The 57,671-nt window shown below is 50.2% G+C and carries 55 protein-coding genes and 2 pseudogenes (2 of these 57 running past the window's edge); 25 read left to right on the forward strand and 32 right to left on the reverse strand.

All coding sequences use genetic code 11. The features are described from left to right. Both malS and avtA read left to right on the forward strand, forming a co-directional pair. Positions 1-1,571: the 3' portion of an alpha-amylase gene (gene malS, locus OGX95_RS14630; protein WP_286629960.1), read on the forward strand. Its footprint begins 460 nt before the window's first position; the window shows 1,571 of its 2,031 coding nt (coding positions 461-2,031); the start codon falls outside the window, past its left edge; it ends in the stop codon at positions 1,569-1,571. Positions 1,572-1,747: 176 nt separating this feature from the next. Next, the gene (gene avtA, locus OGX95_RS14635; protein WP_286629961.1) at positions 1,748-2,998 is read left to right on the forward strand and encodes a valine--pyruvate transaminase; all 1,251 of its coding nucleotides are present in this window, start codon (positions 1,748-1,750) and stop codon (positions 2,996-2,998) included. Positions 2,999-3,032: 34 nt separating this feature from the next. Here avtA and OGX95_RS14640 read toward each other — a convergent pair whose 3' ends face one another. The 3 genes and pseudogenes from OGX95_RS14640 to OGX95_RS14650 form a co-directional block, all read right to left on the reverse strand. Beyond that, positions 3,033-3,506, reverse strand: a complete 474-nt coding sequence (locus OGX95_RS14640; RefSeq protein WP_286629962.1) for a 4Fe-4S dicluster domain-containing protein — start codon at positions 3,504-3,506, stop codon at positions 3,033-3,035. Positions 3,507-3,624: 118 nt separating this feature from the next. Then, a pseudogene (gene yiaJ / locus OGX95_RS14645) lies at positions 3,625-4,197 on the reverse strand (IclR family transcriptional regulator YiaJ); the annotation flags it as partial. A 177-nt stretch (positions 4,198-4,374) separates the two neighbouring features. Then, entirely contained in the window at positions 4,375-5,115 is a 741-nt protein-coding gene (locus tag OGX95_RS14650; protein WP_286629963.1) for a MipA/OmpV family protein, read from the reverse strand. Positions 5,116-5,236: 121 nt separating this feature from the next. On the opposite strand from OGX95_RS14650, the gene OGX95_RS14655 reads away from it, so the two are divergent. Continuing rightward, a complete protein-coding gene (locus OGX95_RS14655) occupies positions 5,237-6,190 on the forward strand; it encodes a LysR family transcriptional regulator (RefSeq protein ID WP_286629964.1) in 954 nt (317 codons plus the stop codon). 28 nt (positions 6,191-6,218) lie between these two features. Here OGX95_RS14655 and OGX95_RS14660 read toward each other — a convergent pair whose 3' ends face one another. The 9 genes and pseudogenes from OGX95_RS14660 to OGX95_RS14700 all read right to left on the reverse strand — a co-directional run bounded on the left by OGX95_RS14660 (position 6,219) and on the right by OGX95_RS14700 (position 15,605). Next, a complete protein-coding gene (locus tag OGX95_RS14660) occupies positions 6,219-7,355 on the reverse strand; it encodes an HlyD family secretion protein (protein WP_286629965.1) in 1,137 nt (378 codons plus the stop codon). A 5-nt stretch (positions 7,356-7,360) separates the two neighbouring features. After that, positions 7,361-7,690: a DUF3302 domain-containing protein gene (locus OGX95_RS14665; protein WP_286629966.1), complete on the reverse strand. Its 330-nt coding sequence runs from the start codon at positions 7,688-7,690 to the stop codon at positions 7,361-7,363. A 194-nt stretch (positions 7,691-7,884) separates the two neighbouring features. Then, positions 7,885-9,423, reverse strand: coding sequence for an aldehyde dehydrogenase AldB (gene aldB / locus OGX95_RS14670; RefSeq protein ID WP_286629967.1), 1,539 nt, complete (start codon positions 9,421-9,423; stop codon positions 7,885-7,887). A 92-nt stretch (positions 9,424-9,515) separates the two neighbouring features. Beyond that, positions 9,516-9,692: pseudogene (locus OGX95_RS14675) on the reverse strand (L-threonine dehydrogenase); the annotation flags it as partial. Positions 9,693-10,065: 373 nt separating this feature from the next. Then, the gene (selB, locus tag OGX95_RS14680; RefSeq protein ID WP_286629968.1) at positions 10,066-11,910 is read right to left on the reverse strand and encodes a selenocysteine-specific translation elongation factor; all 1,845 of its coding nucleotides are present in this window, start codon (positions 11,908-11,910) and stop codon (positions 10,066-10,068) included. Further along, a complete protein-coding gene (selA, locus tag OGX95_RS14685) occupies positions 11,907-13,298 on the reverse strand; it encodes an L-seryl-tRNA(Sec) selenium transferase (RefSeq protein WP_286629969.1) in 1,392 nt (463 codons plus the stop codon). Before selA ends, selB begins: the two co-directional genes overlap by 4 nt. A gap of 98 nt (positions 13,299-13,396) precedes the next feature. Further along, on the reverse strand, positions 13,397-14,005 hold the full coding sequence (locus OGX95_RS14690; RefSeq protein WP_271454727.1) for a glutathione S-transferase: 609 nt from the start codon (positions 14,003-14,005) through the stop codon (positions 13,397-13,399). Positions 14,006-14,103: 98 nt separating this feature from the next. Continuing rightward, positions 14,104-15,240: an HlyD family secretion protein gene (locus OGX95_RS14695; RefSeq protein WP_286629970.1), complete on the reverse strand. Its 1,137-nt coding sequence runs from the start codon at positions 15,238-15,240 to the stop codon at positions 14,104-14,106. Positions 15,241-15,242: 2 nt separating this feature from the next. Next, positions 15,243-15,605 (reverse strand): DUF3302 domain-containing protein, encoded by a 363-nt coding sequence (locus tag OGX95_RS14700; protein WP_286629971.1) that lies wholly within the window; start codon positions 15,603-15,605, stop codon positions 15,243-15,245. A gap of 533 nt (positions 15,606-16,138) precedes the next feature. Between OGX95_RS14700 and mtlA the strand changes: the two genes are divergently transcribed. From mtlA to mtlR, 3 genes are all read left to right on the forward strand, one after another. Beyond that, positions 16,139-18,052 carry a PTS mannitol transporter subunit IICBA gene (mtlA, locus tag OGX95_RS14705; protein WP_286629972.1) on the forward strand — a complete coding sequence of 638 codons (1,914 nt, stop codon included), beginning with the start codon at positions 16,139-16,141 and terminating at the stop codon, positions 18,050-18,052. Positions 18,053-18,190: 138 nt separating this feature from the next. Continuing rightward, positions 18,191-19,339 (forward strand): mannitol-1-phosphate 5-dehydrogenase, encoded by a 1,149-nt coding sequence (gene mtlD / locus OGX95_RS14710; RefSeq protein WP_286629973.1) that lies wholly within the window; start codon positions 18,191-18,193, stop codon positions 19,337-19,339. Then, entirely contained in the window at positions 19,336-19,926 is a 591-nt protein-coding gene (gene mtlR / locus OGX95_RS14715; protein WP_286629974.1) for a mannitol operon repressor MtlR, read from the forward strand. Before mtlD ends, mtlR begins: the two co-directional genes overlap by 4 nt. Positions 19,927-19,937: 11 nt before the next feature. Here mtlR and OGX95_RS14720 read toward each other — a convergent pair whose 3' ends face one another. After that, positions 19,938-20,144: a hypothetical protein gene (locus OGX95_RS14720; protein WP_271440360.1), complete on the reverse strand. Its 207-nt coding sequence runs from the start codon at positions 20,142-20,144 to the stop codon at positions 19,938-19,940. A gap of 292 nt (positions 20,145-20,436) precedes the next feature. On the opposite strand from OGX95_RS14720, the gene OGX95_RS14725 reads away from it, so the two are divergent. The 6 genes from OGX95_RS14725 to trmL all read left to right on the forward strand — a co-directional run bounded on the left by OGX95_RS14725 (position 20,437) and on the right by trmL (position 26,735). Then, the gene (locus tag OGX95_RS14725) at positions 20,437-20,799 is read left to right on the forward strand and encodes a YibL family ribosome-associated protein (protein WP_271440359.1); all 363 of its coding nucleotides are present in this window, start codon (positions 20,437-20,439) and stop codon (positions 20,797-20,799) included. A 262-nt stretch (positions 20,800-21,061) separates the two neighbouring features. Then, the gene (gene lldP, locus OGX95_RS14730) at positions 21,062-22,717 is read left to right on the forward strand and encodes an L-lactate permease (RefSeq protein WP_137382086.1); all 1,656 of its coding nucleotides are present in this window, start codon (positions 21,062-21,064) and stop codon (positions 22,715-22,717) included. Beyond that, the gene (lldR, locus tag OGX95_RS14735; RefSeq protein ID WP_286629975.1) at positions 22,714-23,490 is read left to right on the forward strand and encodes a transcriptional regulator LldR; all 777 of its coding nucleotides are present in this window, start codon (positions 22,714-22,716) and stop codon (positions 23,488-23,490) included. Before lldP ends, lldR begins: the two co-directional genes overlap by 4 nt. After that, positions 23,487-24,677 carry an FMN-dependent L-lactate dehydrogenase LldD gene (gene lldD / locus OGX95_RS14740; protein WP_286629976.1) on the forward strand — a complete coding sequence of 397 codons (1,191 nt, stop codon included), beginning with the start codon at positions 23,487-23,489 and terminating at the stop codon, positions 24,675-24,677. Before lldR ends, lldD begins: the two co-directional genes overlap by 4 nt. 197 nt (positions 24,678-24,874) lie before the next feature. Further along, positions 24,875-26,215 carry an MFS transporter gene (locus OGX95_RS14745; RefSeq protein ID WP_286629977.1) on the forward strand — a complete coding sequence of 447 codons (1,341 nt, stop codon included), beginning with the start codon at positions 24,875-24,877 and terminating at the stop codon, positions 26,213-26,215. 46 nt (positions 26,216-26,261) lie between these two features. Next, positions 26,262-26,735 (forward strand): tRNA (uridine(34)/cytosine(34)/5-carboxymethylaminomethyluridine(34)-2'-O)-methyltransferase TrmL, encoded by a 474-nt coding sequence (gene trmL / locus OGX95_RS14750; RefSeq protein WP_286629978.1) that lies wholly within the window; start codon positions 26,262-26,264, stop codon positions 26,733-26,735. A gap of 181 nt (positions 26,736-26,916) precedes the next feature. Here the strand turns inward: trmL and cysE are convergent, their stop codons facing one another. The 5 genes from cysE to OGX95_RS14775 form a co-directional block, all read right to left on the reverse strand. Beyond that, positions 26,917-27,738 carry a serine O-acetyltransferase gene (gene cysE, locus OGX95_RS14755; RefSeq protein ID WP_003024160.1) on the reverse strand — a complete coding sequence of 274 codons (822 nt, stop codon included), beginning with the start codon at positions 27,736-27,738 and terminating at the stop codon, positions 26,917-26,919. A 78-nt stretch (positions 27,739-27,816) separates the two neighbouring features. Beyond that, positions 27,817-28,836, reverse strand: a complete 1,020-nt coding sequence (gpsA, locus tag OGX95_RS14760) for an NAD(P)H-dependent glycerol-3-phosphate dehydrogenase (protein WP_286629979.1) — start codon at positions 28,834-28,836, stop codon at positions 27,817-27,819. Next, positions 28,836-29,303, reverse strand: coding sequence for a protein-export chaperone SecB (gene secB, locus OGX95_RS14765; RefSeq protein ID WP_003024155.1), 468 nt, complete (start codon positions 29,301-29,303; stop codon positions 28,836-28,838). The genes gpsA and secB overlap by 1 nt, the downstream gene beginning before the upstream one ends. 46 nt (positions 29,304-29,349) lie before the next feature. Continuing rightward, positions 29,350-29,601 (reverse strand): glutaredoxin 3, encoded by a 252-nt coding sequence (grxC, locus tag OGX95_RS14770; protein ID WP_286629980.1) that lies wholly within the window; start codon positions 29,599-29,601, stop codon positions 29,350-29,352. Positions 29,602-29,748: 147 nt separating this feature from the next. Further along, positions 29,749-30,180, reverse strand: coding sequence for a rhodanese-like domain-containing protein (locus OGX95_RS14775; protein ID WP_286629981.1), 432 nt, complete (start codon positions 30,178-30,180; stop codon positions 29,749-29,751). Positions 30,181-30,427: 247 nt separating this feature from the next. Between OGX95_RS14775 and gpmM the strand changes: the two genes are divergently transcribed. From gpmM to OGX95_RS14790, 3 genes are read left to right on the forward strand one after another with little or no spacing between them, the layout of a single operon-like run. Continuing rightward, positions 30,428-31,972, forward strand: coding sequence for a 2,3-bisphosphoglycerate-independent phosphoglycerate mutase (gene gpmM / locus OGX95_RS14780; protein WP_286629982.1), 1,545 nt, complete (start codon positions 30,428-30,430; stop codon positions 31,970-31,972). Between the two features lie 33 nt (positions 31,973-32,005). Further along, complete coding sequence (envC, locus tag OGX95_RS14785; protein ID WP_286630082.1) at positions 32,006-33,265, forward strand: murein hydrolase activator EnvC; 1,260 nt, start codon at positions 32,006-32,008, stop codon at positions 33,263-33,265. A gap of 3 nt (positions 33,266-33,268) precedes the next feature. After that, positions 33,269-34,240: a divergent polysaccharide deacetylase family protein gene (locus OGX95_RS14790; RefSeq protein ID WP_286629983.1), complete on the forward strand. Its 972-nt coding sequence runs from the start codon at positions 33,269-33,271 to the stop codon at positions 34,238-34,240. Here OGX95_RS14790 and OGX95_RS14795 read toward each other — a convergent pair. Further along, positions 34,227-35,261: a glycosyltransferase gene (locus OGX95_RS14795; RefSeq protein ID WP_286629984.1), complete on the reverse strand. Its 1,035-nt coding sequence runs from the start codon at positions 35,259-35,261 to the stop codon at positions 34,227-34,229. The genes OGX95_RS14790 and OGX95_RS14795 overlap by 14 nt on opposite strands. A gap of 246 nt (positions 35,262-35,507) precedes the next feature. On the opposite strand from OGX95_RS14795, the gene rfaY reads away from it, so the two are divergent. Then, a complete protein-coding gene (rfaY, locus tag OGX95_RS14800) occupies positions 35,508-36,194 on the forward strand; it encodes a lipopolysaccharide core heptose(II) kinase RfaY (protein ID WP_286629985.1) in 687 nt (228 codons plus the stop codon). Between the two features lie 67 nt (positions 36,195-36,261). Here the strand turns inward: rfaY and tdh are convergent, their stop codons facing one another. From tdh to OGX95_RS14815, 3 genes are all read right to left on the reverse strand, one after another. Beyond that, positions 36,262-37,287 (reverse strand): L-threonine 3-dehydrogenase, encoded by a 1,026-nt coding sequence (gene tdh / locus OGX95_RS14805; RefSeq protein WP_286629986.1) that lies wholly within the window; start codon positions 37,285-37,287, stop codon positions 36,262-36,264. A gap of 9 nt (positions 37,288-37,296) precedes the next feature. After that, a complete protein-coding gene (gene kbl, locus OGX95_RS14810) occupies positions 37,297-38,493 on the reverse strand; it encodes a glycine C-acetyltransferase (RefSeq protein ID WP_061066827.1) in 1,197 nt (398 codons plus the stop codon). 153 nt (positions 38,494-38,646) lie between these two features. After that, on the reverse strand, positions 38,647-39,798 hold the full coding sequence (locus OGX95_RS14815) for a glycosyltransferase (RefSeq protein WP_286629987.1): 1,152 nt from the start codon (positions 39,796-39,798) through the stop codon (positions 38,647-38,649). Between the two features lie 303 nt (positions 39,799-40,101). Here OGX95_RS14815 and rfaD point away from each other — a divergent pair, with 303 nt between their 5' ends. From rfaD to rfaC, 3 genes are all read left to right on the forward strand, one after another. After that, positions 40,102-41,043: an ADP-glyceromanno-heptose 6-epimerase gene (gene rfaD / locus OGX95_RS14820; protein ID WP_286629988.1), complete on the forward strand. Its 942-nt coding sequence runs from the start codon at positions 40,102-40,104 to the stop codon at positions 41,041-41,043. 260 nt (positions 41,044-41,303) lie between these two features. Next, on the forward strand, positions 41,304-42,350 hold the full coding sequence (rfaF, locus tag OGX95_RS14825; protein ID WP_286629989.1) for an ADP-heptose--LPS heptosyltransferase RfaF: 1,047 nt from the start codon (positions 41,304-41,306) through the stop codon (positions 42,348-42,350). A gap of 3 nt (positions 42,351-42,353) precedes the next feature. Next, positions 42,354-43,313 carry a lipopolysaccharide heptosyltransferase RfaC gene (gene rfaC, locus OGX95_RS14830; RefSeq protein ID WP_286629990.1) on the forward strand — a complete coding sequence of 320 codons (960 nt, stop codon included), beginning with the start codon at positions 42,354-42,356 and terminating at the stop codon, positions 43,311-43,313. Positions 43,314-43,441: 128 nt separating this feature from the next. Here rfaC and OGX95_RS14835 read toward each other — a convergent pair whose 3' ends face one another. From OGX95_RS14835 to OGX95_RS14855, 5 genes are all read right to left on the reverse strand, one after another. Then, positions 43,442-44,212 (reverse strand): glycosyltransferase family 25 protein, encoded by a 771-nt coding sequence (locus OGX95_RS14835; protein ID WP_286629991.1) that lies wholly within the window; start codon positions 44,210-44,212, stop codon positions 43,442-43,444. Positions 44,213-44,339: 127 nt separating this feature from the next. Next, the gene (rfaP, locus tag OGX95_RS14840) at positions 44,340-45,137 is read right to left on the reverse strand and encodes a lipopolysaccharide core heptose(I) kinase RfaP (RefSeq protein WP_286629992.1); all 798 of its coding nucleotides are present in this window, start codon (positions 45,135-45,137) and stop codon (positions 44,340-44,342) included. Beyond that, on the reverse strand, positions 45,130-46,254 hold the full coding sequence (locus OGX95_RS14845) for a glycosyltransferase family 4 protein (protein ID WP_286629993.1): 1,125 nt from the start codon (positions 46,252-46,254) through the stop codon (positions 45,130-45,132). The genes rfaP and OGX95_RS14845 overlap by 8 nt, the downstream gene beginning before the upstream one ends. Before the next feature lie 20 nt (positions 46,255-46,274). Beyond that, positions 46,275-47,279: a lipopolysaccharide core heptosyltransferase RfaQ gene (rfaQ, locus tag OGX95_RS14850; RefSeq protein ID WP_502872780.1), complete on the reverse strand. Its 1,005-nt coding sequence runs from the start codon at positions 47,277-47,279 to the stop codon at positions 46,275-46,277. Positions 47,280-47,568: 289 nt separating this feature from the next. Further along, positions 47,569-48,810: an O-antigen ligase family protein gene (locus tag OGX95_RS14855; RefSeq protein ID WP_286629995.1), complete on the reverse strand. Its 1,242-nt coding sequence runs from the start codon at positions 48,808-48,810 to the stop codon at positions 47,569-47,571. Positions 48,811-49,121: 311 nt separating this feature from the next. On the opposite strand from OGX95_RS14855, the gene OGX95_RS14860 reads away from it, so the two are divergent. The 3 genes from OGX95_RS14860 (at position 49,122) to coaD (ending at position 52,123) form a co-directional block, all read left to right on the forward strand. Further along, positions 49,122-50,111, forward strand: coding sequence for a glycosyltransferase (locus tag OGX95_RS14860; RefSeq protein WP_286629996.1), 990 nt, complete (start codon positions 49,122-49,124; stop codon positions 50,109-50,111). 246 nt (positions 50,112-50,357) lie between these two features. Then, on the forward strand, positions 50,358-51,635 hold the full coding sequence (waaA, locus tag OGX95_RS14865) for a lipid IV(A) 3-deoxy-D-manno-octulosonic acid transferase (protein WP_286629997.1): 1,278 nt from the start codon (positions 50,358-50,360) through the stop codon (positions 51,633-51,635). 8 nt (positions 51,636-51,643) lie between these two features. Beyond that, positions 51,644-52,123 carry a pantetheine-phosphate adenylyltransferase gene (gene coaD, locus OGX95_RS14870; protein ID WP_271442023.1) on the forward strand — a complete coding sequence of 160 codons (480 nt, stop codon included), beginning with the start codon at positions 51,644-51,646 and terminating at the stop codon, positions 52,121-52,123. Positions 52,124-52,172: 49 nt separating this feature from the next. Here the strand turns inward: coaD and mutM are convergent, their stop codons facing one another. The 4 genes from mutM to radC form a co-directional block, all read right to left on the reverse strand. Then, positions 52,173-52,982 (reverse strand): bifunctional DNA-formamidopyrimidine glycosylase/DNA-(apurinic or apyrimidinic site) lyase, encoded by an 810-nt coding sequence (mutM, locus tag OGX95_RS14875; RefSeq protein WP_286629998.1) that lies wholly within the window; start codon positions 52,980-52,982, stop codon positions 52,173-52,175. Positions 52,983-53,079: 97 nt separating this feature from the next. Next, the gene (gene rpmG, locus OGX95_RS14880) at positions 53,080-53,247 is read right to left on the reverse strand and encodes a 50S ribosomal protein L33 (protein WP_003024094.1); all 168 of its coding nucleotides are present in this window, start codon (positions 53,245-53,247) and stop codon (positions 53,080-53,082) included. 20 nt (positions 53,248-53,267) lie between these two features. Continuing rightward, on the reverse strand, positions 53,268-53,504 hold the full coding sequence (rpmB, locus tag OGX95_RS14885; RefSeq protein ID WP_003024071.1) for a 50S ribosomal protein L28: 237 nt from the start codon (positions 53,502-53,504) through the stop codon (positions 53,268-53,270). A gap of 275 nt (positions 53,505-53,779) precedes the next feature. After that, positions 53,780-54,445: a RadC family protein gene (radC, locus tag OGX95_RS14890; RefSeq protein WP_271442021.1), complete on the reverse strand. Its 666-nt coding sequence runs from the start codon at positions 54,443-54,445 to the stop codon at positions 53,780-53,782. Between the two features lie 171 nt (positions 54,446-54,616). On the opposite strand from radC, the gene coaBC reads away from it, so the two are divergent. The 3 genes from coaBC (at position 54,617) to slmA (ending at position 56,986) form a co-directional block, all read left to right on the forward strand. Further along, complete coding sequence (gene coaBC / locus OGX95_RS14895; RefSeq protein ID WP_286630083.1) at positions 54,617-55,837, forward strand: bifunctional phosphopantothenoylcysteine decarboxylase/phosphopantothenate--cysteine ligase CoaBC; 1,221 nt, start codon at positions 54,617-54,619, stop codon at positions 55,835-55,837. Beyond that, on the forward strand, positions 55,815-56,273 hold the full coding sequence (dut, locus tag OGX95_RS14900; protein WP_061066835.1) for a dUTP diphosphatase: 459 nt from the start codon (positions 55,815-55,817) through the stop codon (positions 56,271-56,273). The genes coaBC and dut overlap by 23 nt, the downstream gene beginning before the upstream one ends. Before the next feature lie 116 nt (positions 56,274-56,389). Continuing rightward, positions 56,390-56,986 carry a nucleoid occlusion factor SlmA gene (gene slmA / locus OGX95_RS14905; protein ID WP_003827257.1) on the forward strand — a complete coding sequence of 199 codons (597 nt, stop codon included), beginning with the start codon at positions 56,390-56,392 and terminating at the stop codon, positions 56,984-56,986. 86 nt (positions 56,987-57,072) lie between these two features. Here the strand turns inward: slmA and pyrE are convergent, their stop codons facing one another. Further along, positions 57,073-57,671, reverse strand: the 3' portion of a protein-coding gene (gene pyrE, locus OGX95_RS14910) for an orotate phosphoribosyltransferase (RefSeq protein WP_271442020.1). 43 nt of this gene lie beyond the right edge of the window; the window shows 599 of its 642 coding nt (coding positions 44-642); the start codon falls outside the window, past its right edge; it ends in the stop codon at positions 57,073-57,075.

Raw genomic sequence — 57,671 nt, forward strand, 5'->3', positions numbered from 1 at the left:
TGAAAAACGGAACCATTACCCTGCAACCCGACGCGGCCAGTAATGGACTTTTACTGTTAGAACGGGCGGAAACAAATGCACCCGCCGCTTTCGACTGGCACAACGCCACGGTGTATTTCGTACTGACAGACCGCTTTGAAAACGGCGATCCGACTAATGATCACAGCTATGGACGTCGCAATGACGGTATGCAGGAGATTGGTACCTTTCATGGCGGCGATTTACGCGGTCTTGCCAGCAAGCTCGACTACCTGCAACGGTTGGGGGTAAACGCCCTGTGGATCAGCGCCCCGTTTGAGCAGATTCACGGCTGGGTTGGCGGTGGCACTAAAGGCGATTTCCCGCACTACGCCTATCACGGTTACTACACCCAGGACTGGACCACGCTCGACGCCAATATGGGTAACGAGACCGACCTGCGTGCACTGGTTGACGGCGCGCATCAACGCGGCATCCGCATTCTGTTCGATGTTGTCATGAATCATACCGGTTACGCCACACTGGCTGATATGCAGGAGTACCAGTTTGGGGCGTTGTACTTGTCAGGTGAGGAACTGAAAAAAACGCTCGGTGAACGCTGGACGGACTGGAAACCCGTGTCCGGGCAGAGCTGGCACAGCTTTAATGATTACATCAACTTCAGTGATAAAGCCGCGTGGGAAAAGTGGTGGGGAAAAAAGTGGATCCGCACAGACATTGGCGACTACGACAATCCGGGTTTTGACGACCTGACCATGTCGCTGGCTTTCCTGCCCGATCTGAAAACGGAGTCTACTACGCCTTCGGGTTTGCCGAATTTTTATCAACACAAGCCGGATACCCGCGCCAAAGCCATCCCTGATTATACACCACGAGATTATCTGATTCACTGGCTCAGCCAGTGGGTGCGTGACTACGGCATTGACGGATTTCGGGTCGATACCGCAAAACATGTCGAGCTTCCGGCCTGGCAACAGCTAAAAGCGCAGGCCAGCTCAGCGTTGGCCGAATGGAAGAAAGCGAATCCAGACAAAGCGCTGGATGATAAACCCTTCTGGATGACCGGCGAGGCCTGGGGACATGGCGTCATGCAAAGCGATTATTACCGCCACGGTTTCGATGCGATGATCAATTTTGACTATCAGGAGCAGGCGGCCAGGGCCGTCGATTGTCTGGCGAATATCGATCTCACCTGGCAGCAAATGGCGGATAAATTGCAGGATTTTAACGTCCTGAGCTATCTCTCATCACACGATACCCGGCTGTTCCGTGAAGGTGGAGACAAAGCCGCCGAACTGTTGTTGCTGGCCCCTGGCGCGGTACAACTTTTTTACGGTGACGAGTCGGCACGCCCCTTCGGCCCAACCGGCTCAGACCCGTTACAAGGTACACGCTCGCAGATGAACTGGCAGGACGTTAGCGGGAAATCTGCCGCCAGCGTCGCGCACTGGCAGCGCATTAGCCAGTTCAGAGCACGGCATCCCGCCATCGGAGCGGGTAAACAAACCACGCTTTCATTAAAGCAGGGATACGGATTTATCCGCGAACACGGCGACGATAAAGTCATGGTCGTGTGGGCCGGCCACCCCTGATCCCAACAAGCTTCTCGTACTCAACAGCACGGGAAGCCAGATTCAATATAAAAAACTATCCAGCAAAAAATCTGCAGCACAAAACATCAATTCGGCTCTGTAAGCCTGATTTGCACCCCACCATAGGTAGCGCTATGGTTAGCCACTTTAATACTGAGTTCGACAGACCACCTGCTATGACATTCTCACTTTTTGGCGACAAATTTACCCGCCATTCAGGCATCACGCGCCTGATGGAGGACCTCAACGACGGCTTACGCACCCCAGGCGCCATCATGCTTGGCGGCGGTAATCCGGCGCAAATCCCACAGATGCAGGATTACTTCCAGTCTCTGCTGGCAGAGATGCTGGAAAACGGCAAAGTCACTGATGCGCTTTGTAATTATGACGGTCCACAAGGTAAAACCGAGCTACTGTCTGAGCTGGCGAAACTACTACGTGAGAAGCTGGGTTGGGATATCGAACCACAAAATATTGCACTGACAAATGGCAGTCAGAGCGCGTTTTTCTACTTATTCAACCTCTTCGCCGGACGTCGTGCCGACGGAACCACCCGAAAAGTGTTGTTCCCGTTGGCACCGGAATACATTGGTTATGCCGATTCAGGGCTCGAAGAAGACCTTTTCGTTTCAGCGCGACCAAACATTGAACTGTTACCGGAAGGCCAGTTTAAGTATCACGTTGACTTTGAACACCTGCATATCGGCGAAGAGACGGGCATGATTTGCGTGTCACGTCCGACGAACCCAACCGGCAATGTGATCACCGATGAAGAGCTGATGAAGCTGGACCGGCTGGCCAATCAGCATGGAATTCCGCTGGTTATCGATAACGCCTATGGTGTCCCATTCCCAGGCATCATTTTTAGCGAAGCGCGTCCGCTGTGGAACCCCAATATTGTACTGTGCATGAGCCTTTCCAAGCTGGGGCTGCCGGGCTCTCGCTGCGGCATCATTATTGCTAATGAAAAAATCATCACCGCCATCACCAATATGAACGGCATTATCAGCCTTGCGCCTGGCGGAATGGGTCCGGCAATCATGTGCGAAATGATTAAGCGCAACGACCTTCTGCGTCTGTCGGAGACGGTTATCAAACCGTTTTATTATCAGCGCGTTCAGGAGACGATTGCGATTATTCGCCGCTATTTATCTGAAGATCGCTGCCTGATTCATAAACCAGAAGGCGCGATTTTCCTGTGGTTATGGTTCAAGGATTTACCGATTTCCACCGAGCTGCTATATCAGCGTCTGAAAGCACGCGGTGTCCTGATGGTTCCTGGCGACTACTTCTTCCCAGGGCTGGATAAACCCTGGCCGCATACGCATCAGTGCATGCGGATGAATTACGTACCGGAACCGGAAAAAATCGAGGCTGGCGTGAAGATTCTGGCTGAAGAGATAGAACGCGCCTGGCTGGAAGGCTGATAATTAGCCCGACCCTGGCTCGGGTCGGGCTAATTCACAACGGTTGTGACCGCAGACGCTGCCGCTGAATACTAACAGCATCAATGCACTGCAACGCGCTGGTTGGGCAGGCTTCTACACACGCCGGGCCCGTCTCACGATGCCAGCACAAATCACACTTAACCGCCTGCACCCGCGAGCGCTGTGCAACCACATTCATCGCCCCAAACGGGCAGACCAGCATACAACTCTTACAGCCAATGCAACGCGCCTGTTCAACGAAGATATGTCCACGTTCGCGACGAATAGCGTGGGTTGGGCAGACATTGGCACAGGGTGCATCTTCACATTGGTGACAGCTAACCGCCGTGGTAAACGCATCGTCTTTAATAACCCGAATGCGCGGGGTAAAGGCGCTGGAAGAGACCGCTGCGCAATCCTGGTTTTCCTGATGTGCGACGACGCAGGCCACTTCACAGGTACGACATCCAATACATTTCGCCGCATCCGCCATAATAAACCCGTTCATTGCCTTCTCCGTCGCCGTTAAAAACCACAGAGTGCCAGAGAGGCTGTCCCTGTCGCTTTGATCGGACAGGGGAAACGGTTAAATTTTGTCAGGTATGTGATCAACTCTGGCGTTTCGCCTAATCGCGAACGGTAAAGCCCAGTTCATTCGAAATTGCCTGAGCGGTCTCCCGCAGCGGCTCGAGTAAATTCTTCTCCCCAACCTGCTTCAGGCGAGAAGTGGAGAGTGAAATTGAAACTGAGTACGGCACGCGGCCATGAATATCAAACACCGGCACCGCAATGCAGGACACGCCCAGCTCATTCTCTTCCCGGTCCATTGCCATGCTGCTTTCACGGATCTGCGCCAGCTCATCGTACATCGCCGGTAAACCAGTAATGGTATTGCGGGTCAGTGGCTGGATAAGCTCCTGGTGGCTCTCCCAGTAAGAGGCCACATACTCCGGATGACCAAACGCCATATAAATTTTGCCCATCGCAGAGCAATACAACGGCATATGCTGACCAATATAGGCGCGGGTCCGCAGCATACCGGTGGTGGGTTCCAGCTTATAAATCAGAATCGCGTGGTCATCTTCGCGACTGGAAAAGTTGATCGTTTCACCGGTGGCAATATTCAGCGCTTCAAGGTGCGGCGCGGCGACAGGGATAATATTCAGTGACGACAGCGCCTTCTGCCCAACAGCGATGAAAATGCAGATCCCGGCGATATTAGTCCATTCGCACGGCGCGAATGCGTATTACGGGCAAAGCTGACACCACACAGCAATCATATGGCTGTAATGCTATGACGGATGGCGACAGTTAGCGCCATCCGTCAACGTATCACGAAAAAATCGCCCTCTTCCATGAGGACAAACGGGTGAGGATCAGAAGCGCCAGCTCACCCCTGACAGGAAAGTGAAGCTGTCGTCGCGATCGACCATTGGGCTATTCTTAATATCATCCGGTAGCACGCTATAGTTGGCGCTTGCCAGTAACGTCAGATTAGTGGTTAACGCGTATTTAGCCGACAACCCGACATAGGGCGTCCAGCTATCGCCCGGGGAATAACTTGATAACCCGCTACGGCGGGATTCATTGCCAGATATACCGTAGTAATATTCGTTGAAATTTTCGTCATAATAAAGAACACCAACAGCCGGAGTCAGTGTCAGCTTACCCATCGGCATTTGGCGGAACAGAGACACTTCCCCTACCCAACCATTGCTGTTGTCCAGAACATCCGCCGCCGCGGAGACTTTTACGCTGCCCCATTTCTCATGGTGATACCATGCAGCACCGGCCATCGCGGTACTGTCTCGTTTGTCCAACTGCTTCATTGCATGATCGTCGTTATCGGCAGGGTCAAACTCCAGCGGCATCCACGAAGCAGTAAGACTAAATTCATTACTTTTACTCTTCGACAGAATATAGCCTAACGTTGTTTGCCTAAAATAAAATGATTCACTTTCATAACTGACAAGCGGTACTGCGTGAACATTATCATTATATCCACGATAAGGCGATTCATTATATACAGCGCCACCGCCAATAGAAAATTCTGCGGCTGTCGCACTCGCCATAAAAGAAAAGGCAAATAGCGCCACAATATTGCGTTTAATTAACATGCCAACATTCCATTTTAAAATAAGCTACAAAGCGCGTGCATAATAATGCTTACAATTTCGTCGGTGCAACATCCATATTTATATAGTAATATATACAAACATATATATATTGGGTTTGGCGATGAACAAATTACAACTCAAACACCGGGAGCTGAAGATCATTTCAGTCATTGCTGCCAGTGAAAACATCAGTCACGCTGCCACCGTTCTCGGCATCGCACAGGCCAACGTCAGCAAATATCTTGCTGATTTTGAATCAAAAGTTGGGTTAAAAGTCTTCGACAGAACCACCCGACAGCTTACCCTGACACCGTTTGGGACAGCACTACTGCCCTACATTAATGACATGCTGGATAGAACCGATCAGTTAAACAATTTCATTGCGGATTATAAGCATGAAAAGCGTGGTCGCGTAACAGTATATGCACCGACAGGAATAGTGACATACTTATCGCAACATGTTATTGCAAAAATCCAGAATATTGGCGGTATTAGTCTTTCGCTAAAAACATATAATCTGGAGCGTAAAGCATTTTATGAAGGCGTCGATTTCCCTGACGACTGTGATATTTTAATTACCTATACACAACCTAAAGATGAGTCATTGGTTGCCAGTTTCATTACTAAATATGCGGTTTCTGCTTTTGCCAGTCAGGAATATCTCAATAAACATCCTATCAGTAGTCCTGAGGAACTGGAGGGTCATTCCTGTATTCTTATTGATTCAATGATGATTGATGACGCGAATATCTGGCGATTCACCTCAGGCAAAGGTAAAGAATTACAGGACTATCGTGTAACGGGGAATTACGTCTGCGACAATACGCAGTCGGCACTGGCATTGGCACGTAACCATTTAGGCATTGTTTTTGCGCCAAATAAAAGCGTGCAAAAGGATACCCAAGCCGGAATGTTGGTTCCGTGCTTCTCTGAACAGCATGAGTGGTGGCTGGATCTTGTGGCCATTTTCCGCAAACGCGAATATCAGCCCTGGCGAGTACAGTTTATTCTTGATGAGATGTTAAATGAGATACGCCTGCAGCTTACTCAGGCGCAGCAACAGTCGCCTGAGTAAGCGAGAAAGGTAAGCCAATAGCCGACGTTTAGTGGTCGAGATACAGGTAATGCACCCAACTGGTCATACGCAGCAGGACTTTGCGCATCACTGAGACATGGGCAAAATGGTCTGAGTAGACCGCGACCTGGGCGTAAATACCATCAGGCAGCGCATTCAAATCCACATTCTCATTCAATTCGATTGTGGCAATCACCCCTTCTGAACCAGGCGTAGAATTCAAAGATTGCAGCGCCCCATTCGACTGATATGTCCCTCCCGGAACGGCTGGGCTAATAGCCGCCAGCTTACCGCTAAACACTTTACCCGGCAGTGCATTAAACACCACTTCAGCTTCATCGCCGGGTTCCAGTCGCAGCAAAGAATTTTGGCGGAACTGGGCGATAATTTGCCGTTTTTGATCCGGGATAAACACCATTACCGGGCGCATCGGCAGTGCAGCGGCATAGGTTCCTGGCCGCATCAGCACCTGTGTAACGTAACCATCACTGGGTGCGCGAACCACGGTTTGGTCAAGATTAAACTCCGCTTCAGCCAGCTGTGCTTTCAGGCTGGCAATTTGCGAATTTTCACCCAACACCAGGCTGTCTAACTGACTCTGTATTTGCTGTTGTTCGGCAATCGAGGATTTTACCGACGCTTCCTGCGCCAGATAGTTTTGCCGCGCCGCATCAATATCGCGTTCAGAGAAAGGATTCACCTTCGCCTGACTCCCCTGCGCATAGCGTTGGTAATCTTTCGCCAGCTTGTCACGTGTGGCTTTCGCCCGCTGCGTATTTGCAGCCATTTCATCCAGCTGCGCAGCAAGAGCCTGCTCTTTATGCTGTGCCGTGACAATGTCGGCTTTCAGGCGGTCAACCCGCGCCTGATAACGCCCCGGATTCAGTTTAAACAGAACTTCGCCTTTTTTAATCAACGTGTTCTTCTTATCCGTGACTTCCGTTACCACTCCTGTTACTTGCGGCACGACGGGAATAGAAATTACCGCCTTTTGTGCTTTAAATGTATAAGGGTGGTTATAATTCATCAGTAATATAAGACCACACACAATAAATATGCCACCCAATGCCGCGGTAGGTACGGTCCATTTATTGACAGGGATTTTAAAAATTTTAAATACCGACCATGCGCAAGCCACATAGGTCAAAACGATCAGTAAATCCATCGATATTACTCCGCCGGAGAGGGGGTCGCCTCACCCAGTTTCTTTTCCAAATCTGCTACCCGCGCCTGAAGCTGGGTCAGGGAAGAGTCAACACTCTGACTTTGCATGCCCCACCCACGCTCCGGGCGATAAAGCGTTGCCCAGATCCATAAAAAAGGCCAAATCACATGCAATGTAAACAAACTTACCCAGCCAGCAACATGTATTGCATCGGCATGTGGATGGTTACGTTTTTTTGCGATTAAATAAGGGATATCATGCAAAATAATAACCCCATAAAAAATAACCAGGAATACAAAGATAAGCACTCCTAGTGCAAAATAATCAAGAAACATATTTGCCTCAGAGATTTAAAATTAATAATTTCGGATGCTGATTGTTTTCAACAATAGAGTTGATAATACTAGTGGCATGACCAGATCGCATGCAATGGTCTTATTTATATAACGATATATGAGTTTATATATACCTGCAGAAATGCGGAAGGCCCGGCTCGCTATGCGATACCGGGCAATGATATGACATGAGATTAAAACAGTCCCAGCGGTTTATCCGAGTAGCTCACCAACAGGCACTTGGTTTGCTGATAATGCTCGAGCATCATTTTGTGTGTCTCGCGCCCGATGCCCGACTGCTTATAGCCGCCGAACGCGGCATGGGCCGGGTAAGCGTGGTAACAGTTGGTCCAGACACGGCCTGCCTGAATACCGCGTCCCATCTTGTATGCTAAATTACCGTTGCGACTCCAGACGCCGGCGCCTAGCCCATATTGCGTGTCATTGGCGATTTCCAGCGCCTCATCCATGGTTTTAAAGGTAGTGACCGCCAGTACCGGGCCAAAGATCTCCTCCTGAAAAACACGCATGTTGTTCTTACCGAACAGAATGGTAGGTTCGAGGTAGTAGCCTTCTTTTAGCTCACCCTCCAGCTGCTTACGCCGTCCACCGGTCAGAACATCCGCCCCTTCTTTCTTACCAATATCGATGTAATTCAGAATGGTTTCCAGTTGACCATGGGAAACCTGCGCCCCCATTTGTGTGATGCTGTCTAGCGGGTTGCCGCTGCGGATACTCTCTACGCGACGAATCGCTCTTTCCATGAAACGTTCGTAAATAGATTCCTGTACCAGTGCGCGGCTTGGGCAGGTACATACCTCACCCTGGTTAAATGCAAATAACGCGAAGCCTTCCAGCGCCTTGTCGAAGAACGCATCTTCTTCATCCATCACATCAGCAAAGAAGATATTTGGCGACTTACCGCCCAGTTCCAGCGTGACCGGGATGATGTTTTGCGTTGCGTACTGCATGATCTGCTGCCCGACTTCCGTCGAACCGGTAAACGCCACTTTCGCAATGCGTTTTGACGTTGCCAGATACTCCCCGATTTCCCCACCCGCACCGTTGACCACGTTCACCACGCCCGGCGGGAGCAAATCACCGATGACTTCCATCAGCAGCAGGACCGACAGCGGCGTCAGACGCGCAGGTTTGAGTACTACGCAGTTCCCCGCCGCCAGCGCAGGCGCCATCTTCCAACTCGCCATCAGCAGTGGGAAGTTCCACGGAATAATTTGCCCTACCACGCCAAGAGGTTCGTGGAAGTGATACGCCACAGTGTCGCTATCAACTTCACTGATTCCCCCTTCCTGTGCGCGAATACAGGAAGCGAAGTAGCGGAAATGGTCAATGGCCAGCGGCACGTCAGCGGCGCTGGTTTCGCGAATCGGTTTGCCGTTATCCCAGGTTTCTGCGGTGGCCAACAGCTCCAGGTTTTGCTCCATACGGTCGGCAATTTTGAACAGAATCGCCGCCCTGTCCTGCACCGAGGTATGTGCCCACTGCTCTTTAACTTTATGCGCAGCATCCAGTGCCAGGTCGATATCCTTTTTGCCGGAAGAGGCCACTTCGCACAGTAATTGCCCGGTGACTGGCGTCAGATTCTGGTAATACTCACCGTCCACCGGTGCGACCCAGTCGCCGCCGATAAAGTTATCGTATCGCGCCTTTAACTTCAGGGGGTAACCATACTCGCCGGGATAAATACGCGTTGAAGGGGGGTTATTGGTCATGACCGTCTCCTTGCTGTAGGGGTATTACAAAGGTAGACGGGACTGGCGAATTATTCGCCAGCCTTTTACGGCTTTACGACAGATATCACGAATTACATTGCTGCGCGGTAGATCGCCATGATGTCCTCATGGGTCGCCTGGATCGGGTTAGTAAAGCCACAGGCATCTTTCAGGGCATTGGTCGCCAGCACAGCAAAGTCTTCTTCCTTAACGTTCAGCTCACGCAAACCTGCCGGAATTTTCACTTTCTGGGCCAGTTTGCGGATTGCCGCGGCGTAACATGCTTATCCACAATCGCCATTTTGATGTGGCGTACTTCGTCGGTAATGATGCCAAAACGGGTCATTTCAGATGCCGTTCCTGCAGCGCTTTTTGAATTTCACTCGCCATACCGAGTTTCGCCAGCATGGCATCCGTGGCAATTAACGTACGACGAAATCCATATTCTGCCATTGTACGATCCTTAATTACTCAAAAGAGCCAGGAAGCATACGAGTGATAATCCCAACAAAATATGATCGTGGTTGTTATTTTAATAGCATCAGAAATTAAAAAGCACATTAGTGTTCGTAACCTAATGTGCTTATTTAAATCAATGTTTATTTTGTATTAATTCATCTTATTCCCGAATTAATTATTTCGTTACTTTTCAGGGAACAATAATGCATCGCGTAATAAATGATCATTTCCCCGACGACGAGTAAAGCCGATACGGTCAAAATATTCCAGAATCTGGATAGCCAGTTTGCGTCCGACATTGAGTCTGTCGCGAAAATCGGCAGCGCAGGTCGACCCTCTTTCCTGATCCAGTTCGCGGATCAGATTCGCAAAGGCCACAATCCGATCGTTACGGTAGTAGCGATCTTTGACGATCGCCGTAATAATGCCTTGCTGCGCCGCCTGCCGTAGCGCCAGACGCATCGCCTGCTCGTCCGTAGCCGTGGTTTTCGCCAGATCTCGCACCCACCACGGCTCATCACCAAACAGAGGTTCTACTTTTTGCCAGATAGCCCGCTGCTCATCGCTGAAACCGGCCTTATGATCTGGCAAATGTAACCAGCCATGATGGCTATGAATAGCACCGCTATCGCGCATCTTTTCAATCAGCAGCAGGACCAGCGCTTCATCTTCCATCGGCAGGGCCATACGACGCAGGCGTTCACGTCCAGGCCCTGGCTCATCACGATGTTGCTCATGGTAGGTCGCCAGCGTATCCAGAATCTTACGTTGCCAGCGTGCAGCAACGGGCGCATTCAACAGACTATACCCGGCGCGAATAAATCCATGTTGCTCAATCAACGGACGCATGCCGTCACCATTGAGCTGGCGTGCCCACGCGAAATCGGGAATGTTCACCGCGCCGCGCGTCAAATGCAATGCCAGCGCTTCACCATTATTCTGTGCACTTTCCAGCGCCGACAGCCACTGTAAATACTCCGGCTTACGCTTCCCACGACGCGGTGGATTCAGTGTCACAACACGTGCGCCTGCCAGCGTCGTACGGGCAGAAATATCACGCAGCACCAGCCTGTCGTTATCAGCCAGCCACAGCGGTGTATCAAACACCAGTTCCGCCAGCGTCCCTTCGAGCAATGAGATGCGACCGGTCACATGGCTGGCTGCGTGGTGGATATGTAGCGGCTGCCACTGCATCAGGGGGGCCGAGTGTTCTAAAGAGACAATGACGCGTGAAAAGGCCTCCGGCGGCGCATCAGCAAGCAACCAGTCACCACGGTTAATCTCTTCTTTTTCCGCATCACCGGCAATGTTCAGCGCAATTCGCTGTCCGGCGTGAGCATGTTCGGTCGGCTGATTTTGCGCATGCAGGCTACGTACGCGCATCGGTTTGTTAACCCCGGTCAGCCACAACGCATCCCCGACGTTCACTTCTCCGCTGAGCGCCGTTCCCGTGACGACCAGACCTGCGCCTTTTACCGTGAAAGCGCGGTCAATGGCCAGGCGGAAGGTGTGATCGCGGGCCAGCTCACGCGGCGTCAACTGTAGCAAATGGTCACGCAGCGCTTCGATACCACGGCCTTCACTGGCGGCCGTCACGAACAGTATCGCATCGGCAAAACCATAGTTACCCAGCGTGGTTTGCACTTCAGCACGTACTTCGTCAATGCGTGCTTCATCGACGCGATCGGCTTTGGTCAGCGCCACGGTAAGCTGTGGGTTGCCTGTCAGTTGCAGGATTTGCAAGTGTTCACGCGTTTGCGCCATCACGCCATCATCACAGGCCACCACCAGCAGCGCGTGGTCGATACCACCGACACCCGCCAGCATGTTGGACAGAAACTTTTCGTGGCCAGGGACATCGATAAATCCCAGTACCCGCCCATCCGGCTGCGGCCAGTAGGCATAGCCGAGGTCGATAGTCATGCCGCGCTTTTTTTCTTCCGGCAGTCGGTCGGCATTCACGCCGGTAATCGCCTGTAATAACGTTGTTTTTCCGTGGTCAACGTGTCCGGCGGTTGCAATAATCATTTCAGCATCATCTCCATAAACCGGGTCTCGTCTTCAAGGCAGCGCAGATCCAGCCACAAGCGACCATCATAAATTCGCCCAATGACCGGCACGGGCAGCAGACGCCAGCGGGCGGCCAGCGCTTCGAGGCGGCTTCCACGCCCGTCATGCGGGGCAAAGGTTAATGCCGCGCTCGGCAGCCTATCAACCGGTAACGAGCCGCTGCCAATCTGCGACAGGCAAGGCATGACATTCAACGCAAACTCGGCACCATAATGTTCTGTCAGTTGTGCTTGTAATCGTAGTGCCTGCTCGTGGATCGCCTCTTTCGTGCGGGTGAGCTGGCGTAGTGTTGGCAATTTCTCCGCCAGCGCTTCTGGGTGCAGATAGAGCCGCAGCGTGGCTTCCAGCGCTGCCAACGTCATTTTATCAGCCCGTAATGCACGTTTCAGTGGGTGTCGTTGTAAGCGGGCGATCATCTCTTTTTTACCCACAATAATGCCAGCCTGCGGCCCGCCCAACAGCTTGTCACCAGAGAAACTCACCAGGCTCACACCGGCGGCAATGAGCTGCTGCGGCATCGGCTCCTGCGGCAAACCATACTGACTGAGATCGACCAGCGAGCCGCTACCCAGATCCGCCACTACCGGCACATCCAGCTCCTGACCAATAGCGGCCAACTCAGTTTCATCCACCGCTTTCGTAAAGCCTTCAATGCTGTAATTACTGGTATGTACCTTCATCAGCAGGCCCGTATTTTCATTAACCGCCTGGCGATAATCACTGGCATGGGTACGGTTGGTGGTGCCAACCTCGCGCAGGATACATCCAGCCTGAGACATCACGTCGGGAATACGAAACGCGCCGCCAATTTCGACCAGCTCGCCGCGTGATACCACCACGTCTTTGCCCGCCGCGGTGGCCGCCAGCATCAGCAGAACCGCAGCAGCATTATTATTGACGATACAGGCATCCTCCGCGCCGGTCAGGCGGCAGAGTAAATCCGCCAGCGCCCGGTCGCGATGTCCACGCCCGGCATCAGTCAGGCTGTATTCCAGCGTCACCGGCGTACGCATCGCCTGCACCACCGCAGCAATCGCCTCCTCAGCTTGTGATGCACGCCCAAGATTGGTATGCAGCACAGTCCCCGTCAGATTAATAACCGGACGCAGTGCACTTTGTGATTCTCGCTCTAGCCGGGCGCTAGCCTCTTGCGCCCAGTCTTCCCCCCATGCTGGAAGCGCCTGCGTGTCGCGAATCGCCTCTCTGGCTTCATCGAGCATATGACGCAGCAGGTCCACCACGCGGGTATGACCGTGGGACTCACGTAAAACCTGGAAGGCGCTATCGCGCAGTAAACGATCGATAGCAGGAAGCTGGCTGTAGAGTGAACGCATGTCGGTTGTCATGAAAGGGCCTGGCTGTTGGTGGCCCCCTCCACCGTGGAGAGGGATATCGATATGCAGGGGATTGTACCGTGACTTTACTCAGGCGGACATAATACGCATCAAGCCTTTGGCGGTTCTGTGCGGGCGAAGCTTTCTCGTTGAAAGAGTGTTTCCACCAGTTTGACCAGACGTGGTCGGTCAACACACCAGCCAGGTGCAACCCGACGAAAATTGAGATAGCCCACAGCACAGGCAATCGCAATCGTTGCCAGATTAACCGTATCCGTTTTCAGCGTACCGTCCGCCAGATAACCTTCCAGCACATCCAGGCTGCGGGTAATTTTTTCGCGCTGGCGTAGCAATTCAGTTTCTGACTGCTGCGCAGCGGGGCGCGCCTGCTCACGTACCGACACCAACCCGGCATCCATAATACCGTCCGCCAGTGCTTCCAGTTGCCGTACTTTCAGCGCTGCCAGCGGCTCACGCGGAAGCATAGCGGGTGCAATATCCAACAGCTCTATATATTCAGCAATGATCGGTGAATCAAACCAGTACTCTCCCTCATCAGTGACCAGCGCGGGCACTTTGCCTAACGGGTTATATCGCGCCACGCCGTTTTCCGCGTTATAGGGGAGTTCATTAACGAATTCGAAGGTGATGCCCTTTTCCAGCAACAGAATAGAAATTTTACGCACAAAAGGGCTGGTATAGCTGCCAATGAGTTTCATGCCGTGTCCTTTTTGCCAACAAAAAAGCGGTGTCCAACGAATGTCTGGACACCGCTTAGTATGGCTCAGGCCACGACAAATGGCAGGTGATGACGGTCTCAATGATCCAAATAAAGATAATGCATCCAACTGGTCATACGCAGCAGCACTTTACGCATCACTGACACGTGAGCGAAATGGTCGGAATAGACCGCCACCTGGGCATAGATACCGTCCGGTAGTGCATCCACATCAGCATTGGGAGCCAGCTCAATCGTGGCCAGCACGCCATCGGTACCTGGCACCACCGTCAGGGACTGCAACGCTCCCTGAGCCTGATAAGAACCGCCTGGCACAACCGGCAGAATGCTGGTGAGCTTGCCGGGGAATACCTGGCCTGGCAGCGCGTTGAAGACGACTTCCGCTTCATCACCCGGTTTAAGACGCAGCAGCGAGTTCTGGCGGAATTGCGCCACGATTTGCCGTTTTTGTTCAGGAATAAACACCATCACCGGGCGTAGAGGCAGCGCGGCGGCGTAGGTCCCGGGCCGAATAAGCACCTGCGTAACATAGCCGTTGCTGGGGGCACGGACGATAGTCTGCTCAAGATTGTATTTGGCTTCAGCGAGCTGAGCGCGCAGAGACGCGACCTGAGATTGCTCCCCGTTGACCATACTGTCTAACTGACTCTGAATCTGCGTCTGTTCGGCAACAGAGCCTTTTACCAGCGCATCCTGTGCCAGATAGTTCTGCCGGGCGTTGTCGATATCGCTTTCAGAAAATGGATTAACCTTCGCCTGGCTACCCTTCAAATAGCGTTGATAATCTTTATACAGGCGGTCGCGTTCAGCGGAAACGCGGGTGGTATTAGCGACGGCTTCAGAAAGTTGGGCTTTCAGATTGTCGATATTGTGCGTGGCGGTCACCAGGTCGGCCTGCAGTCGGTCCACTCGCGCCTGATAACGCACGGGATCGAGTTTAAATAACACCTCGCCTTTATTAATCAGCTGATTATTTTTATCTGTCACCTCACTCACAATTCCCGTGACCTGCGGGGTTACAGGAATTGAAATAACCGCCTTTTGCGCCGTAAAGGTATACGGGTGGTTATAGTTCATTAATAAGATGAGTCCCGCCACAATAAACACCCCACCTAACGCGGCGGTGGCAAGCGTCCATTGGTTTACCGGAATACGGAATATTTTAAAGATGGCCCAGGCAAATGCCACGTAAGTCAGGACAATCAACAAATCCATGATCAAATCTCCGGAAAGGTGGAGTTATCGTCTTTTTTCTCCCCATCCAGTCTTTTTTCCAACTGGGTGATACGCGTAGCCAGCGCGGCAATTTCAGGGTCAGGTTCCTTCCCGGTCGGCGTAATGTGTGACTGCATCCCCCAGCCTCGTTCTGGCTGATAGAGCGTGGCCCAGATCCACAGGAACGGCCAGATAACATGCAGTGTAAAAAGACTCACCCAACCCGCCGTATGGATGGCATCGGCATGGGGATGGTTACGCTTCTTAGCCATGTTATAGGGAATATCATGGATGGCGATGATTCCGTAAAACAGAACCAGAAAAACGAAGATCAGCACACCTAACGCGAAATAGTTTAGAAACATACCCGCCTCGTATTCACGCTAATCAGAGCTTTCAATTGCAGGCAGCCGAAAGGAGTCATGGCTGGTAATTTGAACATAATTGCAGTTCGTCATTTCCGCCATACCACCAGGGTATAAATTTGCAGGTTGACGGCTCGCGAGGTAGCGGCAAGAAATGGGTGATGAAACAGAATCCGCGCAAGATCACACCAGGAGAAATCCAGACAAATATTTATTGCGAAGTAGATCACAAATACCCAACAAACAGTCAAAGCAAAAACGTGAACAACTTCACATTTAAGTGCCTTTTACAGCCCATTCTCGGGTGGTGATGTTTTTTTATACCGGTAATTTGTGATCAAAATCACATTAAGTAATACCGTGAACCCTATATTTACGTGATACTGATCACATTAAAAGTCGTCGACTGGACAGTTGAACGATTCAGTGCCAGATTTCGCAGTATCTACAGGGTCCGGCTACCTCCTGCCGCTACATTAACAAACCTCGGGCTTTCAGCCTGCGCGATAGCAAACATAAGAAGGGGTGTTTTTATGTCATCCGATATTAAGATCAAGGTGCAAAGCTTTGGTCGATTCCTCAGCAACATGGTGATGCCGAATATCGGCGCGTTTATCGCGTGGGGTATTATCACCGCATTATTCATTCCGACAGGGTGGTTGCCGAACGAAACGCTGGCGAAGCTGGTCGGCCCGATGATCACCTATCTGCTGCCGCTGTTGATCGGTTATACCGGTGGTAAGCTGGTTGGCGGCGATCGCGGCGGTGTCGTCGGCGCTATCACCACCATGGGCGTGATCGTCGGTGCGGATATGCCGATGTTCCTCGGTGCAATGATCGCCGGTCCTCTGGGCGGCTGGGCTATCAAACACTTTGACCGCTGGGTAGACGGTAAGATCAAATCCGGCTTTGAGATGCTGGTGAATAACTTCTCCGCCGGCATCATCGGGATGATCCTCGCCATTCTGGCCTTCCTCGGTATTGGCCCATTGGTTGAAGCCCTGTCCAAAATTCTGGCGGCCGGCGTTAACTTCATGGTTGTCCACGACATGCTGCCGCTGGCGTCTATCTTCGTTGAACCGGCGAAAATCCTGTTCCTCAACAACGCCATCAACCACGGTATTTTCTCACCGCTGGGCATTCAGCAGTCCCATGAGATGGGTAAATCCATCTTCTTCCTGATTGAAGCAAACCCAGGCCCGGGTATGGGGGTTCTGCTGGCGTACATGTTCTTCGGTCGCGGTAGCGCTAAACAGTCTGCAGGCGGTGCGGCTATCATCCACTTCCTGGGTGGTATTCACGAAATTTACTTCCCATACGTGCTGATGAACCCGCGTCTGATCCTGGCCGTTATCCTCGGCGGTATGACTGGCGTATTTACGCTGACTATCCTCAACGGCGGCCTGGTGTCTCCGGCCTCTCCGGGGTCTATTCTGGCCGTACTGGCAATGACGCCTAAGGGTGCTTACTTCGCCAACATCGCGGCAATTTGTGCGGCAATGGCGGTCTCCTTTGTGGTCTCGGCGATTCTGCTGAAAACCAGCAAAGTGAAAGAAGAAGACGACATTGAAGCCGCAACCCGTCGTATGAACGACATGAAAGCAGAATCCAAAGGCGCATCTCCGCTGTCTGCTGGCGATGTCACCAACGACCTGAGCCACGTGCGTAAAATCATCGTTGCCTGCGATGCCGGTATGGGTTCCAGCGCCATGGGTGCGGGCGTACTGCGTAAGAAAGTGCAGGATGCCGGTCTGTCGCAGATTTCCGTTACCAACAGCGCAATCAACAATCTGCCGCCGGATGTGGATCTGGTCATTACCCACCGTGACCTGACCGAACGTGCGATGCGCCAGGTTCCTCAGGCTCAGCACATTTCGCTAACCAACTTCCTCGACAGCGGTCTTTACACCAACCTGACTGAGCGTCTGGTCGCTGCACAGCGCCACAACGTTAACGAAGAAAAAGTACGCGATCACCTGAAAGACAGCTTTGATGAGGGTGATAACAACCTGTTCAAACTGGGTGCAGAGAATATCTTCCTGGGCCGTAAAGCCGCCAACAAAGAAGAAGCGATTCGCTTTGCCGGTGAGCAACTGGTGAAAGGCGGCTATGTTGAGCCAGAATACGTCGAAGCCATGCTGGACCGCGAAAAACTGACCCCAACCTACCTGGGTGAGTCCATTGCGGTGCCACACGGTACGGTGGAAGCGAAAGACCGCGTGCTGAAAACGGGTGTCGTGTTCTGCCAGTACCCGGAAGGTGTACGCTTCGGTGAAGAAGAAGACGACATTGCCCGTCTGGTCATTGGTATCGCCGCACGTAACAACGAGCATATCCAGGTCATCACCAGCCTGACCAACGCCCTGGATGATGAATCGGTGATTGAGCGTCTGACAAAAACCACCAGCGTGGATGAAGTTCTGGAGCTGCTGGCGGGTCGTAAGTAAACCCCGTTGCCCGATGGCGCTACGCTAATCGGGCCTACGGTTTCCTCTCCCGCAAGGGAGAGGGTTTGGGTGAGGGGAAATCTATGCAGTCCCTCACCCCAGCCCTCTTGGGTAAAAACATTAATGAAGGTTAATACTATGAAAGCATTACATTTTGGCGCAGGTAATATCGGTCGTGGCTTTATCGGCAAACTGCTGGCGGACGCGGGGATACAACTGACGTTCGCGGATGTAAATCAGGTCGTGCTCGATGCCCTGAATGCCCGTCATAGCTATCAGGTTCATGTAGTCGGTGAAAACGAGCAGGTTGATACCGTGTCCGGCGTCAATGCCGTGAGCAGCATCGGCGATGATGTCATTGAACTGATTGCCCACGTAGATTTAGTCACCACCGCCGTCGGTCCAGTCGTGCTTGAGCGCATCGCACCGGCCATCGCCAAAGGGCTGGTTAAACGCAAGGCGCAGGGCATCGCGACTCCGCTGAATATCATCGCCTGTGAGAACATGGTGCGCGGAACCACACAGCTGAAAGACCATGTTATGAACGCGCTGGCAGATGAAGACAAAGTCTGGGTTGAAGAGCATGTTGGTTTTGTCGATTCCGCCGTCGACCGCATCGTTCCCCCTTCAGCTTCTGCAACCCATGATCCTCTGGAAGTGACCGTGGAAACCTTCAGCGAGTGGATTGTCGACAAAACGCAGTTCAAAGGCGTGTTGCCAACGATCCCAGGAATGGAATTAACTGATAACCTGATGGCATTTGTCGAACGTAAACTCTTCACGCTGAACACCGGGCATGCTATAACCGCGTACCTCGGAAAATTGACCGGCCATCAGACCATCCGTGACGCGATTCTCGACGAGAAAATCCGCGCAGTGGTAAAAGGTGCAATGGAAGAGAGCGGCGCGGTACTGATCAAACGCTATGGCTTTGATGCAGCAAAACATGCGGCATACATTCAGAAAATCCTCGGTCGTTTTGAAAACCCGTACCTGAAAGATGACGTTGAGCGCGTGGGCCGTCAGCCGCTGCGTAAACTGAGCGCAGGCGACCGTCTGATTAAACCACTGCTGGGCACGCTGGAGTATGGTCTGCCGCACGTTAATCTGGTTCAGGGTATCGCCGCTGCGATGCATTACCGCAGTGCAGAAGATCCGCAGGCGCAGGAACTGGCTGCACTGATTGACGAAAAAGGCCCACAGGCCGCGCTGGCGCAAGTGTCCGGACTGGATGCCAATAGTGATGTGGTTGCGGAGGCGGTTAACGCATATAACGCAACCAAATGATACAGAATACGGCGCAGGTCATCCTGCGCCGACATGACAGATTGTCAGATATGCAGGCAATAATGGAACAAACACAGGCCTTTGAAAATCGTGTGCTTGAGCGTCTGAATGCTGGCAAAACCGTACGCAGCTTCCTCATCACCGCCGTAGAATTACTCACCGAGGCGGTGAATATCCTGGTGCTTCAGGTATTTCGCAAAGACGACTATGCGGTGAAATATGCCGTAGAACCGTTACTCGACGGCGATGGTCCACTGGGCGATCTTTCAGTGCGTCTGAAGCTGATCTACGGCCTGGGTGTACTCAGTCGTCCGGAGTATGAGGATGCGGAACTGTTGATGGCACTGCGTGAAGAGTTAAATCACGACGGCAACGAATATGCGTTCACCGATGACGAAATTCTTGGGCCATTTGGTGAGCTGCACTGCGTGACGGCGCTCCCGCCGCCGCCACAGTTTGATACCTCAGACTCGGGTTTATACGCCATGCAAATCCAGCGCTACCAGCAAATGGTACGCTCCACGATGGTGCTTTCCCTGACCGAGCTGATTTCTAAAATCAGCTTAAAAAAAGCCTTTCAAAAATAAAGCGGAGCGCTTTACTTCCCTTCCTGCTGTGGCCGGTATAGCTGTCGATAGTAGGCCAGGCGCTGCAGGTACAGCTCGGCATTCTCTTGTGGCACTTCAGAAGGGACAACGTTTCGCGGCGGTGTTTTATTCAAATACTCGCGGAAAGCCTGGCTTGAAGCCATAAAATCGATAGTTTTATCAATAAGAATAGAGACGTTCTCACCTATTTTCGCCATGATGACCAATCCTCCATGTATTCTCCGCGTACGGCCTACGCGGTCGATGATTTAAGTTTAGGATCAGGTGGGCGATTATATTGAGGAAAACGTGCTTCACTATGAACCCGCAAATGAAAAGCACCATCGCTGATCTTATCGCTTAAAATTCCATATTAATCAAAGCACTAGTATTATCATTAGCGGAGTAATACTTGCGGTATTTGATTATTTATCTTCGATTAGTTGTGAATAATCTCGCTCTGCGCGCATACTATAGGATATTCATCCTATTTTTATCAGAAGCTATCCTATGAAAGAAGTCGAAAAAAACGAAATTAAACGTCTCAGCGATCGTCTGGACGCTATCCGCCACCAGCAGGCTGACCTCTCGCTGGTTGAAGCCGCCGACAAATATGCCGAGCTGGAAAAAGAGAAAGAAACGCTGGAAGCAGAGATTGCGCGCCTGCGTGAAGTGCATGGTAAGAAGCTGAGCAAAGAAGCACAAAAGCTCTCTAAACTCCCCTTCCGCCGCGCCATCACCAAAAAAGAACAAGCAGACATGGGTAAGCTGAAGAAAAGCGTGCGCGGCCTGATTGTTGTCCACCCGATGACCGAACTGGGCCGTGAAATGGGCCTGAAAGAGATGACGGGCTTCGCGAAGAGCGAGTTCTAATCGCCTGCCGGGCAGGTTCCGCTTGCCCGGCCCTGTACTTCCCTCGCCAATTGGCCCTACCAATTATCACCAGTTCCGAATACCCCCTCACATTTCGTTAAAATTAGCCTACAATACCGTTGCCAATAAATAACATCTGGTTAACCATTCGTTGTCATTATCCCTACACAACAATATTGGCAGGGCCACTTTTACACATAGTGTGACAAAGAGATGAGCAAAGACTCATTCCATTATGTTGAAGGCCCTCAGGAGACCTGCAATGAATCTCTGGCAACAAAACTACGACCCGGCTGGCAATATTTGGCTTTCCAGCCTGATAGCATCGCTACCTATCCTGTTCTTTTTCTTCGCGCTGATTAAGCTCAAGCTGAAAGGCTATGTTGCGGCTTCATGGACGGTCGTGATTGCCCTGTCGGTTGCCCTGTTGTTCTATAAGATGCCGGTCGATCACGCCCTGGCCTCCGTGGTATACGGCTTCTTCTATGGTCTGTGGCCGATAGCCTGGATAATCATCGCAGCGGTATTTGTCTATAAAATCTCGGTGAAAACCGGGCAGTTCGACATCATTCGCTCATCCATTCTCTCAATTACCCCTGACCAGCGTTTGCAAATGCTGATTGTCGGTTTCTCCTTTGGGGCATTCCTCGAAGGGGCCGCGGGCTTTGGCGCACCGGTGGCGATAACCGCCGCACTGCTGGTTGGTCTTGGTTTTAACCCACTGTATGCAGCAGGCTTGTGCCTGATCGTAAACACCGCGCCGGTAGCGTTTGGCGCGATGGGAATTCCTATTCTGGTTGCCGGTCAGGTCACCGGGCTGGACAGCTTTGAAATTGGTCAGATGGTTGGCCGCCAACTGCCATTCCTGACGATTATCGTCCTGTTCTGGATCATGGCGATTATGGATGGCTGGCGTGGCGTGAAAGAGACCTGGCCTGCGGTGATGGTCGCTGGCGGTTCATTCGCTATAGCGCAGTACCTCAGCTCTAACTTTATAGGGCCAGAACTGCCGGACATTATCTCTTCTCTGGTTTCCCTGGTGTGTCTGACGCTGTTCCTGAAGCGCTGGCAGCCAGTACGCATCTTCCGTTTTGGCGATATGGGGGCTTCGCAGGTCGATATGGACCTGTCGCGCACCCGCTACACCGCCGGGCAAATCATCCGCGCCTGGTCCCCATTCCTGTTCCTGACCGCCACCGTCACACTGTGGAGCGTACCGCCGTTTAAAGCGCTGTTTGCACCTGGCGGCGCGATGTACCACTGGGTCGTCAACATTCCGGTTCCGTTCCTCGATAAGCTGGTTGCTCGTATGCCACCGGTAGTACACGAGGCCACAGCTTATGCCGCAGTGTACAAATTTGACTGGTTCTCAGCGACCGGCACCGCCATCCTGTTTGCCGCCCTGCTGTCTATCGTTTGGCTGAAGATGAAACCTTCTGCCGCTCTGCAGACCTTTGGCAGCACGCTGAAAGATCTGGCGCTGCCGATCTACTCCATCGGGATGGTACTGGCATTTGCATTTATCTCTAACTACTCCGGGCTGTCTTCAACGCTGGCGTTAGCACTGGCTCACACGGGCAGCGCGTTCACTTTCTTCTCACCGTTCCTCGGCTGGCTGGGGGTATTCCTGACGGGCTCTGATACCTCGTCAAACGCCTTGTTCGCGGCGCTACAGGCAACGGCAGCGCAGCAAATCGGTGTTTCTGACGTACTGATGGTAGCGGCAAATACCACTGGCGGCGTAACCGGCAAGATGATCTCTCCGCAGTCTATCGCCATCGCCTGTGCGGCAGTGGGACTGGTTGGCAAAGAATCTGATCTGTTCCGCTTCACCGTCAAACACAGCCTGATTTTCACCTGCATGGTGGGTGTGATCACCACACTGCAGGCCTATGTCTTAACCTGGATGATTCCATGATTGTGATGCCCAGACGCCTGTCAGACGACGTTGCATCTCGTGTGCGGGCGCTGATTGAAGAACAACAGCTGGAGGCGGGCATGAAGTTGCCCGCTGAGCGCCAACTGGCCGTACAGCTCGGCGTATCACGCAACTCGCTGCGTGAGGCGTTAGCCAAGCTGGTGAGCGAAGGCGTGTTGATCAGCCGCCGCGGCGGTGGGACGTTTGTCCGCTGGCAGCATGAGGCCTGGTCTGAACAAAACATCGTTCAGCCCCTGAAAACGCTGATGGCAGACGATCCCGATTACAGTTTCGATATTCTGGAAGCCCGTCACGCCATCGAAGCCAGCACCGCCTGGCATGCCGCCATGCGTGCCACTGCCGCCGACAAAGAGAAAATCCGGCTCTGTTTCGACGCCACGCAAAGCGAAGACCCCGATCTCGCCTCGCAGGCAGACGTGCGCTTTCACCTCGCTATTGCCGAAGCGTCGCACAACGTGGTGCTGTTACAAACTATGCGCGGTTTCTTCGACGTCCTGCAGTCTTCGGTAAAACAGAGCCGCCAACGTATGTATCTGGTACCGCCCGTCTTTTCACAGTTGACGGAGCAACATCAGGCCGTACTGGATGCCATCGTTGCCGGGGATGCCGACGGCGCACGGAAGGCCATGATGGCGCACCTTAGTTTCGTCCACACCACGATTAAACGATTTGATGAAGACCAGGCCCGCCAGGCGCGTATCACCCGCCTGCCCGGTGACCCTATTGAGATTAGCAGGGAGAACAACACATGATTATTTCAGCAGCCAGCGATTATCGCGCAGCAGCCCAACGCATTCTGCCCCCCTTCTTGTTCCACTACATTGATGGCGGCGCATATGCTGAGCACACCCTGCGCCGCAACGTGGAAGACTTATCGGAGGTGGCACTTCGTCAGCGCGTGCTGAAGAACATGTCCGACCTTAGTCTGGAAACCACCCTGTTCAACGAAAAATTGTCGATGCCGGTGGCATTAGCCCCGGTCGGTTTGTGTGGCATGTATGCGCGTAGGGGTGAAGTTCAGGCCGCCGCCGCCGCCGACGCCAAAGGTATTCCATTTACGCTTTCTACGGTTTCCGTCTGCCCGATTGAAGAAGTCGCCCCGACCATCAAACGCCCAATGTGGTTCCAGCTGTACGTCCTTCGCGATCGCGGATTTATGCGTAATGCACTGGAGCGCGCCAAAGCGGCAGGCTGCTCCACACTGGTCTTTACTGTCGATATGCCCACGCCTGGCGCCCGCTACCGTGATGCCCATTCCGGTATGAGCGGCCCGAATGCGGCGCTGCGCCGTTACTGGCAAGCGCTCACCCATCCACAGTGGGCATGGGACGTTGGTCTGAACGGTCGTCCGCATGATTTAGGCAATATTTCGACTTATCTTGGAAAACCTACCGGTCTTGAGGATTACATCGGCTGGCTGGCAAATAACTTCGATCCGTCTATTTCCTGGAATGACCTCGAGTGGATCCGCGAATTCTGGGATGGTCCGATGGTGATCAAAGGGATCCTCGATCCGGAAGATGCCCGTGACGCCGTAAGGTTTGGCGCAGATGGCATTGTTGTTTCTAACCACGGTGGTCGCCAGTTGGATGGTGTACTGTCTTCTGCTCGTGCGCTGCCCGCCATTGCCGATGCGGTGAAAGGCGATATCGCGATTCTGGCAGACAGCGGCATTCGTAACGGTCTGGACGTGGTGCGCATGATTGCGCTGGGTGCCGATACCGTTCTGTTGGGTCGCGCTTACCTGTACGCGCTGGCGACACACGGACAGGCTGGTGTGGCGAATTTGCTGAACCTGATCGAAAAAGAGATGAAAGTGGCAATGACGCTGACTGGCGCGAAATCCATTAGCGAAATCAGCCGTGACTCGCTGGTTCAGGAACTGGGCAACACCCTGCCCACCGCACTGCCTCCGCTTGCTCGTGGTGATGCTGCATAATCACACCCTCATACACCCCCCTTCTCTTAATGGTCGGCCTGTTTTTCAGCCCGACCATTTTTTATGCAAAAGTAACGATTGCTTAACATTTACAACCAATATATTTGACAACTTTTTATTCGCCTGCCAAATGTATATACACGCTAATACAAGAATAATTCTCACGTATATCTACCATCATAACGGGCGAGGGTGACATGGTTTATTCCGGCAAAGTGAATATCCAGCAGGCGATAGATGACAGTCGTTTTTCACGGTTTCACTGGGTCATTATTGTCCTGGGCTTTCTGGTTTTAGCCATTGACGGCTTCGATACGGCGGCAATGGGCTACATTGCCCCCACGCTCTCTGCCGACTGGGGTATCAAGAAACAAGATCTTGGACCTGTATTGAGTGCCGCGCTATTGGGACTCTCATTTGGCGCACTGCTGGCCGGGCCAATTTCCGATCGTATGGGACGTAAGCGCGTACTGGTCTTTTCCTGCCTGTTTTTTGGACTCGCCAGTCTGGGTACAGCGTATGCAGAGACGCTAAATATGTTAACGTTCTGGCGGTTCCTCACCGGCCTTGGACTCGGTGCAGCAATGCCAAACGCCATCACACTGGTCTCAGAATTTGCCCCTAAACGCTGCCGTTCAATGGCCATTAACACCATGTACTGCGGCTTCCCTCTTGGTGCTGCAGGTGGCGGAGTTATCTCCTCCTGGCTCATCCCCAGTTACGGCTGGCACAGCGTGCTGCTGGCTGGCGCAATCGCCCCGCTGGCACTCACCGTGTTATTGGTACTGTTTCTGCCAGAATCGGTGAAGTATTTGGTTCACCGTGGCAAAGAAATCGCACACATCAAACGCATTGCCCAACGCTTTATGTCGGGGAGCCTGGCGCAGGTCACCCAGTTTTACCTGGAAGAAGATCGGGTGGCGGTCAAAAAAGGCAGCGTAGCGCAGCTATTCAGTATGCCCTGGTTACCGGGCACGCTGATGCTGTGGATGACCTACTTTATGGGGCTGGTAATCTATTACGTATTGCTCAGTTGGATGCCAACGCTGATGCTGGGAATGGGCTACCCGCTGGCAGAGTCCGCCTGGCTGACATCGCTATTCACCTTCGGCGGCACGGCAGGGATCCTGCTGGCCGGCTGGTTGATGGATCGCTGGGAAGCACACAAAGTGGTTTCACTTGGCTTTATGCTGACGATGCTGTTTGCCCTCGCACTCGGCTTTGAGCATAACCACATCGTTCTGTTCGGCGCACTGATCTTCCTGATGGGAATTACCATGAACGGCGCGCAGTCCGGGCTACAGACGCTGGCTGCCACGTTCTATCCCACGCATTGCCGCGCAACCGGCATTGCCTGGATGCAGGGCGTGGGCCGCTTTGGTGGCGTGGCCGGCACCATGATGAGCGCCCAACTGCTCTCCCTGCAATGGCAGGCCGACAGCATCTTGATGTTCCTCAGCCTTCCAGCGCTGGTCGCCGCTGCCGCGACGATTTATAAGCTGCAACGCTATAAACCGCAGTCTCTGACCGTCGCATAGTCCCCCTCATTTCTGCTATTCTGCCCCCCGCTATTAAGGGGGCAGTATGCTTAACATCGTATTATTTGAACCAGAAATCCCGCCAAACACCGGTAATATCATTCGCCTTTGCGCCAATACCGGTTTTCGTCTGCATATCATTGAGCCAATGGGCTTTACCTGGGATGACAAGCGGCTGCGTCGCGCGGGGCTGGATTACCACGAATTTACCGCCGTGCTACGCCACCCTGATTACACCGCTTTTGTTGCCGCAGAAAATCCACAGCGTCTGTTCGCCCTGACGACCAAAGGTACGCCTGCACACAGTGCGGTAAGCTATCAGGATGGGGATTACCTGATGTTTGGCCCGGAAACACGCGGTCTTCCAGCCAGCATTCTTGATGCCTTGCCTGCCGGACAAAAAATTCGTATTCCGATGATGCCGGACAGCCGCAGCATGAACCTGTCAAATGCAGTGTCGGTGGTGGTGTATGAGGCCTGGCGCCAGTTGGGGTATCCTGGCGCGGTATTACGTAGTTGATTTTAGTCGGATGGCGGCTGATGCCTTATCCGACCTACATTAATTTGATGAAATTCATTTCGGGCGTTATTGGCGCAGCCAGATTGGACACGGACTGCGCTTGTCTACCTGCGCGTACACGCAGTACGTGAGGATGATGAGCACAGTCCTGGTTCAATATGGCAAGTAAGATAGCTCGAAATCAGATGCCGTCACCATACTCAAAAGTATGATGTATCCCGTTGAAATGCTGATCCATATCCATGGACGGTTTATCACTGTCAGGCTTGCCGACAATCCGTGCCGGAACGCCTGCGGCGGTGGTGTGCGGCGGTACAGGTTGCAACACAACAGAGCCTGCGCCAATCTTCGCCCCGCGTCCAACCTCGATATTGCCAAGGATTTTCGCGCCAGCGCCAATCATCACGCCTTCACGAATTTTCGGATGACGGTCGCCGCCTGCTTTACCGGTCCCGCCAAGCGTGACGGATTGCAGAATAGATACGTCGTTTTCAATTACCGCAGTTTCACCCACGACAATGCCTGTAGCGTGGTCGAGCATAATACCGCGACCAATTTTTGCCGCCGGATGGATGTCCACCTGGAAGGTAACAGAGACCTGATTTTGCAGGAAGATCGCCAATGCCTGGCGCCCCTGATGCCATAGCCAGTGGCCGATGCGGTAGGCCTGCAGCGCATGGAAGCCTTTCAGGTACAGAAGTGGGGTGGAATATTTATCGACTGCCGGGTCACGCGTGCGCACAGCCTGGATATCACAGGCCGCCGAGGCAATCATTTCAGGATCGGCCGCATAAGCCTCTTCCACAACTTCGCGAATCGCAATGGCGGGCATGATCGGAGAAGCAAGTTTGTTCGCCAGCATATAGCTCAGCGCACTGCCGAGGTTTTCATGCTTGAGCAGGGTTGCGTGGTAAAAACTGGCCAGCATTGGCTCACATTCCGCCAGTGCCCGGGCTTCCGCTTTAATATTTTTCCAGACAATATCCAGTTCTTCACACGGCATTGCGTACTCCAGAAGGTAGCAAAACGACCGACCCGTTCTTCGCGGGTCGGGTCGTTATATTCAACAGTTTCCTTGCAGCTAGTGGCGACTCAGCTCGTCCTTGCGTGCACGACCTAATAACGTCAATGCTGCCTCGCGCGCGTTTTTTCCGCAATACAATACTTGATAAATTTCCTCGGTTATTGGCATTTCGACACCAAAACGGTGCGCCAATTCACGAACTTCTTTTGTATTACGGTAGCCTTCAACTACCTGACCAATCTTGTCCTGCGCGCCCTGCACATCCATACCCTGACCGAGCATCATGCCAAAACGACGGTTACGCGACTGGTTGTCGGTACAGGTCAGCACCAGATCGCCTAAACCTGCCATCCCCATAAAGGTGGCAGGATCAGCGCCCAGTGCCGCACCAAGCCGCGACATTTCGGTAAGCCCTCGGGTGATCAATGCCGTGCGTGCGTTTGCACCAAAGCCGATACCGTCAGACATCCCTGCGCCAATCGCAATCACGTTTTTCACCGCGCCACCAAGCTGCACACCAATAAAATCCGGGTTGCTGTAGACGCGGAAGCTTTTGCCGCAGTGCAGTAACTGCTGAAGGTCATCAGCAAAGGTATCGTCCGTTGAGGCCAGCGAAATCGCCGTAGGCATGCCTGCCGCCAGTTCTTTAGCAAATGTTGGACCGGAGATAACGGCCAGCGGAATTTCATCCCCCAGCGCTTCACGCGCGACATCCTGTAACAGACGTCCCGTTTCTGCTTCCAGTCCTTTTGTCGCCCAAACCAGACGCGCATCAGCACGCATCAGCGGTTTGATGTTACGCAGCACTTCGCCAAAGACATGGCTCGGCACCACCACCAGAATATTACGGCTGGCGGCCAGCGCAGTGGCTAAATCACTTTCCAGGCGCAGCGTTTCGGGAAATGGCACATCAGGTAGGAACGCAACGTTGCAGCGATCGTGCTCAAGGGTCGCGATATGTTTTGGATCGTGGCCCCACAGGACAACCTGGTGGCCGTTTCTTGCCAGGGTAATGGCAAGAGCGGTGCCGTACGAGCCGGCACCAATCACAGTCATTGAAGCATTACTTTGGTTCATCAGGCATCCTGATGTTCTTCAGTACCTTCGCCAGCCTGCTGCTGTAAATAGTTCATGAACAGCGCATCAAAGTTGACCGGCGCAAGGTTCAGTTGCGGGAACGTACCGCGTGAAACCAGGCTGGTGATGCATTCGCGGGCATACGGGAACAGAATGTTCGGGCAGTATGCACCCAGACAATGCGCCATCTGAGTCCCTTCAATACCACTGATGGAGAAAATACCGCCCTGCTGAACTTCGCACAGGAATGCAGTTTCTTCGCCCAGAGAAGCCGTTACGGTGACACGCAGTACCACTTCATACACATCATCTGCCAGTTGGGTAGATGCGGTATCAAGATCCAGTTTAACCTCTGGCTGCCAATCTTTCTGGAAAACATGCGGTGCATTTGGCGCTTCGAAAGACACATCCTTGGTATAAATACGTTGGATCTGGAAAGCCATTTCAGTGTTATTTTGTTCTGACATGTTTAGAAAACCCTTTAGTGTTGTCCTTTAAATACTTCGGTACGCCTTAACGCAGCAGGGGATCCAGTCCACCACGCGCATCCAACGCATACAAGTCGTCACAACCACCAATGTGCTGTGCATTAATAAAAATCTGCGGAACCGTTGTACGGCCACTGCGCTTGATCATCTCTTCGCGCTTCACGGCATCACCGTCAATCGGGAGTTCCTGGAAACTCACACCCTTGCTGTTCAACAGTGCTTTTGCGCGATGGCAAAACGGACAGGTTGCTTTGGTGTAGATCTCGATGTTGGCCATAACTTTTCTCCAGTCTTTTTTTTACCCTATGGGTTTCATGTTGCAGCCAGGCTGGCAACATTATGAATCCCAGGAGCTTACATCAGTAAGTGATTGGGATGAATAATAGCAGCCAACACCCACGCAACATGAAAAACGACGGGTAAATTACTTGCCGCGCACCAGTGGCAGGTTTTCACCACTCCAGCCTGCTACGCCATCTTTCAGTACAGAGACCTGCTCGAAACCGGCTTTAATCAGCACAGTTGCAGATTCCTGGCATTGCATACCGGAGCCATCAACCACAATAACAGGCTTACTTTTGTGTTTTTCCAGCTCGCCAAAATTGTTGGCTTTGATTTCGCTCGGCAGCAGGTTCGTGGAGCCTGCGATATGACCTTTGCGGAAGTCGTCGCGCTGGCGTAAATCCACAATCACCGCATCTTCTTTATTGATTAGACGTGTCGCTTCGCCGCGTGTAATCACCTTCACTTTTGAGGTCAGGCTTTTAAACGTGGTAAACAATACCGCCGCCAGTAACGCAATCCAGGCGATACTCAAGACAGGGTGGCGGCTAACAAATTGCATGATTTCTTGCATGGGGGGTAACAACTCCCGACTCAGTGATTAAAAAAACCAGGAAAGGAGTATACCTGCGCGTTGGCGCAAATACAGCCAGAGCATGCATTGGATTGCATTTTTGCGGGGCGCTACGGAAAAAAAAACACAAATCGCCCCCCCACCCGAACCGCTCTGGTCGATTATTTGATCTTCTGGGGCTATTTTATCGATTCAGCTGTAGTAAAATTACGCAATTATTTTGTCTATTGAGTGTGAGGTTGTCGCAATGTCGGTTTCTAAAAAACCTATGGTACTGGTAATTCTGGATGGCTATGGCTATCGCGAAGACAGCCAGGATAACGCCATCTTTAATGCCAAAACCCCGGTAATGGATGCTCTGTGGGCAAAACGTCCGCATACCCTGATTGATGCGTCTGGCCTGGAAGTCGGCTTGCCCGATCGTCAGATGGGCAACTCCGAAGTGGGTCACGTTAACCTGGGCGCGGGCCGTATCGTGTATCAGGATCTGACCCGTCTGGATGTGGAAATTAAAGAACGTACTTTCTTCACTAACCCGGTGCTGACCGCCGCAGTTGACCAGGCAAAAAATGCCGGCAAAGCGGTACACATCATGGGCCTGCTATCTGCCGGTGGCGTACACAGCCACGAAGATCACATCATGGCGATGGTTGAACTGGCAGCTGAGCGCGGCGCAGAAAAAATCTATCTGCACGCCTTCCTTGATGGCCGTGATACGCCACCGCGCAGTGCTGAACACTCACTGCAAAAATTCGAAGAGAAATTTGCGGCACTGGGTAAAGGCCGTGTAGCGTCCATCATCGGTCGTTACTACGCCATGGACCGCGACAACCGTTGGGATCGCGTTGAGCAGGCTTATGACCTGATGACGCTGGCACAAGGTGAATTCCAGGCCGATACCGCAGTAGCGGGTCTGCAGGCTGCCTATGCTCGCGACGAAAACGACGAATTCGTAAAAGCGACCGTGATCCGCGCTGAAGGCCAGGCCGATGCCGCAATGGAAGACGGCGATACGCTGATTTTCATGAACTTCCGTGCTGACCGTGCGCGTGAAATTACCCGTGCGTTTGTAAACGCGGATTTTGATGGCTTCGCACGTAAAAAAGTCGTTAACCTCAACTTTGTGATGCTGACTGAATACGCAGCTGACATCAAAACCGCGGTAGCTTACCCACCTGCGTCTCTGGCTAACACGCTTGGTGAATGGATGGCGAAGCATGACAAAACCCAGCTGCGTATTTCTGAAACAGAAAAATACGCGCACGTGACCTTCTTCTTTAATGGCGGTGTAGAAGAACCGTTCAAAGGCGAAGAGCGCATTCTGATCAACTCGCCAAAAGTCGCCACCTACGACCTGCAGCCAGAAATGAGCTCTGCAGAACTGACTGAGAAGCTGGTTGCTGCGATTGAGAGCGGTAAATACGATACCATCATCTGTAACTACCCGAACGGCGACATGGTTGGTCATACCGGGGTGATGGAAGCGGCAGTTAAAGCGGTTGAAGCGCTGGATCACTGCGTTGAGCAAGTGGCTAAAGCTGTTGAATCCGTTGGCGGCCAACTGCTGATCACCGCAGACCACGGTAACGCTGAGCAGATGCGCGATCCGTCTACCGGTCAGGCACATACCGCGCATACCAACCTGCCGGTTCCACTGATTTATGTGGGTGGCAAAAACGTCAAAGCAGTCGAAGGCGGTAAACTTTCTGATATCGCCCCAACAATGCTGACGCTGATGGGTATGGAAATCCCGCAAGAGATGACTGGTAAGCCGCTGTTCATCGTGGAATAATCCCTCCCCATGAGGGGAAAGGCGATTAATACCATCACATGGGCCGTGAAACTGCCGAAGCTTTCAGTCAGGTCCTTGTTCTACGCCAGCGCGCTTAGCGCTGGCGTATTGCTGTGCGCCTTTTCCGCCCACGCGGACGAACGCGATCAGCTCAAATCAATTCAGGCCGATATCGCGGCAAAAGAACGCGCGGTACGCCAACAACAGCAACAACGCGCCACCCTCCTTGCTCAGCTTAAAGCTCAGGAACAAGCCATCGCCGCGGCTGCACGACAGCTACGCGAAACGCAAAACTCCCTGGCTCAGCTGAATGCTCAAATCGCCGAGATGAACGCTTCTATTGCAAAGCTGGAAAAGCAGCGGGCAGCACAGGAGCGCAGTCTGGCAGCCCAGTTAGATGCTGCGTTTCGCCAGGGTGAACATACCGGTATTCAGTTGATCCTCAGCGGTGAAGAGACTCAGCGCGGACAACGCCTGCAGGCCTATTTCGGCTATCTGAACCAGGCGCGCCAGGAGACTATCGCACAGCTGAAGCAAACCCGCGAAGAGGTCGATTCGCAGAAAGCCGAGCTGGAAGATAAGCAAAGCGAACAGCAGACACTGCTGTACGAACAGCGTGCTCAGCAGGCAAAACTAGAGCAGGCACGTAATGAACGCCAAAAAACGCTCGCGGGCCTGGAATCATCCATTCAGCAGGGCCAGCAGCAGTTAGGCGAGATGCGAGCCAACGAATCCCGTCTGCGCAACAGTATTGCGCGAGCCGAAGCCGCCGCGAAAGCCCGCGCGGAGCGTGAAGCACGTGAAGCGCAGGCTGTGCGTGATAAGCAGCAGGAAGCATCACGCAAAGGCTCGACCTATAAGCCAACCGAAAGCGAGAAATCACTGATGTCTCGTACCGGCGGGTTAGGCTCACCACGCGGTCAGGCATTCTGGCCTGTTCGTGGTCCAACGCTGCATCGCTATGGCGAACAGTTGCAAGGTGAACTACGTTGGAAAGGGATGGTTATTGGTGCCTCCGAAGGTACCGAAGTCAAAGCCATCGCCGATGGTCGCGTCATTCTGGCAGACTGGTTGCAGGGTTATGGACTGGTCGTCGTGGTTGAACACGGTAAAGGCGATATGAGCCTGTACGGTTACAACCAAAGCGCATTGGTCAGCGTGGGTACGCAGGTTCGCGCCGGGCAGCCTATTGCACTTGTGGGTAGCAGCGGTGGTCAGGGCAGGCCAGCGCTCTATTTCGAAATTCGTCGCCAGGGTCAGGCGGTCAATCCACAACCGTGGTTGGGAAGATAAGTTTTGCCTCAGTTTCGTCGTACTTTGCTCTCATTCGCCAGCCTGCTGGCATTCGCAACACCTGTTTTCGCCGGCAAACTTGCTATCGTCATTGATGATTTCGGTTATCGTCCGCAAACGGAAAACCAGGTGCTGGCAATGCCTTCCACTGTCTCCGTTGCCGTTCTGCCAAATGCGCCGCATGCGCGTGAAATGGCGACTAAAGCGCATAACAGTGGGCATGAGGTGTTGATCCACCTGCCGATGGCACCGCTGAGCAAGCAACCGCTGGAGAAAGACACGTTACGCCCGGAGATGAGCAGCGAAGAAATTGAACGGATTATTCGCGATGCGGTAAGCAAAGTACCGTATGCAGTGGGACTGAACAACCATATGGGTAGTGCGATGACATCCAGCCTGTTCGGCATGCAGAAAGTGATGCAAGCGCTGGAACGCTACGATCTCTACTTCCTCGACAGCATGACCATCGGCAACAGTCAGGCAATGCGCGCAGCGTCAGGAACCGGTGTGAAGGTCATTAAACGCAAAGTCTTCCTGGACGACACGCAAAACGAAGCGGATATTCGCCGTCAGTTTAATCGTGCAGTCGATCTTGCTCGCCGTAACGGGTCAGCGATTGCCATCGGGCACCCTCACCCTTCTACGGTACGCGTGTTGCAGCAGATGCTGTATAGCCTGCCCGCCGATATTACGCTGGTTCGTCCGAGCAGCCTGCTTAATGAGCCGCAGATCGATACCTCCAGACCTAACCTCACCCCACCGAGAAACAGTACGCCAGATGCGCCCCGTAATCCTTTCCGTGGGGTGAAATTGTGCAAACCGAAGCAGCCTCTGGAGCCGGTTTACACCAACCGATTCTTTAGCGTGCTGGGGGAAAGCATCACACAAAGTACGCTGGTTCAGTATATGAAACTGCAGTGGCAGGGCTGGGGGAACACATCTTCACCCAGCACAATAAACGCTAACGCAGATTAAGCGCTTTTCGGGCAATACGCGAAGGCGATGATGTTTTATCGCGCCATTTCCATAGACGGAATGACCATAGCAGTGCCTGGTACAATACTTTGGCACTGCGTACGTTAGTTATCATGCGCTTATACATACCAGAGACAAAAATCTCTGCGATCATACGCTGACGAATATGCACATCCTGTTCTTTACGGACTGCATGGCATACGCGCAATGCTTCATAGGTGACTTGCTGATGAAATTCCGGATAAATAGTAATCCGATCGGCATATTCACGATTCAACCGATCCAATAACCGCGTAATTTTAATATAGTGCCGCTGGTAGTTGAGATTTTTTAAACCTTGTCGTTTAAGACGGCTGATTGATTGATCATGTAAGAAGTATTTATATAAAGATTGCTCGGTATATCGTACACGTACAGCGTTAAACATAAACTCCGTCGTCCAGACAATATCCTGGTGATGTAACCCCGGAATAAATGTTATTTTATTTCTCTCAATAACATCCCGGCGATAAATTCCCATCCAGACCACATGTGTCCAGCGGCGTGAAGCCAACGCCATACGTAACCAGTCAGGGCCGGTCAACACCCCCGTAGACCGAAGACGATCCGTCGGTATTGATTGCCAGGTGTGTCCCGTTTCAAGAATGCACCAGTCGGAATTACACTGTGCTAAATCCAGGTCATCCTGAATTGCCATGGTCATCAGGGTTTCGTACATATTGGGATAAACCAGGTCATCGGCATCGACAAATGCAACATAATCCCCTTTGGCCGCTTCCAGGCCACGATTACGCGCTACGGATGCCCCTGCGTTCGCCTGATGCAACAACCGTACGTGGGGATAGTTGTCCGCATAGTGTTGTGCAATATCAACAGAGTTATCCGTTGAACCATCATTCACAATGATGATCTCCAGCGCATTCCATGTCTGTGCGATCAAAGATTCCATGCAATCCCGAAAACTATCACCCACGTTATACAACGGAATAATAACACTCAACATATTTGTGCAGTTTCTCATCAGCTAACCCAGGTTTGTCATTACGCTGATGACTTTTACTACAGTTTCATTAAGGAATTATTAAGGTTAGAACGTATTTATGGGCAGAACGCTGCAGCGAAAGCGTCCGGTTTGAGAAAGATGCCCTGCTACGCCTGCGTTCAGCAGGTTGCTGATAGCTCAGATCGTCTACATATCGGGGTACACAACCTGTATACTCTGTCCCTATGAATTAACGTACTCTATAGGCTGATATTGAGGGGAAAGATGGCCATCAGTAAGACACACGAAAAAGGTTATACGGTCTATTGCAAAGAGACCAGAAATGACCTTAAGTCACTGATGAATAAATACATCAAAAAAGAAATCAGTGGCAAACCGCTGAGCAGTGGTAACGCATTGCGCAGCGTGGAGCTGGTCGAGTACAACTCACAAAAATATATCATCAAAAACGACCGTGAAGTTGATCCACGATTTGAGAAAAAATTACAGAACTTTACCTCCGGTCCTTTCTATTCCCGGCTGATCCGGAAATTGGACAGGCTCCCGCCGGAAATGCGCATCTGTACAGCCGATCTCTACTATGCTGCTGAGAAAACACGCTTTCGCCTGTGTCATGATGTTTATACTATTCATGAATATATTGAAGGTGTTCCTTTAAAGGAAATTAACCAGAAGAATGCTGACGAGGTAAAGCAATGCGTGCTGCAACTCCACAAGGCCGGACTGGCATCAAATGATGTTCACCCAGGGAATTTCATTCGCACACCAACGGGCAAGTTAAGGATTATTGACCTGTCCTGTAAGGGAAATATGAAGGTCTGTCAGGCAAATGACATTCTGGCATTACAACGAAAATATAATATTAACGTTAAAGGCAGAGGGTTAATTTATAAACTCATCCTGCTTAAAGAAAATATAAGATCGTTATCCAGGAAGATCCGCGGAAAATAAAATGTATGGTTTATACGGCCAGATAGCGATATCTGGCCATAATTAACACTGAATGCACGCTGCGCATTCAATCCCAGCTCAGGATCACTTTCCCAGACTGGCCTGAACGCATGGCATCAAAGCCCTGCTGGAACTCATCAATTGAGAACCGATGGGTGATGATCGGCGACAGATCAAGACCGGACTGGATCAGTGCAGCCATCTTGTACCAGGTTTCAAACATTTCGCGACCATAGATACCTTTAATAAACAGACCCTTAAAGATAACTTTCGTCCAGTCTATCGACATGTCTGATGGCGGGATCCCCAGCATGGCAATACGGCCACCGTGGTTCATGGTGTCCAGCATGGTACGAAACGCTGGCGGCGCCCCAGACATTTCCAGCCCCACATCGAACCCTTCGGTCATCCCCAGTTCGGCCATCACGTCGGTCAAGTCCTCTTTCGAGACGTTGACTGCGCGGGTAATGCCCATTTTACGCGCCAGTTCCAGACGGTACTCATTAACATCGGTAATCACTACGTGGCGTGCACCAACGTGCTTCGCTACCGCGGCAGCCATAATGCCTATCGGACCCGCACCGGAAACCAGCACATCTTCGCCAACCAAATCAAATGACAGCGCCGTGTGTACCGCGTTACCGAATGGATCGAATATGGACGCTAAATCATCGGAGATGTTGTCCGGGATTTTAAAGGCGTTAAACGCCGGGATCACCAGGTATTGAGCAAAACAGCCTGGACGGTTTACGCCGACACCGGTCGTATTGCGGCACAGGTGAGTACGGCCACCGCGGCAGTTACGGCAATGTCCGCAAGTAATATGGCCTTCACCAGAAACGCGATCGCCGATTTTGAAGCCTTTAACTTCCTGGCCGATGCCAACAACTTCACCGACATATTCATGCCCTACAACCATTGGAACCGGGATGGTTTTTTGCGACCACTCATCCCAGTTATAAATGTGAACGTCAGTCCCGCAGATGGCTGTTTTACGGATTTTAATCAGCAAATCGTTATGACCGACTTCCGGTTCAGGAACGTCGGTCATCCAAATGCCTTCTTCCGCTTTCAGTTTGGATAACGCTTTCATTTCACATCCTCAGGCAATTACGCCCAGTTGTTTACCAATGCGTGTGAACGCGTCGACTGCACGCGTAATCTGCTCAGGGGTATGTGCCGCAGACATCTGGGTACGAATACGCGCCTGGCCTTTTGGAACCACTGGATAAAAGAATCCAGTAACGTAAATCCCCTCTTTTTGCAGCTCGCGGGCAAACGCCTGCGCAACAACCGCATCACCCAGCATTACCGGAATAATCGCGTGATCGGCCCCTGCCAGCGTGAAACCTGCTGCGGACATTTGCTCACGGAATTGACGCGCATTAGCCCACAGACGATCGCGCAGGTCGCTACCCGCCTCAACCATCTCCAGCACCTTAATGGACGCAGCAACAATTGCCGGAGCCAGTGAGTTGGAGAACAGGTACGGACGAGAACGTTGACGCAACCATTCAACCACCTCTTTACGTGCCGCAGTGTAACCACCAGATGCGCCGCCGAGTGCTTTGCCCAGCGTACCGGTGATGATGTCCACACGGCCCATCACGTCGCAATACTCATGAGAGCCGCGCCCGTTCTCACCAACAAAGCCTACTGCGTGGGAATCATCAACCATCACCAGCGCATCATATTTATCTGCCAGATCGCATACGCCTTTCAGGTTAGCGATAACGCCATCCATAGAGAACACACCATCGGTGGCGATCAATACGTGACGGGCTCCTGCTTCACGCGCTTCTTTCAGACGCGCTTCCAGCTCCTGCATATCGTTGTTGGCGTAGCGGAAACGCTTCGCTTTGCACAGGCGCACACCATCGATAATAGAGGCGTGGTTCAGGGCATCAGAGATGATGGCATCTTCTGCTCCCAGCAGCGTTTCGAACAGGCCGCCGTTGGCGTCAAAGCAAGAAGAGTAAAGAATGGCATCTTCCATACCCAGGAACGCAGCCAGTTTTTGCTCCAGTTGCTTATGGGTGTCCTGAGTGCCACAAATAAAGCGCACCGAGGCCATACCAAATCCGTGAGAATCCATACCCGCTTTTGCCGCCGCAATCAGTTCCGGGTGGTTAGCCAGCCCTAAGTAGTTGTTCGCACAAAAGTTAATAACGTGGCTTCCATCAGCCACGGTGATATCCGCCTGCTGAGCAGACGTAATAATGCGCTCTTCTTTAAACAACCCTTCCGCGCGTGCGGTTTCCAGATCGTTCGTTAACTGCTTATAAAAATTCCCACGCATTGCAATTCTCCAGACTGGGCAAATTTCAGCACATATTACCCAATGCTATTGGTTTGTACGAGATGACTCATCATGACTTATCTAAAATGCAGCATAAATCACGTGTACCCACATAACTTTTCAGGAATGACAGACCTGGCATCACGACCTGACTTACGTTGTCGCGTCATCAATGACCTGAGACGCTGATGACGGTGCTATAGTAAATCCTGCCATAGCAAAGGCCTTATTAACCTTAATGATATAGTTGTCCTCGTAGAATTCCTCAATCGCCTGCTGAATCTGCTCGCCGGCAGGCAACGCTTTTCCATCAACAATTCCCTGTAGCAAGGAAACAAATTTTTCCGGTTCATCAGTAGGGTATAAATTACCGTTTACCCCTTCTTTGATAATGTCTGCAGGCCCCGTTTCACAATTAGAGCTAATGGCATAAACACCGTGAGCACTGGCTTCAACCAGAACCATAACGAAACCTTCAAAATGAGAAGTTAGCAGCAGGCAGGTGATATTTTTTAGCGTGTTCTGAATATATTCCCATGGTGATTTCTGCCAACCATGCCAGTGAATATTTCCACTAATTCCCAACGTTTCAGCTAATGCCGTTAAGGTATCAACATCCGGACCGGTGCCGACAATATCCAGGGACCACTTCCCTTTTAGTTGAGCCAACCCGTTGAAAAGACTACGTACATTTTTTTGTCCATCTGCCACAACCCGACCTACATACACAAACCGGGCATGCTTCTCAGGGGTAGGGATACGGATATCGCATCGCGCAACGGGATTGTAAATCGTTGCAATAGTGCTTTTCTCTATTCCCATCTCAATAAGCTGCTGAGTTATCCCTGAGCTAATTGAAAGATGATAGTCTGCTTTATTAATGTACTTGATTTTTTTCTTGTAATTATTTTTGTAGAAGTTAAAAATAGAGAAGTGAAACCATGAAAATATTTTAACCTGCTTGCTTGTATATTTTCTTGCAACGTGACTGATGTAACATGAAAGAGTATCCAGGGATATAATTACATCTGGACTTTCCTGAAGAATAATTCTTCGCAAACCATAAGCAAAACTGAGTCTTCTTAATTTAGTTATTTTTATATTAGAAGAAAGATGACAATAGCGCTGCCCCGTGAGCCAGTCATTATTGACATTGCTATTGTTATTTTTCTTAAAAAAAACAAAAGAGACATCAATATCAGGGTCTTGCATCCGCAGCAGCTTCACCAGATTAATACATACCGTCTCCATGCCGCCAAGACCACTGGTTTCATAACCTGTAATAATTATCTTCTTAAGTTGCATATATTCTTTTCATTCCAACGACTATTGTCAGTCCCAACACAGTACTCTGCCTTGCTTATCCATTCGTTGATGGCTCCGAAAAAGCCGGTACCGCGCACTTGAATACTCATTCATGACGTGAATCATACACCACTCTGCCTACACCATTTCAATCAAGAATATAAACAATGAAAGCAATAACCAACACAAATGCCACACGCCACATGACGCGACGTACTGCTGAAGCCGAAGCCATGTAGTGATATGATTAGAGACATTCGTGTCTGAGATTGTCTCTGACTCCATAATTCGAAGGTTACATTTATGATCATCGTTACCGGCGGCGCGGGATTTATCGGCAGCAACATCGTTAAGTCTCTGAATGACAAAGGCATCACCGATATTCTGGTGGTGGACAACCTAAAAGACGGCACCAAGTTTGTGAATCTGGTGGATCTGAATATTGCTGACTATATGGATAAGGAAGACTTCCTGATCCAGATTATGGCTGGAGAAGATTTCGGCGATATCGAGGCAATTTTCCACGAAGGCGCGTGTTCTTCCACGACCGAGTGGGATGGCAAGTATATGATGGACAACAACTATCAATACTCCAAAGAGCTGCTGCACTACTGCCTGGAGCGTGAAATTCCTTTCCTGTATGCCTCTTCTGCAGCAACGTACGGCGGTCGTACCTCTGACTTCATCGAATCTCGTGAATATGAGAAACCGCTGAACGTCTATGGCTACTCAAAATTCCTGTTCGACGAATATGTACGCCAGATCCTGCCAGAAGCAAATTCTCAGATCGTTGGCTTCCGTTATTTCAACGTCTACGGGCCGCGTGAAGGTCACAAAGGCAGCATGGCGAGCGTAGCTTTCCATCTCAATACTCAGCTCAACAACGGCGAAACACCCAAGCTGTTCGAAGGCAGTGAAAACTTCAAACGTGATTTCGTCTATGTCGGCGATGTTGCAGCAGTAAACCTGTGGTTCCTGGAAAACGGCGTTTCCGGCATCTTTAACCTCGGTACTGGTCGCGCAGAGTCTTTCCAGGCCGTCGCGGATGCCACGCTGGCATACCACAAAAAAGGCAGCATTGAATACATTCCGTTCCCGGAAAAACTGAAGGGCCGCTATCAGGCATTTACTCAGGCGGATCTGACTAACCTGCGCGCTGCGGGCTATGACAAACCGTTCAAGACCGTTGCCGAAGGCGTGACGGAATATATGGCCTGGCTGAACCGCGACAACGCTACAAATTAACAAAATCATTCGAGCGGTATCAAGGCGGCAACTACGTGACAAATTCGTCTGGAACGAATTTGAACTGCCGGAGGCTGCCTTTGGTGAGGGACACGGACGTCCCTCATTCATTCCGGGAGCTTACAAGAGTAAGTGGCCGGAGTGACAAATCTGTCTGGAACAGATTTGAACGTTGCTTGCAGCGGCCCCGAAGGGGTGAGGCACAGGGATGGGCCGAGTACCTCGCAGCCAACGCAGAGACAGCTTGAAGGATGAAGTAAATGAAGATATTGGTGGTTGGCCCGTCCTGGGTGGGTGACATGATGATGTCACAAAGTCTCTATCGCACGCTCAAGGCGCGCTATCCCCAGGCAATAATCGACGTGATGGCACCTGCATGGTGCCGTCCGTTATTATCGCGCATGCCTGAAGTCAACGATGCTATCGCCATGCCGCTTGGACACGGCGCACTGGAGATTGGCGAGCGCCGCAAACTGGGCCACAATTTGCGTGATAAACGCTACGATCGCGCGTACGTCCTGCCGAACTCGTTTAAATCCGCACTGGTACCTTTCTTCGCGGGTATTCCTCATCGTACCGGCTGGCGTGGCGAGATGCGCTATGGTCTGCTGAACGATGCGCGTGTACTGGATAAGGAAGCCTGGCCACTGATGGTCGAGCGCTATGTCGCGTTAGCGTACGATAAAGGCGTGATGCTCACAGCCAAAGATTTACCACAGCCGCTGCTGTGGCCACAATTGCAGGTCAGTGAAGGCGAAAAGTCTCTTACCTGTAGCCAATTTTCCCTCTCGGCTGAACGTCCAATCATCGGTTTCTGCCCGGGTGCAGAATTTGGTCCAGCGAAACGTTGGCCACATTACCACTATGCTGAACTGGCAAAGCAGTTGATCGACGAAGGCCATCAGATTGTCCTGTTTGGCTCGGCTAAGGATCATGAAGCTGGCAATGAGATTCTGGCTGCACTAAGCGTTGAACAGCAGGCATGGTGTCGGAACCTGGCTGGTGAAACACAGCTGGAGCAGGCCGTTATTCTGCTCGCCGCCTGCAAAGCCGTGGTCACCAATGACTCCGGTTTGATGCACGTGGCTGCCGCACTAAATCGTCCGCTGGTCGCTCTGTATGGCCCCAGCAGCCCGGATTTCACTCCACCACTTTCCCACAAAGCTCGCGTGATTCGCCTGATTACGGGCTATCATAAGGTGCGTAAGGGGGATACTGCACAAGGGTATCACCAGAGCCTGATTGACATCACACCTCAGCGCGTACTGGAAGAACTGAATGACCTGTTGTTACAAGAGGAAGCCTGACGGATGCGGGTTCTGATCGTTAAAACATCGTCAATGGGCGATGTGCTGCATACATTGCCCGCATTAACAGATGCGCAGCAGGCCATTCCGGATATTCAGTTTGATTGGGTAGTGGAAGAAGGGTTTGCTCAAATCCCCTCCTGGCATCCGGTCGTTGACCGTGTGATCCCGGTGGCGATTCGCCGCTGGCGTAAAGCCTGGTTTTCCGCCCCCATTAAAGCTGAGCGCACAGCTTTTCGCGATGCGGTGCGTTTACAGAACTATGATGTCGTTATCGATGCGCAGGGGCTGGTAAAAAGCGCCGCGCTGGTCACACGTCTGGCGCATGGCATTAAGCATGGTATGGACTGGAGTACCGCGCGCGAACCGCTGGCGAGTCTGTTTTATAACCGTAAGCATCATATCGCCAGACAGCAGCATGCTGTTGAACGTACTCGTGAGCTGTTCGCGAAAAGTCTGGGATATGCCAAACCCCAGTCGCAGGGTGATTACGCTATTGCACAGCATTTTGTGAATGGACTCAATGCTGATGCAGGGCAGTACGCCGTCTTCCTGCACGCCACCACTCGTGATGACAAGCACTGGCCGGAAGCGAAGTGGCGGGAGCTCATTGGCTTATTAAATCACGCAGAAATACGTATTAAGCTCCCCTGGGGTGCTCCGCATGAAGAAGCGCGAGCCAGACGACTGGCAGAAGGATTTGATTACGTAGACGTTTTACCGCGAATGAGTCTTGGGGATGTCGCCCGGATATTAGCTGGCGCTAAGTTTGTGGTATCCGTTGATACCGGATTAAGCCACTTGACTGCCGCACTGGATCGGCCGAATGTTACGCTATATGGCCCTACGGACCCGGGGTTGATTGGGGGATACGGGAAGAATCAGGTCACATGTCGTGCCCCGGAAGGAAAACTTGCTATGCTTGAACCCACTCAGGTTTATTCTCACATAGCGCTGTTGTAATTATTCAGATATCGCAGATATGTTAAATTCATTCTTATACAATCGCTTTGCTATTTAACATATCTGCAGCTGACTAAAACTATGCACTATATCGTATTTCATCCACGGTTAAGCATTATTGCATTCATCTACTTCCACCAACATAATCCGAGAATCATTCGTCGGGCATGCCAGTATGAGGATGAAATTTTACGTCTGAAAAGTGATTTCTGCTTTTTCTTGTGGCTCTTTATCTCTTTACGTTCTTTCTCTAACCAGCTCCCGGACAACTCTTCAGGGTGATGGACAAAGTTTGCCAGGTATATATCAGAAAAATAGCCCTGGCGCATCAGATATGCCCATTCATCTATGATGAAAAAGTTATTTTCAAAACGGGAAACAAGTTTTTGAGCTGTTACAGAATTCATTAAATAACCGCAGGCTCGTAAAACATACCCATGACCAAATATGACCTTACCGAAGGTCTGGCCACCAATTTTCTTGAGCTTAACCAAATTTAAGACAACTTTATTCTTATACCTTAAACCATCCTGCCCACCAAGTAGGTATAACGCGTCTTTATTGAGAACACTTTCATCGACAGTCGATATAAATTCCTTAAAATTCTGATCAATTATCGCGTCATCCTCAAGAATACAAACCCAATCTTGTCCACTCTGCCCAAACTGTTTGAATGCCTTCATATGGCTTAGTGAGCAACCCAGTTCACCATCAGTAGGCGTATGATTTTCCCTGTGCTGAAAGTCAGTTAACGGTATCTTGCTCTTATCTTCGGCAGACAAATTTTTTCCATAGATAGCATCAACGAACGAATACTCGATATTTAATTCATTCATTATATCTGATACGCGTTTTCGTCGGGCATCGTCAAAAGGAAGCGAAATGACCAGCACGTGCATGAGTTCAAACCCTCTAATATAATTAAGCCAGCACAGTCATCGTGAAGTAAAGATTAACAATTACTGGCCAGCTGAATAAACTTAATTAACTATTCTATGTAGCTATACAAAGTCTATTACTTCATATTTATAGTTTATTTTTTGATGTATGATTAATAATTTTATTAGTTTTTCTTGCATAGCTTGCAAAGAGATCAGACTCATCATGAATGATTGTATTAATGTCTTTTTGAAAGTATATCTTCAAAAATCTAACGTAGTCTCTTTGCGTTAACCCGATGTTTAACGAGGAGAAGTACAAACCAATCAGATCTTTATTTCGCCAACGAATAGGAACCGCATTTCTTATCTGAGCCCGGTGCAGATCAATAACCGACAGTTTGAACGTATTATCCTCAAAATTGGCCGGTTGATGTAATAAGAAGTGACAGAGATAGCAATCACGGTGATTAACGCCTCCCTGATGCATCCTTCTGACCATAATGGCAAGACGCTCAATTAATGCCATTTTCACTTTTCGCGAAGGCGGATTCACCAGCCAATCTGCGCAATAGTCTTCCAGGCTAACCGCCGGACTCAGATCTTCCGTTATAATAAATGAGATACGGTTGAGCGGATTTATACCTTGTTGCCCGAAACCAACACCATGCATTGTATCAACATCCAGTTCCTGCAAACGGTGTATAGCATTCCATTCTCTATCAGCACCGAGTACCGGCAAACGTAAAGAGAATAAGTTCTTGATAACTTCCTTCAGTTTAGTGCCCTGGTGCCATTTCAGGAAATAGCTTTTACCTGCAATCTCAAACCTTATCGTTCTACGCGTTTCGAGCTGTCTAAATGTTTCTCCCTGCAGCTTCTGCACTTCAGAAAAAGCATCTTTCCCTTTCCACAAGGATAAAAATGGTTCTTTTAAATCAACCATGGGTACCACCTATAATAATATCAGCTGCTTTCTCAGGTAGACTATAAAGGTCTTGAGTATCAGCAAAGTGTTGTGCATTATCTTTCCATGCTTTTCTCTGCCCTGAGTCAGTTAAAGAAAAATAAACAGCTTCATCTAATAATTTTTGTTCGAACGGTTCATCAATAACAATGCCGCACTCAGCATCTTTAATATAATGGGCATATCCGCAAACTGCCGTTGTTATAACAGGTAAGCCTGCTGCAATAGCTTCAACCAGCACGATCCCTGCGGCTTCCTGGTATGCCGGATGAATCAATAGATCGGCCGCTGCCATTAACTCTGAGACATCATTACGGCCAGGGAAGAACTTGATATTGTCAGCAACACCATACTCTGCTGCCAGCTTTATATAGCGTTCAGGCTTATCCTGGCCCACAACAAACAGAATCGTTTGCTTGCGGACAGCTTCCGGTAAGGAAGCGATCGCCTTGATAGTTCTGTCGACACCCTTACGGGTAAAATCAGAACCAATTTGTATAATTAAATACTGGGAATCACTGATATCATTTTCTTTCCTGAAGCTAGCTCTACAATTTTTTGGCTGATAGCTGTATTTTCTGTCAGGATAAATCCCCGGAGGAAGGATATGAAAACGCGCTTGCTCAGTATGATAGTGCTTCTGAAAATCCGCAATTTGCTTATCTGTTAGCATCAACAGCTGTGTTGATTTTCCCTCAGCAAATGTTGCTTCCTCAAAGGCAGCATAATGCCGATATCGTGGTGTCAGACGATAGAGCAAACCTTTTTCTTGCGCGACTTTTTCTGCGTAACAAACATCAGCAGCATAATAAACATCTAATCCAGGCATTTTATTGAACCCAACGACCCGGTCTACTGGATTACTCTCAAGATGTTTACTAACCCACCGATGATACTCAGCATTTTTCCCGTTGTTGGAGCAAGACTTCACAGGAACAATGATGATTTCCAGGCTGTCTGGAATATTTCCTTGCCATGATTGCGTGTAAACCCGAACATGATGTCCACGTGATGCGACTGTCGATGCTATGCGTAAAAAATCACGCTGCAACCCACCGAAAGGGAAATATTTATACAAACAGAAGGCAATAACCATTTTAATATCCGAATGCTTTATTAATCGAGTTTAGGTAACCGTGACGCTATGGCTGCAATCACGTCTTCCGCAGGTATAACAGATAAATATTTCTTACTTCGATCAAGTTTTTCACGCACAGGCATTGGTTGGTAATCACCAGCCCAAAATTGAACCACATCATCAGACCATGGTCGCCAGGCGATATGATCGGTAGCGCCAAAAAGACAAATGATGGGCGTTTTAACCGCTGCGGCAATATGCATCGGAGCAGAGTCGACGCCAATGAAAAGTACAGCATGATCAATTAATGCAGCAAGCTCAGGGAATGTTGTCTTCCCGGCGATTCCAGTTAAAGGTTTCGTTTCACACGCCCTGGCGATCTCATCGACGCAGGCAATATCGCTGGCACCGGGTCCAGAAGTCAGTACAACCTGATACCCCAAATGATGTATCGCATCAATCACCAGTGAGAATCTATCATTCTCCCACGACTTGAATTCTTGTCTCGCCGTAGGCTGTATAACAACATACTTCTGGGTATCAACCTGAGGAAGTTTTTTCCGAACAGATTGCCAGACCTGCTCACCATAAACCATTTTCAATACCGGGACGGATTCTTTTAGGTTTAATGGCGTCAGCACAGACAAATTACGTTCAACCCAATGATCGCCACTTAGAGGAACGTGATGAGTAAAACTGTCGCGCCAGAATTTCTTATTTCTGTGCGAAAAATCATGTGTCAACTTTATTGGGCAATCCAGGCAGCGACACAGCAAAGCAACAATCCACTGATCGGTAAGGTTGACCACTAAATCATAATGATTACCGCGTAGTGCCTTGATCAGCGATAAGAAATTTTTTACTTTCTCAAAAGCAGAGCTCTTTTTATTTTTTATGCCATACAAAGCATGGATATCGGGATTTTCAGATAAAATAGGAATGGTATCTTCGTAGAGTAAAACATCAATATCAGCATCAGGATAATTTTTTTTAAGCGTGCTGATGACCGGTGTGGTTAGCAACATATCGCCGTGAAAGCGCATTTTTATTACCAGGATCTTTTTCACACTCTACCCTTTCAGGTTATTGTTAATTTTCAAATCACGCTACCGCCCCAGGCTCAACAGCTACCTGTGTACTGCAGAACACACCATCTTATTTTATCGTTTATATTATACCACTATTCACTTGACAATTCGATATCTATGAAAATTTTCTATGTGAACGAGAGAATAAATGAATACTAACAATGCATGAGACTATCTATCATGTTATGAATATTGAGCCTATATTCTCAACTACGTCACATAGGCTCATTTTAATGTTAATTCGTTACTCTGCCGACTCATTTTTGTCATACAACATCAGGATAGCTATGCTGTATAACAAAAAGACATTTATAAACATTTTTTCAAATAAACAATATATAAGAATGTAGCCAACGAGAGAACACAGTAATGAAATGCTAAAAATATCCTTTTGGTTCCTGGCGCGGGCGTATATATCTTTAAAGGTAATAAAAAAAGCTGCAATAAATAAAAGCAGACCGATGCTCCCGACATTATAAAAAATTATCATAAAAAATGGTTCATCTATATTATAACTCTTATTCCGTTCAGAATATACCCCACCATTTTTCGGCGCGTTATGGTCCTCTAAATACTGGTTGTATGTAGAATTTCCATACCCAATGCCAAAGACGGCATTGTTGATATTTTTCATTACTAAAGGGAAACGGTCTGAGATGATTTCATCACGACTGGATGTGACGTTATTCATTTGCAGAGTTTGATCGACTTTCATTTTTACCTGACCCACTGTGTTGTAGGCCCCGGTAAGCAAAGCAACCATTATAAATAGCAAGCCGCAGGTAGCAGCCATAAATCTCTTGATGGTTTTACTCACCAGAAATGAAATCAGGAAAATCTCTACAACAACTGCTAAGATTCCTGCCCGACTCCCGGTGTATGATAAAAAAACAAATGCAAGCGCAGAAATGATATACAATACTGTTTTCAGAAAGTGATTCTTGAATAAGATCGCCCCTGTTAATACAAAAGGAAATAGCATAACAACATAGAATGCGAAGCCATAGCGAAGCTGTAAATACAGTTCCTGTGGGTTATTTTTTATAATTCTTAAAATTGGTACCACTAAGACAATATAGGATAGAGTCAGTATCGCACCAATGACAAAAAACTGTCTCAGTGAGGTGATATGTTTACTGAATGCTCCGAAAAATAACATCATCACTAGCGGGTAACGCCAGTCTTTTATCAATATGATAAAGGCATCAAGAGATTTCTCTTTATAGGTAAAAAACACAATACAAAAAATACACCACAGCGTGAAGAGTAACAATATTTTTCTCTTCTGCATAAGGTCGATGACAATATTCTTAATGTCTATTTTATTGGCTCTAATATAATAAATAGATAAACCTACAGCGAGCAAAGAGGTCATATTTAGCACCCCTTGATTATCTATCGTAAATAAACCAAAAATCATTAAGATCAATACAACTTTGCTTAAAATCAAGATATTACCATTTTGACTGTATCTTACTTGATTCATAGAATTCAAATCTCACTTCTTCAAATAGCCTTGTTAATCAACAACAAACACTTGCTCACATGATTTATGGGGCATATCTTATTATATAACATCGTAAAAATCCCCCATTAATTTTAGTCTCTTCCTCTCACTGTGTTTCTTCGTTCTACCCACAAAAAAAACACAACATAACATCATGATTAATAAATAAAATTTAGCCACCAAGTATCTCTTTCCTTCCTTTACAGTTTGTTCTATTCTATGCCCACAGGAGAGCCATTTTGTCTTACATAAACACGCGTGCACTCTGAAAGAATCAAAAGGAAAAAGATGTGAAAGCAAATATAATAAAATATATTAAGAATGCACATATTAATAATGACGACAACAACATTACATGTGTCAATATTACCTATGGCGCTGACAAACCGTTTCTTTATGGTACGGGCGTTTCAATTACATCGGTACTTTTAAACAACCGGGATCTGAACTTCCACTTCCATATTTTCACTAATTATCTTGACGAACATCAACTTCATCTTTTTTCAGTCCTGGCAAGTCAATACAATACCCATATTACATTTTATGTGCTGGATGATAATGAATTAAAAAATCTACCTACAGCATCTAAGGCATGGAATTATTCAATCTATTTCAGACTTATTGCAATCGATTATTTTGCCGATAAACTCAGCAGCATTATATATCTTGACTCTGATATTATATGTAAAGGAAGCCTGACCTCGTTACTCACGGAAGAATTTAATGGCAATGTATTAATGGCTGTCCATGATAGCTTTGTCGATACGTCTGCTGTTGCCGGTATCAATCCAGGCCGGTACTTCAACTCAGGCTTCATGTATTTTAATCTTCCAGAATTAAAAGATACTAATCTGACTCTGCAGGTCATTTCAAAGGTCAATGAAAACCGTTTCTCACATCCCGATCAGGATGCGTTGAACGTTCTCTTCAATGATCGCGTAAAAATTCTGGACCATAAATTCAATTCATTCTTTAACATCGATACGTTAGCCAAGAAAGGTGGTGATGCCTTTAAAATCACATCACAAACGGTATTCATTCACTATGTCGGCGTCACGAAACCCTGGCATGACTGGGCGCAATATTACGCTGAGGTCGAATACTTCAAAATAGCCAGAGAGAATTCGCCGTGGAAAGATATTCCTTTATTGGCACCCACTACGTATAAACAGCTATCACGGAAAAGCACACATTTAAAACACAATGGCCAACTCCTCGGTGCTTTTATTTTCTATGTTAAGTATTTAATTAACAAATACCAAACACAGAAAAAACGCTAATACTTTGATATTATTGTCTTTTCAGGAATGGTTATGTCTCTGGCATATTCCATAAAAAGATCGATTTTTATGACCATAACCATTCCGTTTTTTGCCTTCCACAGCAGAGATTACAAAGCGGGACAACACAACTCAGCCCCCCTTTCTCGTGATCCGTACAGTTTCCTCAAAAAATCAGCAAAAATGATGGTAAAGCCATAGTTAAATACATAGAATCCCCAGCACATCCATAAGCCAGCTACTATTATGCTAGAATTGCTTTACACCGCCCTTTTCTACCTTATTCAGCCTCTGATCTGGATACGGCTTTGGGTGCGCGGACGTAAAGCTCCGGCGTACCGTAAACGCTGGGGTGAACGCTACGGTTTTTATCGCCGCCCACTGAAACCTGGCGGCATCATGCTCCATTCAGTATCCGTGGGTGAAACACTGGCAGCAATCCCATTAGTCCGCGCTCTGAGACATCGTTATCCCGATTTGCCGATCACGGTTACCACCATGACGCCAACCGGTTCTGAGCGTGTGCAATCTGCTTTTGGCACAGACGTTCAACATATCTATCTTCCCTATGATTTACCGGATGCTTTGAACCGTTTCCTGAATAAAGTTGACCCCAAACTGGTGTTAATTATGGAAACCGAGCTCTGGCCAAATCTGATCGCTGCACTGCATAAGCGCCATATCCCACTGGTCATCGCCAACGCGCGCCTTTCCGCGCGTTCAGCCGCAGGCTACGCTAAATTAGGGAAATTTGTTAGCAGGCTATTACGCCGCATTACGCTGATTGCTGCACAAAACGAAGAAGATGGCGCTCGCTTCATTACATTGGGAGCCAGGAACAATCAGGTCACCGTCACCGGTAGCCTGAAGTTTGATATTTCCGTCACCCCACAACTGGCCGCTAAAGCGATTACGTTACGACGCCAGTGGGCTCCTCATCGCCCGGTATGGATTGCGACCAGCACGCATGACGGGGAAGAAAGCATCATCATTGCAGCTCATCAGGCGCTGTTACACCAGTTCCCGAATCTTTTATTGATTCTGGTTCCCAGACACCCTGAGCGCTTCCCGGATGCCATTAACCTCGTACGCCAGGCTGGTCTAAGCTTTACCACACGCTCTTCTGGCGAAGTTCCATCCTCAAGTACCCAAGTGGTTATTGGCGACACGATGGGCGAGCTGATGCTGCTGTACGGAATTGCCGATCTTGCTTTTGTCGGCGGCTCTCTGGTTGAGCGTGGGGGACACAACCCACTGGAAGCAGCGGCACATGCCATTCCTGTATTGATGGGCCCGCATACCTTTAACTTCAAAGATATTTGCGCCCGACTGGAACAGGCAAGTGGGTTGATCACCGTCACTGACGTCACCACGCTGGTGAAAGAGGTTTCGTCCCTACTGACCGATGAAGATTATCGAAATTTTTATGGTCGCCATGCTGTTGAAGTACTGTACCAAAATCAGGGCGCGCTACAGCGTCTGCTGCAGCTGCTGGAACCTTACCTGCCACCCAAAACGCATTGAGGGCTGTCATGCAAAAACGGGCGATTTATCCAGGAACCTTCGATCCCATAACTAACGGTCATCTTGATATCGTGACACGTGCGACAAGCATGTTTGATCACGTGATCCTGGCAATTGCCGCAAGCCCCAGTAAAAAACCGATGTTCACGCTGGAAGAACGCGTTCAGCTGGCACAGCAGGCAACGGCGCATCTGGGTAATGTAGAAGTCATGGGATTTAGCGATTTAATGGCCAACTTTGCCCGCGATAATCAGGCTAATATTCTGATTCGTGGCCTGCGTGCCGTGGCTGATTTTGAGTATGAAATGCAGTTGGCGCACATGAACCGCCACTTAATGCCTCAACTGGAAAGCGTCTTTTTGATGCCTTCTAAAGAGTGGTCGTTTATTTCATCATCGCTGGTTAAAGAAGTCGCCCGCCACCAGGGTGACGTGACCCACTTCCTGCCGAAAAATGTTCATCAGGCGCTAATGGATAAGCTGAAGTAGTGCATTTAGCCGGGTAAGCCGACAAGGTTTATCCGGCCTGCAATGAATGTTATTTCTGACAGCGACGGCAGTAGAACGTCGTTCGCTGAGCGTGCTTAGTCGCAACTATTGGCGCTCCGCATACGCGGCAAGGCTCACCTTCACGTCCATAAACCTGTAATTCCTGAGCAAAATAGCCTGGCTTACCGTCACTTTGCAGAAAATCTTTCAGCGTCGTACCACCCTGCTCGATAGAGCGCAGCAATACAGCCTTAATAACGCGTACCAGCAGCTCACACTCATCTTTCGACAGCGATGATGCCAGGCGGTCAGGGTGGATGCCAGCCGCAAAGAGGGACTCACTGGCGTAGATATTGCCCACCCCCACCACCAGCTTGTTGTCCATCAGCCAGGGTTTTATCGCCGTTTTCTTCTTTGCGCATTTCAGCTGGAGATAAGCGGCGTTGAAATCGTCGCTCAGCGGCTCTGGGCCAAGATGAGCGAGAACATTATGTCCATCCAGCTCTTTCGTCCACAGCCAGGCGCCAAAACGTCGGGGATCGGTATACCGCAGGACTTTGCCATTACTCATCACTAAGTCGACGTGATCATGCTTTTCTGCGGGAAGTTCTTCAGGAAGAATACGCAGACTACCCGACATCCCCAGATGAATGATAATCCAGCCATCCGCCAGTTCCAGCAGCAGGTATTTCGCGCGGCGCTGTACGCTCAATACAGGTTTATCGCTCAGGCGATAGATTTCCTCAGATACCGGCCAGCGCAAACGACCATTACGCACAGTGGCGTGTAGAATCTTCGCCCCTACCAGATGCGGCTCAATACCACGGCGGCTGGTTTCAACTTCAGGTAATTCAGGCATAGCATCTCCGGCGCTGTAACAGGTCTCATTAATATGGGGACGGCCAGAAAACAAAAAACCCCGCCGAGGCAGGGTTTTTCTTTACATCAAAGCGAAATTATTTGATTTTCGCTTCTTTGTATAAAACGTGCTGACGAACAACTGGATCGAATTTTTTCAGTTCCAGTTTTTCCGGCTTAGTACGTTTGTTCTTCGTAGTGGTATAGAAGTGACCAGTACCAGCAGAAGAAACCAGCTTGATTTTCTCACGAATACCTTTAGCCATGATTTATTTCCTCTTAGTACTTAGTACTTTTCGCCACGGGCACGCAGTTCGGACAGAACTGTTTCGATGCCTTTCTTATCAATTACACGCATACCTTTAGCAGATACACGCAGGGTGACAAAACGCTTCTCGCTCTCAACCCAAAAACGGTGAGAGTGCAGGTTAGGCAGGAAACGGCGTTTAGTCGCGTTCAGTGCGTGGGAACGGTTGTTACCGGTCACCGGACGCTTGCCAGTAACTTGGCAGACTCGGGACATGTCTATTCTCCAAAAATCAAATTAGCTCGAGCTTCGTATGGGGTATTGGCGCCTCGTCAGGCTTCTCAGCCCGGTTATCGCAGTTCAATACACTTAATCGTTCATACTGCAACGTCGTTGGATGCCGAATGAATGATTTTATGTATTTGCGAACTCTCGATTGCCAGGCCCAAATGCCAAACCCGAGATTCTCAAAGGTGGCGTAGTATACGCTGAGTCAGCGATGTGCTCAAGTCCCGAACAGACAAAGATCCCGATGGATCGCGTAAAGTGCGTTAAATCCAACCGCGTTCCGCTAAAGAAACGTACTCTCCGCGTCCAATTATCAGATGATCAAGCACCCGGATATCCATGAACTGACAGCATTTCACAACACGCTCGGTGATGAGTTTATCTGCTTTGCTCGGCTCTGCACACCCCGAGGGGTGATTATGCGCAAGGATCACCGCCGACGCATTCATTTTTATCGCTTCACGAACAATTTCTCGCGGATGCACTTCTACATGGCTAAGCGTCCCGGAAAAAAGTTTGCTGTGTTTTATCACTCGATGTTGCGAATCCATGAAGATCACCAAAAAGATCTCGCGCTCTTCTTGCGATAGCTGACTTTGCAGAAACTCGCGTGCCATTTCTGGGCTAAGTATCGACCTTTCTTCTATCACCCGCACGTCGTAGTAGCGTCTTGCCAACTCAGCAATGCCCTTAAGCTGAGCGTACTTCGCAAGGCCAATGCCTTGAACCAGGCTAAAATCCATGTAGTCAGCCGACAACAAGCCGTAAAGCGAATCAAATTGCTGTAGCATTTCTTTCGCCAGCGTCAGGACATCTTTTCCCCTGATTCCAGTGCGTAAAAACAGCGCCAGTAACTCGACATCCGTCAGTGAATTGACCCCAAACTCCATCATCTTTTCCCGGGGCATCAAACATCCTGTATTTTTCATGCATCCCCTCCTTTTTGCATCCGCATGGTGGCATAACACCAGCGGTGGATCGACGCTCTGTTATCCATTCCTCGTGGCGCTTCGCAAAGTGGATCACGGTCAAAAGCACGATAAATGATGGAGTGTGATAAAATATCCGCCTTCTGGTGTAACCCAACAGGAAAGATCATGATGAGCCTGGCCGGTAAAAAAATTGTACTTGGCGTCAGTGGCGGCATTGCTGCGTACAAAACCCCTGAGTTGGTGCGTCGTTTACGGGAACGTGGCGCAGACGTCCGCGTAGCAATGACTGAGGCGGCAAAAGCCTTTATTACTCCCCTGAGCTTACAGGCAGTTTCGGGCTACCCGGTATCCGACAGCCTGCTTGACCCCGCGGCTGAAGCCGCAATGGGTCATATTGAACTGGGTAAGTGGGCCGATTTAGTTATTCTGGCCCCCGCCACGGCAGATCTGATTGCTCGCGTCGCAGCAGGAATGGCCAACGATCTGGTTTCAACAATCTGTCTGGCAACCCCTGCTCCTGTTGCAGTGCTGCCGGCCATGAACCAGCAAATGTACCGCGCCGCCGCAACTCAATATAATCTTGGCGTCCTCGCCTCCCGCGGTTTGCTCATTTGGGGACCCGACAGTGGTAGTCAGGCATGTGGCGACATCGGTCCTGGCCGTATGCTGGATCCCTTAACAATTGTGGATATGACGGCAGAACATTTTTCTTCTGTAAACGATCTGCAACATCTTAATATCATGATAACCGCGGGCCCTACGCGCGAACCGCTTGATCCTGTGCGTTATATTTCCAACCATAGCTCCGGGAAGATGGGATTCGCTATCGCCGCCGCCGCAGCCAAACGCGGGGCGAATGTCACTCTGGTATCGGGCCCCGTTTCGCTGCCCACACCTGCTTTTGTACAGCGCGTAGATGTCATGACGGCATTAGAAATGGAAGCAGCCGTGCAATCTTCAGTGCAGCAGCAGCATATTTTTATTGGCTGCGCCGCAGTTGCTGATTATCGCGCAGAGACCGTCGCCCACGAAAAAATCAAAAAGCAGGCGACGCAGGGCGATGAATTAACAGTAAAAATGATCAAGAACCCGGATATTATTGCCGGCGTTGCCGCACTGGATGTTAACCGTCCTTTTGTCGTTGGGTTTGCCGCCGAAACAAATAATGTGGAAGAATATGCCCGGCAAAAACGCCTACGCAAAAACCTTGATGTGATCTGTGCGAACGATGTTTCGCTTTCTACTCAAGGATTTAACAGCGACAGCAACGCATTACACCTTTTTTGGCAGGATGGAGATAAAGTCTTACCGCTTGAGCGCAAAGAACTCCTGGGCCAATTATTACTCGACGAGATCGTGACCCGTTATGATGAAAAAAATCGACGTTAAAATTCTGGACCCGCGCGTCGGGAAGCAATTTCCGCTCCCGACGTACGCCACCTCTGGTTCTGCCGGACTTGACCTGCGTGCCTGTCTTGATGACGCCGTAGAATTAGCGCCTGGCGCAACAACGCTGGTGCCAACCGGGTTAGCCATCCATATCGCCGATCCCTCACTGGCCGCAGTGATGTTGCCGCGCTCTGGTCTGGGTCATAAGCACGGTATCGTACTGGGTAACCTGGTCGGTTTGATTGATTCCGACTACCAGGGTCAGCTGATGGTGTCTATCTGGAACCGTGGCCAGGATAGCTTCACCATTGAGCCTGGCGAACGTATTGCGCAGATGGTCTTTGTACCGGTTGTGCAGGCTGAATTTAATCTGGTGGAAGAGTTTGAAGCCACCGATCGTGGCGAAGGCGGCTTCGGCCATTCCGGGCGCAAGTAACCCGTAGAGAAGCATCCCTCAGCGTAATAACGCAATAACATACCGCAAACAGTCGTTTGCGGTCGCTGTGTGGATGCCTGCCTGGCAAGTGCTTATTTTCAGGGGTATTTTGTAACATGGTAGAAAAGCAAACTGCGAAAAGGAATCGTCGCGAAGAAATACTTCAGTCTCTGGCGCTGATGTTGGAATCCAGTGATGGAAGCCAGCGTATCACGACAGCAAAACTGGCAGCCTCTGTGGGCGTTTCCGAAGCGGCATTGTATCGCCATTTTCCCAGCAAGACCCGCATGTTCGATAGCTTGATTGAGTTTATCGAAGATAGTCTGATTACCCGTATCAATCTGATCTTAAAAGATGAAAAGGACACCAACGCACGTCTGCGTCTGATCGTTCTGCTGATTTTAGGGTTCGGTGAACGTAACCCCGGTCTGACGCGCATTCTGACCGGGCATGCGCTCATGTTTGAACAGGATCGTCTGCAAGGCCGTATTAACCAGCTTTTTGAACGCATTGAGGCACAGTTGCGCCAGGTTTTGCGAGAAAAAAGAATGCGTGAAGGCGAAGGTTACACTGTAGATGAAACGCTGTTGGCCAGTCAGTTACTGGCTTTCTGTGAAGGTATGTTATCTCGTTTTGTGCGCAGCGAATTTAAATACCGTCCAACTGATGACTTTGACACCCGCTGGCCGTTAGTCGCGGCACAACTACAGTAATACAGCTGCCGGATGGCGATTTCGCCTTATCCGACCTACATAACCAACCGTAGGCCGGATAAGCGTAGCGCCACCCGGTAATTGAATTACACCCCGAACTCTTCGCGATATGCTCGCACGGCTGCCAGATGTTCTGCCATTTCAGGCTTCTCTTCCAGATATGCAATCAGGTCTTTCAGGGTAATAATAGAAATCACCTTGCAACCATAGTCACGCTCGACTTCCTGGATAGCTGAAATCTCGCCACGCCCACGTTCCTGACGATCGAGAGAAATCAATACACCAGCAAGCCGTGCGCCATTCGCCTGGATAATCTCCATTGACTCGCGAATCGCTGTCCCGGCGGTGATCACATCATCAACCAACATCACACGTCCTTGTAGCGCGCTCCCTACCAGGTTGCCGCCTTCGCCGTGGGTCTTCGCCTCTTTACGGTTAAAGCAGTACGGTAAATCTTTGTCGTGATGCTCCGCCAATGCAACCGCTGTTGTGGTAGCGATAGGAATACCTTTGTACGCAGGGCCAAACAGCAGATCAAAATCAATACCGGAATCCACCAGCGCCTCGGCATAAAAACGGCCTAACAGTGCCAGATCGCGCCCGGTATTAAACAGCCCGGCGTTGAAGAAATAGGGGCTTTTGCGCCCGGATTTCAGCGTAAATTCGCCAAACTTTAGTACCTGCT

The organism is Citrobacter sp. Cu233, from assembly GCF_030332225.1.
Lineage (GTDB): Bacteria > Pseudomonadota > Gammaproteobacteria > Enterobacterales > Enterobacteriaceae > Citrobacter.

Bases quoted from the DNA above. Each gene is read 5' to 3' on its own strand.
- avtA (WP_286629961.1), top strand. From the start codon at position 1,748: ATGACATTCTCACTTTTTGGCGACAAATTTACCCGCCATTCAGGCATC.
- OGX95_RS14640 (WP_286629962.1), bottom strand. From the start codon at position 3,506: ATGAACGGGTTTATTATGGCGGATGCGGCGAAATGTATTGGATGTCGT.
- OGX95_RS14650 (WP_286629963.1), bottom strand. From the start codon at position 5,115: ATGTTAATTAAACGCAATATTGTGGCGCTATTTGCCTTTTCTTTTATG.
- OGX95_RS14655 (WP_286629964.1), top strand. From the start codon at position 5,237: ATGAACAAATTACAACTCAAACACCGGGAGCTGAAGATCATTTCAGTC.
- OGX95_RS14660 (WP_286629965.1), bottom strand. From the start codon at position 7,355: ATGGATTTACTGATCGTTTTGACCTATGTGGCTTGCGCATGGTCGGTA.
- OGX95_RS14665 (WP_286629966.1), bottom strand. From the start codon at position 7,690: ATGTTTCTTGATTATTTTGCACTAGGAGTGCTTATCTTTGTATTCCTG.
- aldB (WP_286629967.1), bottom strand. From the start codon at position 9,423: ATGACCAATAACCCCCCTTCAACGCGTATTTATCCCGGCGAGTATGGT.
- selB (WP_286629968.1), bottom strand. From the start codon at position 11,910: ATGATTATTGCAACCGCCGGACACGTTGACCACGGAAAAACAACGTTA.
- selA (WP_286629969.1), bottom strand. From the start codon at position 13,298: ATGACAACCGACATGCGTTCACTCTACAGCCAGCTTCCTGCTATCGAT.
- OGX95_RS14690 (WP_271454727.1), bottom strand. From the start codon at position 14,005: ATGAAACTCATTGGCAGCTATACCAGCCCTTTTGTGCGTAAAATTTCT.
- OGX95_RS14695 (WP_286629970.1), bottom strand. From the start codon at position 15,240: ATGGATTTGTTGATTGTCCTGACTTACGTGGCATTTGCCTGGGCCATC.
- OGX95_RS14700 (WP_286629971.1), bottom strand. From the start codon at position 15,605: ATGTTTCTAAACTATTTCGCGTTAGGTGTGCTGATCTTCGTTTTTCTG.
- mtlA (WP_286629972.1), top strand. From the start codon at position 16,139: ATGTCATCCGATATTAAGATCAAGGTGCAAAGCTTTGGTCGATTCCTC.
- mtlD (WP_286629973.1), top strand. From the start codon at position 18,191: ATGAAAGCATTACATTTTGGCGCAGGTAATATCGGTCGTGGCTTTATC.
- mtlR (WP_286629974.1), top strand. From the start codon at position 19,336: ATGATACAGAATACGGCGCAGGTCATCCTGCGCCGACATGACAGATTG.
- OGX95_RS14720 (WP_271440360.1), bottom strand. From the start codon at position 20,144: ATGGCGAAAATAGGTGAGAACGTCTCTATTCTTATTGATAAAACTATC.
- OGX95_RS14725 (WP_271440359.1), top strand. From the start codon at position 20,437: ATGAAAGAAGTCGAAAAAAACGAAATTAAACGTCTCAGCGATCGTCTG.
- lldP (WP_137382086.1), top strand. From the start codon at position 21,062: ATGAATCTCTGGCAACAAAACTACGACCCGGCTGGCAATATTTGGCTT.
- lldR (WP_286629975.1), top strand. From the start codon at position 22,714: ATGATTGTGATGCCCAGACGCCTGTCAGACGACGTTGCATCTCGTGTG.
- lldD (WP_286629976.1), top strand. From the start codon at position 23,487: ATGATTATTTCAGCAGCCAGCGATTATCGCGCAGCAGCCCAACGCATT.
- OGX95_RS14745 (WP_286629977.1), top strand. From the start codon at position 24,875: ATGGTTTATTCCGGCAAAGTGAATATCCAGCAGGCGATAGATGACAGT.
- trmL (WP_286629978.1), top strand. From the start codon at position 26,262: ATGCTTAACATCGTATTATTTGAACCAGAAATCCCGCCAAACACCGGT.
- cysE (WP_003024160.1), bottom strand. From the start codon at position 27,738: ATGCCGTGTGAAGAACTGGATATTGTCTGGAAAAATATTAAAGCGGAA.
- gpsA (WP_286629979.1), bottom strand. From the start codon at position 28,836: ATGAACCAAAGTAATGCTTCAATGACTGTGATTGGTGCCGGCTCGTAC.
- secB (WP_003024155.1), bottom strand. From the start codon at position 29,303: ATGTCAGAACAAAATAACACTGAAATGGCTTTCCAGATCCAACGTATT.
- grxC (WP_286629980.1), bottom strand. From the start codon at position 29,601: ATGGCCAACATCGAGATCTACACCAAAGCAACCTGTCCGTTTTGCCAT.
- OGX95_RS14775 (WP_286629981.1), bottom strand. From the start codon at position 30,180: ATGCAAGAAATCATGCAATTTGTTAGCCGCCACCCTGTCTTGAGTATC.
- gpmM (WP_286629982.1), top strand. From the start codon at position 30,428: ATGTCGGTTTCTAAAAAACCTATGGTACTGGTAATTCTGGATGGCTAT.
- OGX95_RS14795 (WP_286629984.1), bottom strand. From the start codon at position 35,261: ATGAGAAACTGCACAAATATGTTGAGTGTTATTATTCCGTTGTATAAC.
- rfaY (WP_286629985.1), top strand. From the start codon at position 35,508: ATGGCCATCAGTAAGACACACGAAAAAGGTTATACGGTCTATTGCAAA.
- tdh (WP_286629986.1), bottom strand. From the start codon at position 37,287: ATGAAAGCGTTATCCAAACTGAAAGCGGAAGAAGGCATTTGGATGACC.
- kbl (WP_061066827.1), bottom strand. From the start codon at position 38,493: ATGCGTGGGAATTTTTATAAGCAGTTAACGAACGATCTGGAAACCGCA.
- OGX95_RS14815 (WP_286629987.1), bottom strand. From the start codon at position 39,798: ATGCAACTTAAGAAGATAATTATTACAGGTTATGAAACCAGTGGTCTT.
- rfaD (WP_286629988.1), top strand. From the start codon at position 40,102: ATGATCATCGTTACCGGCGGCGCGGGATTTATCGGCAGCAACATCGTT.
- rfaF (WP_286629989.1), top strand. From the start codon at position 41,304: ATGAAGATATTGGTGGTTGGCCCGTCCTGGGTGGGTGACATGATGATG.
- rfaC (WP_286629990.1), top strand. From the start codon at position 42,354: ATGCGGGTTCTGATCGTTAAAACATCGTCAATGGGCGATGTGCTGCAT.
- OGX95_RS14835 (WP_286629991.1), bottom strand. From the start codon at position 44,212: ATGCACGTGCTGGTCATTTCGCTTCCTTTTGACGATGCCCGACGAAAA.
- rfaP (WP_286629992.1), bottom strand. From the start codon at position 45,137: ATGGTTGATTTAAAAGAACCATTTTTATCCTTGTGGAAAGGGAAAGAT.
- OGX95_RS14845 (WP_286629993.1), bottom strand. From the start codon at position 46,254: ATGGTTATTGCCTTCTGTTTGTATAAATATTTCCCTTTCGGTGGGTTG.
- rfaQ (WP_502872780.1), bottom strand. From the start codon at position 47,279: ATGCGCTTTCACGGCGATATGTTGCTAACCACACCGGTCATCAGCACG.
- OGX95_RS14855 (WP_286629995.1), bottom strand. From the start codon at position 48,810: ATGAATCAAGTAAGATACAGTCAAAATGGTAATATCTTGATTTTAAGC.
- waaA (WP_286629997.1), top strand. From the start codon at position 50,358: ATGCTAGAATTGCTTTACACCGCCCTTTTCTACCTTATTCAGCCTCTG.
- coaD (WP_271442023.1), top strand. From the start codon at position 51,644: ATGCAAAAACGGGCGATTTATCCAGGAACCTTCGATCCCATAACTAAC.
- mutM (WP_286629998.1), bottom strand. From the start codon at position 52,982: ATGCCTGAATTACCTGAAGTTGAAACCAGCCGCCGTGGTATTGAGCCG.
- rpmG (WP_003024094.1), bottom strand. From the start codon at position 53,247: ATGGCTAAAGGTATTCGTGAGAAAATCAAGCTGGTTTCTTCTGCTGGT.
- rpmB (WP_003024071.1), bottom strand. From the start codon at position 53,504: ATGTCCCGAGTCTGCCAAGTTACTGGCAAGCGTCCGGTGACCGGTAAC.
- radC (WP_271442021.1), bottom strand. From the start codon at position 54,445: ATGAAAAATACAGGATGTTTGATGCCCCGGGAAAAGATGATGGAGTTT.
- coaBC (WP_286630083.1), top strand. From the start codon at position 54,617: ATGAGCCTGGCCGGTAAAAAAATTGTACTTGGCGTCAGTGGCGGCATT.
- dut (WP_061066835.1), top strand. From the start codon at position 55,815: ATGATGAAAAAAATCGACGTTAAAATTCTGGACCCGCGCGTCGGGAAG.
- slmA (WP_003827257.1), top strand. From the start codon at position 56,390: ATGGTAGAAAAGCAAACTGCGAAAAGGAATCGTCGCGAAGAAATACTT.